This is a genomic window from Streptacidiphilus alkalitolerans, assembly GCF_042511045.1.
GTDB lineage: Bacteria > Actinomycetota > Actinomycetes > Streptomycetales > Streptomycetaceae > Streptacidiphilus > Streptacidiphilus alkalitolerans.
The window spans coordinates 56,528-112,734 of record NZ_JBHEZX010000010.1; the positions used below are offsets into that span (position 1 = coordinate 56,528).

At 71.3% G+C, this 56,207-nt stretch carries 50 protein-coding genes and 1 riboswitch (2 of these 51 running past the window's edge); of the genes, 17 read left to right on the forward strand and 33 right to left on the reverse strand.

Annotated elements, in window-relative coordinates:
* Positions 1-427: the beginning of a 3-phosphoshikimate 1-carboxyvinyltransferase gene (gene aroA, locus ACEZDG_RS22615; protein ID WP_380512457.1), read on the reverse strand. The gene continues 911 nt to the left of window position 1, outside the view; only the first 427 of its 1,338 coding nucleotides appear in the window; it begins with the start codon at positions 425-427; its stop codon lies beyond the left edge, outside the window.
* Between the two features lie 23 nt (positions 428-450).
* On the reverse strand, positions 451-1,164 hold the full coding sequence (locus ACEZDG_RS22620) for a M50 family metallopeptidase (RefSeq protein WP_380512459.1): 714 nt from the start codon (positions 1,162-1,164) through the stop codon (positions 451-453).
* 396 nt (positions 1,165-1,560) lie between these two features.
* Here ACEZDG_RS22620 and ACEZDG_RS22625 point away from each other — a divergent pair, with 396 nt between their 5' ends.
* The 6 genes from ACEZDG_RS22625 (at position 1,561) to def (ending at position 6,764) form a co-directional block, all read left to right on the forward strand.
* Positions 1,561-2,289, forward strand: a complete 729-nt coding sequence (locus ACEZDG_RS22625) for a sigma-70 family RNA polymerase sigma factor (protein ID WP_380512829.1) — start codon at positions 1,561-1,563, stop codon at positions 2,287-2,289.
* Complete coding sequence (gene rsrA, locus ACEZDG_RS22630) at positions 2,286-2,591, forward strand: mycothiol system anti-sigma-R factor (protein WP_380512461.1); 306 nt, start codon at positions 2,286-2,288, stop codon at positions 2,589-2,591. The genes ACEZDG_RS22625 and rsrA overlap by 4 nt, the downstream gene beginning before the upstream one ends.
* A gap of 108 nt (positions 2,592-2,699) precedes the next feature.
* Entirely contained in the window at positions 2,700-4,166 is a 1,467-nt protein-coding gene (locus ACEZDG_RS22635) for an HD-GYP domain-containing protein (RefSeq protein ID WP_380512463.1), read from the forward strand.
* The gene (locus ACEZDG_RS22640; RefSeq protein WP_380512465.1) at positions 4,163-4,849 is read left to right on the forward strand and encodes an HD-GYP domain-containing protein; all 687 of its coding nucleotides are present in this window, start codon (positions 4,163-4,165) and stop codon (positions 4,847-4,849) included. Before ACEZDG_RS22635 ends, ACEZDG_RS22640 begins: the two co-directional genes overlap by 4 nt.
* A gap of 273 nt (positions 4,850-5,122) precedes the next feature.
* Positions 5,123-6,079, forward strand: coding sequence for a tetratricopeptide repeat protein (locus ACEZDG_RS22645; RefSeq protein ID WP_380512831.1), 957 nt, complete (start codon positions 5,123-5,125; stop codon positions 6,077-6,079).
* A gap of 64 nt (positions 6,080-6,143) precedes the next feature.
* On the forward strand, positions 6,144-6,764 hold the full coding sequence (gene def / locus ACEZDG_RS22650; protein WP_380512467.1) for a peptide deformylase: 621 nt from the start codon (positions 6,144-6,146) through the stop codon (positions 6,762-6,764).
* A 36-nt stretch (positions 6,765-6,800) separates the two neighbouring features.
* On the opposite strand, the gene ACEZDG_RS22655 is transcribed toward def, so the two are convergent.
* Positions 6,801-7,814 (reverse strand): ribonucleotide-diphosphate reductase subunit beta, encoded by a 1,014-nt coding sequence (locus tag ACEZDG_RS22655; RefSeq protein WP_380512469.1) that lies wholly within the window; start codon positions 7,812-7,814, stop codon positions 6,801-6,803.
* Positions 7,814-10,225 (reverse strand): ribonucleoside-diphosphate reductase subunit alpha, encoded by a 2,412-nt coding sequence (locus ACEZDG_RS22660; protein WP_380512471.1) that lies wholly within the window; start codon positions 10,223-10,225, stop codon positions 7,814-7,816. The genes ACEZDG_RS22655 and ACEZDG_RS22660 overlap by 1 nt, the downstream gene beginning before the upstream one ends.
* 141 nt (positions 10,226-10,366) lie before the next feature.
* Positions 10,367-10,507, reverse strand: a riboswitch (cobalamin riboswitch).
* Positions 10,508-10,658: 151 nt separating this feature from the next.
* Here ACEZDG_RS22660 and ACEZDG_RS22665 point away from each other — a divergent pair.
* The gene (locus ACEZDG_RS22665) at positions 10,659-11,396 is read left to right on the forward strand and encodes a hypothetical protein (RefSeq protein WP_380512473.1); all 738 of its coding nucleotides are present in this window, start codon (positions 10,659-10,661) and stop codon (positions 11,394-11,396) included.
* Here the strand turns inward: ACEZDG_RS22665 and ACEZDG_RS22670 are convergent, their stop codons facing one another.
* The 8 genes from ACEZDG_RS22670 to ACEZDG_RS22705 form a co-directional block, all read right to left on the reverse strand.
* Positions 11,397-12,173, reverse strand: coding sequence for a histidine phosphatase family protein (locus tag ACEZDG_RS22670; RefSeq protein WP_380512474.1), 777 nt, complete (start codon positions 12,171-12,173; stop codon positions 11,397-11,399). It lies immediately after the preceding gene.
* A 104-nt stretch (positions 12,174-12,277) separates the two neighbouring features.
* The gene (gene mctP / locus ACEZDG_RS22675; RefSeq protein WP_380512476.1) at positions 12,278-13,912 is read right to left on the reverse strand and encodes a monocarboxylate uptake permease MctP; all 1,635 of its coding nucleotides are present in this window, start codon (positions 13,910-13,912) and stop codon (positions 12,278-12,280) included.
* On the reverse strand, positions 13,909-14,214 hold the full coding sequence (locus ACEZDG_RS22680) for a DUF3311 domain-containing protein (RefSeq protein WP_380512478.1): 306 nt from the start codon (positions 14,212-14,214) through the stop codon (positions 13,909-13,911). The genes mctP and ACEZDG_RS22680 overlap by 4 nt, the downstream gene beginning before the upstream one ends.
* A gap of 190 nt (positions 14,215-14,404) precedes the next feature.
* Positions 14,405-15,166, reverse strand: a complete 762-nt coding sequence (locus tag ACEZDG_RS22685; protein WP_380512480.1) for a GntR family transcriptional regulator — start codon at positions 15,164-15,166, stop codon at positions 14,405-14,407.
* Between the two features lie 99 nt (positions 15,167-15,265).
* Positions 15,266-16,843, reverse strand: coding sequence for a glycoside hydrolase family 3 protein (locus ACEZDG_RS22690; protein ID WP_380512482.1), 1,578 nt, complete (start codon positions 16,841-16,843; stop codon positions 15,266-15,268).
* Positions 16,844-16,906: 63 nt separating this feature from the next.
* On the reverse strand, positions 16,907-17,818 hold the full coding sequence (locus ACEZDG_RS22695; RefSeq protein ID WP_380512484.1) for a carbohydrate ABC transporter permease: 912 nt from the start codon (positions 17,816-17,818) through the stop codon (positions 16,907-16,909).
* Positions 17,818-18,801, reverse strand: a complete 984-nt coding sequence (locus ACEZDG_RS22700; protein WP_380512485.1) for a carbohydrate ABC transporter permease — start codon at positions 18,799-18,801, stop codon at positions 17,818-17,820. Before ACEZDG_RS22700 ends, ACEZDG_RS22695 begins: the two co-directional genes overlap by 1 nt.
* A 189-nt stretch (positions 18,802-18,990) precedes the next feature.
* On the reverse strand, positions 18,991-20,307 hold the full coding sequence (locus ACEZDG_RS22705; RefSeq protein ID WP_380512487.1) for an extracellular solute-binding protein: 1,317 nt from the start codon (positions 20,305-20,307) through the stop codon (positions 18,991-18,993).
* 559 nt (positions 20,308-20,866) lie between these two features.
* Between ACEZDG_RS22705 and ACEZDG_RS22710 the strand changes: the two genes are divergently transcribed.
* Both ACEZDG_RS22710 and ACEZDG_RS22715 read left to right on the forward strand, forming a co-directional pair.
* Complete coding sequence (locus ACEZDG_RS22710; protein ID WP_380512488.1) at positions 20,867-22,165, forward strand: extracellular solute-binding protein; 1,299 nt, start codon at positions 20,867-20,869, stop codon at positions 22,163-22,165.
* 351 nt (positions 22,166-22,516) lie between these two features.
* Entirely contained in the window at positions 22,517-24,016 is a 1,500-nt protein-coding gene (locus tag ACEZDG_RS22715) for a sensor histidine kinase (protein ID WP_380512490.1), read from the forward strand.
* A 371-nt stretch (positions 24,017-24,387) separates the two neighbouring features.
* Here the strand turns inward: ACEZDG_RS22715 and ACEZDG_RS22720 are convergent, their stop codons facing one another.
* Entirely contained in the window at positions 24,388-24,639 is a 252-nt protein-coding gene (locus ACEZDG_RS22720; RefSeq protein ID WP_030257455.1) for a WhiB family transcriptional regulator, read from the reverse strand.
* Positions 24,640-24,974: 335 nt separating this feature from the next.
* Positions 24,975-25,922, reverse strand: coding sequence for a diacylglycerol/lipid kinase family protein (locus ACEZDG_RS22725; protein WP_380512492.1), 948 nt, complete (start codon positions 25,920-25,922; stop codon positions 24,975-24,977).
* Between the two features lie 83 nt (positions 25,923-26,005).
* Between ACEZDG_RS22725 and ACEZDG_RS22730 the strand changes: the two genes are divergently transcribed.
* Positions 26,006-26,467: a hypothetical protein gene (locus ACEZDG_RS22730; RefSeq protein ID WP_380512494.1), complete on the forward strand. Its 462-nt coding sequence runs from the start codon at positions 26,006-26,008 to the stop codon at positions 26,465-26,467.
* Positions 26,468-26,469: 2 nt separating this feature from the next.
* Here ACEZDG_RS22730 and ACEZDG_RS22735 read toward each other — a convergent pair whose 3' ends face one another.
* From ACEZDG_RS22735 to ACEZDG_RS22750, 4 genes are all read right to left on the reverse strand, one after another.
* On the reverse strand, positions 26,470-27,462 hold the full coding sequence (locus ACEZDG_RS22735) for an RNA polymerase sigma factor SigF (RefSeq protein ID WP_380512496.1): 993 nt from the start codon (positions 27,460-27,462) through the stop codon (positions 26,470-26,472).
* A 189-nt stretch (positions 27,463-27,651) separates the two neighbouring features.
* Positions 27,652-28,065, reverse strand: coding sequence for an anti-sigma regulatory factor (locus ACEZDG_RS22740; RefSeq protein WP_380512497.1), 414 nt, complete (start codon positions 28,063-28,065; stop codon positions 27,652-27,654).
* A gap of 205 nt (positions 28,066-28,270) precedes the next feature.
* A complete protein-coding gene (locus tag ACEZDG_RS22745) occupies positions 28,271-28,783 on the reverse strand; it encodes a GNAT family N-acetyltransferase (RefSeq protein WP_380512499.1) in 513 nt (170 codons plus the stop codon).
* Between the two features lie 42 nt (positions 28,784-28,825).
* The gene (locus ACEZDG_RS22750) at positions 28,826-29,086 is read right to left on the reverse strand and encodes a UBP-type zinc finger domain-containing protein (RefSeq protein WP_380512833.1); all 261 of its coding nucleotides are present in this window, start codon (positions 29,084-29,086) and stop codon (positions 28,826-28,828) included.
* A gap of 82 nt (positions 29,087-29,168) precedes the next feature.
* Here ACEZDG_RS22750 and ACEZDG_RS22755 point away from each other — a divergent pair, with 82 nt between their 5' ends.
* Positions 29,169-30,776: a Na+/H+ antiporter gene (locus tag ACEZDG_RS22755; protein WP_380512500.1), complete on the forward strand. Its 1,608-nt coding sequence runs from the start codon at positions 29,169-29,171 to the stop codon at positions 30,774-30,776.
* 7 nt (positions 30,777-30,783) lie between these two features.
* Here ACEZDG_RS22755 and ACEZDG_RS22760 read toward each other — a convergent pair whose 3' ends face one another.
* Entirely contained in the window at positions 30,784-31,824 is a 1,041-nt protein-coding gene (locus tag ACEZDG_RS22760) for an ArsR/SmtB family transcription factor (RefSeq protein WP_380512835.1), read from the reverse strand.
* A gap of 80 nt (positions 31,825-31,904) precedes the next feature.
* On the opposite strand from ACEZDG_RS22760, the gene ACEZDG_RS22765 reads away from it, so the two are divergent.
* Entirely contained in the window at positions 31,905-33,089 is a 1,185-nt protein-coding gene (locus ACEZDG_RS22765) for an MFS transporter (protein WP_380512502.1), read from the forward strand.
* Between the two features lie 49 nt (positions 33,090-33,138).
* Here ACEZDG_RS22765 and sodN read toward each other — a convergent pair whose 3' ends face one another.
* On the reverse strand, positions 33,139-33,534 hold the full coding sequence (sodN, locus tag ACEZDG_RS22770) for a superoxide dismutase, Ni (protein WP_380512504.1): 396 nt from the start codon (positions 33,532-33,534) through the stop codon (positions 33,139-33,141).
* A 326-nt stretch (positions 33,535-33,860) separates the two neighbouring features.
* Here sodN and sodX point away from each other — a divergent pair, with 326 nt between their 5' ends.
* Positions 33,861-34,220 carry a nickel-type superoxide dismutase maturation protease gene (gene sodX / locus ACEZDG_RS22775; protein ID WP_380512506.1) on the forward strand — a complete coding sequence of 120 codons (360 nt, stop codon included), beginning with the start codon at positions 33,861-33,863 and terminating at the stop codon, positions 34,218-34,220.
* A 68-nt stretch (positions 34,221-34,288) separates the two neighbouring features.
* Here sodX and ACEZDG_RS22780 read toward each other — a convergent pair whose 3' ends face one another.
* The 4 genes from ACEZDG_RS22780 to ACEZDG_RS22795 form a co-directional block, all read right to left on the reverse strand.
* On the reverse strand, positions 34,289-34,888 hold the full coding sequence (locus ACEZDG_RS22780; RefSeq protein ID WP_380512507.1) for a CGNR zinc finger domain-containing protein: 600 nt from the start codon (positions 34,886-34,888) through the stop codon (positions 34,289-34,291).
* A gap of 132 nt (positions 34,889-35,020) precedes the next feature.
* Positions 35,021-35,788, reverse strand: coding sequence for an amino acid ABC transporter ATP-binding protein (locus ACEZDG_RS22785; protein WP_380512509.1), 768 nt, complete (start codon positions 35,786-35,788; stop codon positions 35,021-35,023).
* Positions 35,785-36,717, reverse strand: coding sequence for an amino acid ABC transporter permease (locus tag ACEZDG_RS22790; RefSeq protein ID WP_380512510.1), 933 nt, complete (start codon positions 36,715-36,717; stop codon positions 35,785-35,787). The genes ACEZDG_RS22785 and ACEZDG_RS22790 overlap by 4 nt, the downstream gene beginning before the upstream one ends.
* 66 nt (positions 36,718-36,783) lie before the next feature.
* Complete coding sequence (locus tag ACEZDG_RS22795; protein ID WP_380512512.1) at positions 36,784-37,725, reverse strand: ABC transporter substrate-binding protein; 942 nt, start codon at positions 37,723-37,725, stop codon at positions 36,784-36,786.
* Between the two features lie 497 nt (positions 37,726-38,222).
* On the opposite strand from ACEZDG_RS22795, the gene ACEZDG_RS22800 reads away from it, so the two are divergent.
* Both ACEZDG_RS22800 and ACEZDG_RS22805 read left to right on the forward strand, forming a co-directional pair.
* On the forward strand, positions 38,223-39,419 hold the full coding sequence (locus ACEZDG_RS22800; RefSeq protein ID WP_380512514.1) for an NAD(P)-dependent malic enzyme: 1,197 nt from the start codon (positions 38,223-38,225) through the stop codon (positions 39,417-39,419).
* Between the two features lie 151 nt (positions 39,420-39,570).
* Positions 39,571-40,530: a zinc-binding dehydrogenase gene (locus ACEZDG_RS22805; RefSeq protein ID WP_380512516.1), complete on the forward strand. Its 960-nt coding sequence runs from the start codon at positions 39,571-39,573 to the stop codon at positions 40,528-40,530.
* Between the two features lie 97 nt (positions 40,531-40,627).
* Here the strand turns inward: ACEZDG_RS22805 and ACEZDG_RS22810 are convergent, their stop codons facing one another.
* The 7 genes from ACEZDG_RS22810 to ACEZDG_RS22840 all read right to left on the reverse strand — a co-directional run bounded on the left by ACEZDG_RS22810 (position 40,628) and on the right by ACEZDG_RS22840 (position 49,902).
* The gene (locus ACEZDG_RS22810; RefSeq protein WP_380512518.1) at positions 40,628-41,647 is read right to left on the reverse strand and encodes a helix-turn-helix transcriptional regulator; all 1,020 of its coding nucleotides are present in this window, start codon (positions 41,645-41,647) and stop codon (positions 40,628-40,630) included.
* Positions 41,644-42,522, reverse strand: coding sequence for a DUF4097 family beta strand repeat-containing protein (locus ACEZDG_RS22815; protein WP_380512520.1), 879 nt, complete (start codon positions 42,520-42,522; stop codon positions 41,644-41,646). Before ACEZDG_RS22815 ends, ACEZDG_RS22810 begins: the two co-directional genes overlap by 4 nt.
* 92 nt (positions 42,523-42,614) lie before the next feature.
* Positions 42,615-42,794 (reverse strand): DUF6104 family protein, encoded by a 180-nt coding sequence (locus tag ACEZDG_RS22820; protein WP_380512522.1) that lies wholly within the window; start codon positions 42,792-42,794, stop codon positions 42,615-42,617.
* A 103-nt stretch (positions 42,795-42,897) separates the two neighbouring features.
* A complete protein-coding gene (locus tag ACEZDG_RS22825; protein WP_380512524.1) occupies positions 42,898-46,809 on the reverse strand; it encodes a multifunctional oxoglutarate decarboxylase/oxoglutarate dehydrogenase thiamine pyrophosphate-binding subunit/dihydrolipoyllysine-residue succinyltransferase subunit in 3,912 nt (1,303 codons plus the stop codon).
* Positions 46,810-47,112: 303 nt separating this feature from the next.
* Positions 47,113-48,252, reverse strand: coding sequence for a sensor histidine kinase (locus ACEZDG_RS22830; protein ID WP_380512525.1), 1,140 nt, complete (start codon positions 48,250-48,252; stop codon positions 47,113-47,115).
* A complete protein-coding gene (locus ACEZDG_RS22835) occupies positions 48,249-48,983 on the reverse strand; it encodes a response regulator transcription factor (RefSeq protein ID WP_380512527.1) in 735 nt (244 codons plus the stop codon). The genes ACEZDG_RS22830 and ACEZDG_RS22835 overlap by 4 nt, the downstream gene beginning before the upstream one ends.
* A gap of 202 nt (positions 48,984-49,185) precedes the next feature.
* Positions 49,186-49,902 carry a spermidine synthase gene (locus tag ACEZDG_RS22840; protein ID WP_380512529.1) on the reverse strand — a complete coding sequence of 239 codons (717 nt, stop codon included), beginning with the start codon at positions 49,900-49,902 and terminating at the stop codon, positions 49,186-49,188.
* A 153-nt stretch (positions 49,903-50,055) separates the two neighbouring features.
* Here ACEZDG_RS22840 and lon point away from each other — a divergent pair, with 153 nt between their 5' ends.
* Both lon and ACEZDG_RS22850 read left to right on the forward strand, forming a co-directional pair.
* Positions 50,056-52,533 (forward strand): endopeptidase La, encoded by a 2,478-nt coding sequence (gene lon, locus ACEZDG_RS22845; RefSeq protein WP_380512531.1) that lies wholly within the window; start codon positions 50,056-50,058, stop codon positions 52,531-52,533.
* 193 nt (positions 52,534-52,726) lie between these two features.
* A complete protein-coding gene (locus tag ACEZDG_RS22850; protein ID WP_380512533.1) occupies positions 52,727-54,199 on the forward strand; it encodes an FtsW/RodA/SpoVE family cell cycle protein in 1,473 nt (490 codons plus the stop codon).
* Between the two features lie 10 nt (positions 54,200-54,209).
* Here the strand turns inward: ACEZDG_RS22850 and ACEZDG_RS22855 are convergent, their stop codons facing one another.
* Both ACEZDG_RS22855 and ACEZDG_RS22860 read right to left on the reverse strand, forming a co-directional pair.
* A complete protein-coding gene (locus ACEZDG_RS22855; protein WP_449341734.1) occupies positions 54,210-55,439 on the reverse strand; it encodes a YVTN family beta-propeller repeat protein in 1,230 nt (409 codons plus the stop codon).
* Positions 55,439-56,207, reverse strand: partial view of a polysaccharide deacetylase family protein gene (locus tag ACEZDG_RS22860; RefSeq protein ID WP_380512535.1) — the 3' portion only. 23 nt of this gene lie beyond the right edge of the window; only the last 769 of its 792 coding nucleotides appear in the window; the start codon falls outside the window, past its right edge; the stop codon is at positions 55,439-55,441. Before ACEZDG_RS22860 ends, ACEZDG_RS22855 begins: the two co-directional genes overlap by 1 nt.

The window sequence follows — 56,207 nt, forward strand, 5'->3', positions numbered from 1 at the left end:
GCGCGGTGATCACGCCGCCGAGCGGGCGCTCGTGCGAGCGCGGGTCGCCGTCGAAGTTCACCGCGCCGTCGGCGAGGGCGGCGACCGGCGGCAGGAAGCGCATCACCGTGCCGGCGTTGCCCACGTCCACCCGGGCCGGGCCCGACAGCGCGTTGGGCAGCACCCTCCAGGCGTCGCCGCCGCCGGGGACGCCGGTGCTGCTGTTCAGGATGTCCTCGATACCGACGCCCAGGGCGCGCAGCCCCTCGGCCATCAGCAGGCTGTCCCGGCTGCGCAGCGGACGCCGCACATAACCGGGCTGGTCCGCGAGCGCGGCCAGCACCAGGGCCCGGTTGGTCGCCGACTTGGATCCGGGAACGGTGACGACCGCGTCGACGGGGTCGGTCGCGGTCGGTGCGGGCCACAGGGGTTCCAGAGTGCCGGTCATGACCCCCGAGCCTATCGGCATCGTCAGCGGGTGAGCAGCCATCGCGCGCCCGTGGCGAGGCAGGCGAGGGAGATCACCAGGAACAGCACCACCCACAGCAGCGCGGGGGTGCGGGTCAGCCGTCCGAGCTGGTCGGCGTCGGAGTCGGGGGCTCCGCCGTGGCGCCGCTTGTGCTGCAGTTCGACCACCGGACGCACGCCCGCGAGCAGCAGGAACCAGACACTGACGTAGGCGAACGCGCCCTGCAGCTGGACGCTGCCGAACCAGGACACCGCGAAGCAGATGCCGCCGGTCAGCACCACGGTCAGCGCGCCGTAGGCGTTGCGGATCATCACCAGCAGCGCGGCCAGCAGCAGCACCACGCCCCAGAGCAGCGCGGTGACATGGCCGCCGGAGATCAGCCAGGCCCCGGCCAGGCCCAGCAGCGGCGGCGCGGAGTAGCCGGCCGCGGCGGTCAGCACCATGCCGGGGCCGTGCGGCTTGCCGGAGGAGACGGTGAGCCCGCTGGTGTCCGAGTGCAGCCGGACGCCGTGCAGCCGGCGCCTGGTCAGCACGGCGGCCAGGCCGTGGCCGCCCTCGTGCGCGATGGTCACCACATTGCGGGTGTAGTGCCAAGTGAACCGGGGGGCCACCGCGAGCAGGGCTATCGCGGCGGTGGTCCACAGGATCGCGGTGGACGGCGCGGTCTGGACGCCGGTGACCTGGTCCCAGACCTGGCCGATGCTCTGCGGGTGCATGGGGGTGTGTTCTCGCCTCACTGGTCAGGACCGGACGGGTCGGATCCGGGCAGGGGAGGAAGCCTCGCACGGGGAGACGCCGCGGCGGTAGCCGCCGGTTCGGCCCCGGCCGCCGTCGACGCCGGAACCGGAGGATTCCGCGCGGTTTTTTGATGCACGCGCACACAGCCGGGAATGGCCGCCGCCCGCCCGTGGTTCACACCACTGTCGGTATCCCAGCGTCATTGGAAGGCAGCGCTCATGGTTGCAGCCGCATGCCCGGCACGTCCCGAGGGCGTCGCGAGCTCCGTACTGTCCTGGCCCGAGTGGCCCGTCGCGGGCGCGTCGGCCCCGAGCCCGATAGTCTCCTCAGCGAGCCGGTCCACCGTTGTGGACCGTCCGTTCTTCGCGGAGGAGGTGGGTCCGGTCGCCGGGACCGAGGACGAGACGGGCGCCGCAAGCGAACCGCTGCGCGACGAGGACTTCGAGGGCGACACCTTCCGTGCCGCCGCCGAGGAGTCCGAGTCCGAGCGTTCGGCGCGCTTCGAACGGGACGCCCTGGGCTACCTCGACCAGATGTACTCCGCCGCGCTGCGGATGACCAGGAATCCGGCCGACGCCGAGGACCTGCTGCAGGAGACCTTCGCCAAGGCGTTCGCCTCCTTCCACCAGTTCCGTGAGGGCACCAACCTCAAGGCGTGGCTGTACCGGATCCTGACCAACACCTTCATCAACTCGTACCGGAAGAAGCAGCGGGAACCGCAGCGCACCGGCGCCGAGGAGATCGAGGACTGGCAGCTCGCGCGGGCCGAGTCGCACATGTCGACCGGGCTGCGGTCCGCGGAGACGGTCGCTCTCGACCACCTCCCGGACAGCGACGTCAAGGACGCCCTGCAGTCGATCCCGGAGGAATTCCGGATCGCGGTGTATCTCGCGGACGTCGAGGGCTTCGCCTACAAGGAGATTGCCGACATCATGGGAACACCCATCGGTACGGTGATGTCGCGCCTCCACCGCGGTCGGCGCCAGTTGCGCGACCTGCTGGAGGACTACGCCCGCGACCGTGGGCTGGTTCCGGCCGGCAGCGGCGCGGGGGCCTCCCAGACTGGTCTCTCAGAGGACTTGGCGAAAGGCTCGGGCTCATGAGCTGCGGAAACCACCACGACACCGCGTGCAGCGAGGTGCTCGACCATCTCTACGAGTACCTCGACAACGAGATGGGCGAGGGTGACTGCGCCAAGCTGAAGGACCACTTCGACGAGTGCTCCCCCTGCCTGGAGATGTACGGCCTGGAGCAGGCGATCAAGGCCCTGGTGAAGCGCTCCTGCGGCTGCGACACCGCGCCCTCCGACCTCCGCGGCAAGGTGCTGGCCCGGATCGACCGGATCCGGGCCGGGCTCCCGGTCGAGGGCGACCTGGTCCCCGACGACGCCGCCAAGCAGCGCTGACAGCCTGGCCGATGATCGGCCGAGTTCAGGAAAGTCGTGGCCCCGGGGCATCAAGCCCCGGGGCCACGGGTATTGACGCCCCGATACACGGATGCGTCACCTGATCGTGTGACTCTGCTTCTTGTCCGTGACAGGTACCGGACGAGCGCGGAGGCCGAGATCGCTACAGCAGCAGCGGAGGCGCGCCGTCGTACGCTTCCCCCCGCCGCGCGCGCCTACGTCGCCCTCGTCCTGGTGGCCGCGCTCGGCTGTGTGCTGCCGCTGCTCGGCGAGGTCCGCACCGGCCAGCAGTGGTCCAGGACGGCGGTGCTGGCGCTGCTGTTCGCCCTCTGCGACCGGCTGGGCAGCAGGGCCGGCGGGGCCGCCGACCAGGCCCCGGGCGCCGGGGTGGCGCACTTCCCGGTGCTGCTGGCCGGGGTGATCCTGCTGCCGCCGGCCGCGGCGGCGCTGGTCGCCCTGCCCGGGGCGCTGCTGGCGCCGGCGCTGCCGCCGCGGACCGTGCGCCGGGCCTGGAACGCCGCCCAGCTGGGCCTCAGCTGCTTCCTGGCCGGCTCGCTGTTCCACGGCCTGCACGGCCACCGGCTGCTCACCGAGCACCGGCTGCCCGGGCTGCTGCTCCCGGTGCTGCTGGCCGCGCTGACTTTCTGCCTGGCCAACGGGCTGCTGATGGTCGGGGTCCTGGTCACCGCCGAGCCGGGGGAGCACCCCGGGCTGTGGCAGGCGATGCTGCTGCGCTGCCCGGCCTCGGTCTTCGGCAACGGACTGCTCGGGCTGATGACGGCGCTGCTCTGGGAGGGCCCCTACGGCGCCCTGGCGGCCGTGCCCGCGCTGCTGCCGCTGGGCCTGTCCAGCTGGGTGTCGGCCCAGGCCCGGCGCGAGCAGACGGCGCACCGGGCGGCGGTGCGGGCCCTGGTGCAGGCGGTGGAGATCAAGGACAGCTACACCCGGGGCCACAGCGAACGGGTCGGCCGGGCCGCCGTGCTGATGGCCCGTGAGCTGCGGATGGCCGAGCGCCGGGTGGCCTCGCTGCGGGTGGCCGGCACCCTGCACGACGTCGGCAAGCTGGGCGTGCCGACCCGGCTGCTGCGCAAGAGCGGGCCGCTCACCGACGAGGAGTACCGGGAGGTGGTGCAGCACCCCGAGTACGGCCATGAGCTGGTCCGCGGCATCGGCTTCCTGGGCGAGGCCAGGGCCGGGATCCTGCACCACCACGAGCGGATGGACGGGCGCGGCTACCCGCACGGCCTGGCCGGGCAGGCGATCCCCGAGTTCGCCCGGGTGATCGCGGTCGCCGACGCCTTCGACTCGATGACCTCCACCCGCTCCTACCGGCGCGGCCGGCCGGTCCAGGAGGCGGTCGCCGAGCTGGAGCGCTGCGCGGGCAGCCAGTTCGACCCGGTCATGGTCACCGCCCTGGCCCGGGCGGTCCGGCGGCACGGCTGGCAGCCCGCCCCGGTGGGCCGGGCGGACGAGCAGGCCCCGGACATCCCGCTCGGCGTGCGCGAGCCGCTGCGGCGGCTGCCGGCCCCGGCCGGGCCCGCCGGCGCCGGTACCGGCGCGGCCGAGCAGCGGTGAGCGGGATCCGCGCGGTACGGCTGCTGCACGCCCTGGCGGCGCTGGTCTGCGTGGCGCTGACCACGGCCCAGGTCGGGCTGTGGGCGCTGCCGCTGTTCGGGCTGCCGCTGCTGCTGGGCCAGCTGTCCTTCCGCCGCTACCACGCGATCCGGGCCACCCGGCGGCAGACCGTCGCCTCGCTGGCCCGGACCACCGAGCTGGCCGGCTACACCCTGCCGGGCCACGCCCGCCGGGTGGCCGACCTGTCCGACCGGATCGGCCGTGAGCTCGGCCTCGGCCGCCGTGAGCTGCAGTTGCTGGAGTACGCCGCGCTGATGCACGACATCGGGCAGCTGTCGCTGGTCGACCCGGTGCCCGGCGGGGCGACCGCGCTGCTGCCGGTCGAGGAGCAGCGCCGGATCGGCCGGCTCGGCAGCGAGGTGATCCGGCAGGCGGGGGTCCCGGCGCAGGTGGCGGACATCGTGGCGCGGATCGCCGAGCCCAGCGGCAGCGGTCCGCGGGCCGGTCCGCCGCCCGCCTCCGCGATCATCAGGGTGGCCAATGCCTTCGACGACCTCGGCTGCGACGGCGGGAGCCTTGCGGGGCAGCTGGAGGTGCTGGGGCAACTGCGCGAGGACCCGGCCGGGGCGTACGAGCCGCGGGCGGTGGAGGCGCTGGCCCGGCTGTGCCTGCGTGCCTCCTAGCAGCGCCCCATAGCAGCTCTGCGGGCCGATCCGCAGCCGCGGCATGGAGAACCCCGGGAACATGGTTGGATGCAGGAAGAACCGGTGGCGCGCGGGTGTGTGGCGGGTTGCCGAGCGGGCATGGAACTGGACAGGGGCACTGCTGCGCGTGGCGCGGGGGGACAGGGCGACGTAGCGTGCATCCGGGGGCGGCTATCGCGTGGCGCCCTCAGGGACACCGCACCGAAGGACAGCCCGGACCGCCGGGTGGAATCGGACGAGTGGCAGGCCGAGGTGAAGATCTTCAATCGGGCACGGCAGCGGCCGTCCGCCAGCTGGCGGCAGACGACCGACCGGGCCTTCACGCTGATCGGGAACGGTCGCTTCGAGGACGCCGGCGCCCTGCTGGTACGCGCCGCCGACCTGGAGCCCTGGCTGTCCGACTCCTGGTTCAACCTGGCGCTGCTGCACAAGTTCCGCCGGGACTGGGAGCAGGCCCGTGCCGCGGGGCTGCGCGCGGTGGCCCTGCTGGACCGCAGCACCGGTGCGCCGGACTGGTGGAACCTGGGCATCGCCGCGACCGCGCTGCAGGACTGGGCGCTGGCCCGGCGCAGCTGGCAGGCGTACGGGCTGCGGCTCGCGCCGGGCGAGGGCCCGGTGAGCCTGGACTTCGGCACCACCCCGGTCCGGCTCTCCCCGGAGGGCGAGTCCGAGGTGGTCTGGGGCCGCAGGCTGGACCCGGCCCGGGTGGAGGTGCTCTCGATCCCGCTGCCGTCCTCGGGACGCCGCTGGGGCGAGGTGGTGCTGCACGACGGCTCCCCGCACGGCGAGCGGGTCGCGGACGGGGTGCCGTACCCGGTGTTCGACGAGATCGAGCTCTGGGCGCCCTCGCCGGTGCCGACCTTCGTGGTGCTGCTGCAGGCCGGGACCGAGCAGGACCGGGACGCCCTGGAGCGGCTGGTCTCCGAGGCCGGCTACGCGGCCGAGGACTGGACCTCCTCGGTCCGGCTGCTCTGCCGGGACTGCTCGGAGAGCCGGATGCCGGCCGACGACGGCCACAGCGAGCACCATGACCCGCACGACGACGGGCAGCTCGGCCACCTCAGCCACCGCAGTGCGGGCGCCCTCTGGCTGCCCGAACGCGAGTGCGGGCTGGCCGCGCCGGCCGACCTGGTCGGGCTGCTGCTGGACCGCTGGGTCGCCGGAAACCGGGCCGGCCGGGCCTACCGCGACCTGGAGGAAGTCTGCTAGCGCTTTCCGGCACCGTAGGCTGGGGGTTCATCCCCGGTACGGACTGAAGGCGAGTGGCAGCGGCATGTCGGAACAGCAGGTCGAGACGGCGGTACTGGAAGAGCCCGCCCCCGTGCGTGTGGTCGGCGAGGTGCCGGACACCTCCAAGGGCGTCTTCCGGCCGATCACCGTCGTCGGCAACCCGGTGCTGCAGCACCCGTGCGAGACGGTCACCGCGTTCGACGAGGAGCTGTCCGCGCTGGTCGCCGACATGTTCGTGACCATGTACGCGGCGGAGGGCGTGGGCCTGGCCGCCAACCAGGTCGGCGTCGGCCGCCGGGTCTTCGTCTACGACTGCCCGGACGACGAGGGCGTGCGCCACATCGGCGTGGTGGTGAACCCGGTGCTGGACGAGCTCGACCCGGCGCAGCGGACCCTGGACGAGTCGGCCGAGGGCTGCCTCTCCGTCCCCGGCGCCTACGCGGACCTGGCCCGGCCCGAGTACGCCGTGGTCCGGGGCCAGGACCAGTTCGGCAAGGAGGTCGTGGTGGAGGGCACCGGCTTCTTCGCCCGCTGCCTCCAGCACGAGACCGACCACCTCAACGGCTACCTGTACATCGACCGCCTGTCCAAGCGCGACCGCAAGGACGCGCTGCGGCAGATGGCGGAGCTGACCCCGAGGTACGAGGTCGTCCCCAACGCCTGATCCGCCGCAGCGCGCCGGACGGCCCGGAGGGCCTGCCTAGAAGTCGTCGTCGAAGGAGACCGAGCCCTCGACGGCGACCTGGTAGGCGGAGACCCTCCGCTCGAAGAAGTTGGTCAGCTCCTGGACGCCCTGGAGCTCCATGAAGCCGAACGGGTTCTCCGAGCCGTAGCGGACCGGCAGGCCGAGCCGGGTGAGCCGCTGGTCGGCGACGCACTGCAGGTACGCCCGCATGGACTCGGTGTTCATGCCCGGCAGGCCGTCGCCGCAGAGGTCCTGGGCGAACTGCAGCTCGGCCTCGACCGCCTCCTCCAGCATCGCGGTGACCTGCTTGCCGAGCTCCTCGTCCCAGAGGTCGGGCTCCTCGGCGCGGACGGTGTCCACCACCTGGAAGGCGAAGTCCATGTGCATGGACTCGTCCCGGAACACCCAGTTGGTGCCGGTGGCCAGGCCGTGCAGCAGGCCGCGCGAGCGGAACCAGTAGACGTAGGCGAAGGCGCCGTAGAAGAACAGGCCCTCGATGCAGGCCGCGAAGCAGATCAGGTTGAGCAGGAACCGGCGCCGGTCGGCCTTGGTCTGCAGGCTGTCCAGCTTCTCGACCTGGTCCATCCAGCGGAAGCAGAACTGGGCCTTCTCGCGGATCGAGGGGATGTTCTCCACCGCCGCGAAGGCGGCGGTGCGGTCCTCCGGGTCCGGCAGGTAGGTGTCCAGCAGGGTCAGGTAGAACTGGACGTGCACGGCCTCCTCGAACAGCTGGCGGCTCAGGTAGAGCCGCGCCTCCGGCGAGTTGATGTGCTTGTAGAGGGTCAGCACCAGGTTGTTGGAGACGATCGAGTCGCCGGTGGCGAAGAACGCCACCAGGCGGCCCAGCAGGTGCTTCTCGTCCGCGCTGAGCTTGGCCAGGTCGGCCACGTCGGAGGCGAGGTCCACCTCCTCCACGGTCCAGGTGTTCTTGATGGCGTTGCGGTAGTGCTCGTAGAAGTCCGGGTAGCGCATCGGACGGAGCGTCAGTTCGAAGCCCGGGTCCAGAAGGTTCTTGTCGGTGGAGCTCATTACTGGCAGGCCTCGCAGGACTCGGGGTTCTCGAGGGAGCAGGCGATCACTGCTTCGTCCTCGACGACGGGGATGACGGGTGCCGCCGCGGCGGCCCGGGCGATCCGGGTGGCCGGGCGGGAGCGCAGGTAGTAGGTGGTCTTCAGGCCGACCTTCCAGGCGTACGCGTACATCGAGCTGAGCTTGCCGATGGTGGGCGAGGCCAGGAACAGGTTCAGCGACTGGCTCTGGTCCAGGTACGGCATCCGGGCCGCGGCCAGGTCGATCAGGGCGCGCTGCGGCAGCTCCCAGGCGGTGCGGTAGAGCGAGGCCAGGTCGGCCGGCAGGCCGGGGATCTCCAGGGCCGAGCCGTTGGCGGCGCGCAGCGACTCGCGGGTGGCCGCGTTCCACAGCCCGCGGGCCTTGAGGTCGGCCACCAGGTACGGGTTGACCTGCAGGAACTCCCCGCTGAGGGTCTCCCGCTTGAAGAGGTTGGAGACCTGCGGCTCGATGCACTCGTAGACACCGGCGATGGAGGCGATGGTCGCCGTCGGCGCGATGGCCAGCAGCAGCGAGTTGCGCAGGCCGGTGCCGGCGATCCGGGCCCGCAGCGCGTCCCAGCGCTCGCCCCAGACCGGGGCTGTCTCGAAGTGGTCGATGTGCAGCTGGCCGCGGGCGGCGCGGGTCTCCTGGTAGGCGGTGTGGCGGCCGAGCCGCTCGGCCAGGTCGGCGCTGGTCTCGTAGGCGGCCAGCATGATCCGCTCGGAGATCCTGGTGGACAGCGCCCTGGCCTCGGCCGAGTCGAAGTCCAACCGGAGCCTGAAGAAGACGTCCTGAAGGCCCATCACCCCCAGGCCGACCGGGCGCCAGCGTGCGTTGGACACCCCGGCCTCCTCGGTCGGGTAGAAGTTGATGTCCACCACCCGGTCCAAGAAGGTCACCGCGGTGCGGACGGTCGAGTCCAGCCGCTCCCAGTCCATCTCGCCGCTGTCCAGCAGGTGCGCCCCCAGGTTGACCGAGCCCAGGTTGCAGACCGCGGTCTCGCCGTCGTCGGTCACCTCCAGGATCTCGGTGCACAGGTTGGAGGAGTGCACGGTCCGGCCGGGCAGCGCGGTCTGGTTGGCGGCGCGGTTGGAGGCGTCCTTGAAGGTCATCCAGCCGTTGCCGGTCTGCGCCAGGGTGCGCATCATCCGGGCGTAGAGGCTACGGGCCGGGATGCTGCGGATGGCCAGGCCGGCCGCCTCCGCCTTGCTGTACGCGGCGTCGAACTCGGCGCCCCAGAGGTCGACCAGCTCGGGCACGTCGCCGGGGGAGAACAGCGACCACTCGGTGTCGGCGTCCACCCGGCGCATGAACTCGTCCGGGACCCAGTGCGCCAGGTTGAGGTTGTGGGTGCGGCGGGCCTCCTCGCCGGTGCTGTCGCGGAGTTCCAGGAACTCCTCGATGTCCGCGTGCCAGGTCTCCAGGTAGACGCAGGCGGCGCCCTTGCGACGGCCGCCCTGGTTCACCGCGGCGACCGAGGAGTCCAGCGTGCGCAGGAACGGCACGATGCCGTTGGACTGGCCGTTGGTGCCGCGGATCAGGCTGCCTCGGGAGCGGATCCGGCTGTAGGAGAGGCCGATGCCGCCGGCGTGCTTGCTGAGCCGGGCGATCTGGGCGTAGCGCTGGTAGATCGAGTCCAGCTCGTCCTGCGGGGAGTCCAGCAGGTAGCAGGAGGACATCTGCGGGTGCCGGGTACCGGAGTTGAACAGGGTGGGCGAGGAGGGCAGGTACTCGAGCCGGCTCATCAGCCGGTACAGCTCGGCCACCTCCGCCACGGATTCGACGCCGCCCGCCCGCCGCCCGCCGCCACCCTTGTCCGAGTCGCTGCGCTCCACACCTCCTACCTGCAGCCCGCAGGCCACCCGGAGCAGGAAGTGCTGCGGGGTCTCCAGCACCTGACGGGTGATCGGGTGCCGCAGCAGGTAGCGGGAGTAGACGGTGCGCAGGCCGAAGTACTCGAAGCGGTCGTCGGCGGCGGAGTCGACCACCGCGTCCAGTGCCTCCGCGTGGGCGGCCACGAACGCGGCGGTCCCGTCGCCGATCAGGCCCTCCCGGTGGCCGACCGCGATGGAGGCGGCGAAGCAGGTCGCGCCCTGCCCCGCGGCCTCCTCGCGGACCTCCTCGGCCAGCAGCCGGGCGGCCAGCCGGGAGTACTGCGGGTCCTCGGCGATCAGCCCGGCGGCTGCCTCGATCGCCAGGCCGCGCAGCTCGGCGTAGTCGGCGACGGAGCTGCGCCCGCGCAGCGCGGCGGCGGCGACCCGGCCGGGGTCCACCTCGGTGAGGTCGGGGGAGCGTTCGGTGAGGACGCGCAGCAGCGTGGTGCCGGGGGAGTCGGGGCTGTCGCCCTGGTGCGGGACTGCTGTCGTCGCTGCGGTCTCGGTGATCGTCACTGTGCGCTCCTCGTTGGCGGCCGGTCGGCGGTGGGCCGCTGACGGGAGGCAGGAGGGAGCGCGACGTCGCTGCGCCGGAGGCAGCACGGAACGCGTCCCCGGCCCACCCGCGAGGCCCGGACGTACGTCGTCCCGGGGTGTCCTCGGAACGAGCTGTCGGCAGGTACTCGGACTCGCGGGCGCATACCTGGGTACGGCCGCTCACCGCTGCGGGGCAGTCCCGGAGTCGCACCGGGTTCCCCTGCGTCGTCAGCGAGATGAGCATACATGTAGGGGTGCTTTCCAGAAGCACCCCTACATGTAGTGTCGCGAGTGCACGCAGTCACCCCCGCAGCGCTGCCGGAAGGCGCGGCATCTGTCGATGTGTCAGATTCGGGAGTGTTCGCGGGGGCGTCAGGCCCTCCGCGCGTGAGCGGGAGCGAGGCAGGACCGGATGACGGTGCTCGGGACGGGTGTGCGGCGCGGGATGGCGGCCGGGGTCGCCGCGGGGCTGCTACTGGCGGGCACGGCCGGGACGGCGGAGGCGGTCGCGACCGCGGCCCCGGCGGTACGGGTCTGCGGGCTGGATCCGGCCACCTTCACCAAGCCGTCGCTGGCGCTGGCCTACCAGAAGCTGCACAAGGTCTACTACGCCGGCGGGTCCTGGTCGGGGTTCACCCTGAAGGCCGGGAACAGCACGCCCGCGCGCTGCGCCGGCGTGCTCCCGGTGGTGGTGTTCGGCTCGCGGGGCAGGTCGCTGCGCCGGGGGGACGTGCGGATGCAGTGGCGGACCGGACGCGGCGGCTGGCACGGGTCCGCCATGGTGGCCGAGAACGGCGTGCTGATGGGCCTGGTCGGCCCGGCGCAGGGGCTGTCCCTGGCGGCGCGCGGGAAGGCGGCGGTGCCGCTGCGGATGCGGTTCTCCACCGGCGCGCCGACCGGGCAGTGGGTGACCATGGCGATCGGCTACGCGCCGGTGACGCTGGAGGGCGAGACCGCGGCGCTGCCGGTGGGGATCTCCGACCCCCGGCTGTTCCGGGTGCTGCGGCAGGTCCGGCGGCCGAGCGGCGCGCCGCAGCTGGCGGAGACCGGCGGGCCGCCGCGGACGGCGGTGGCCGCCGGGGCCTCGCTGCTGTGCCTGGGCGGCGGTGCGGGCCTGCTGGCCCTCTCCCGCCGCCGCCGGGTCCGCTAGTCAGGTGGTCCGCTGGTCCAGGTGCGTGGTGGTGTTGTAGCAGTCCAGCGCGAGCCGGCCGGACGGGGTGCGGGACCAACGGGTGATCGAGGCGTTGCCGACGGTGCCGGCCCGGTCCACGGCGAGGATCGCCGCCTCGTCCAGGTCGTCCAGGATGTGACGGAGCATCAGCACCACCGCGTCATGGGCCACCAGCAGCACCCGGCGCGACTCCTCCGCCTCGTAGAGGTCGCGGAGCAGGCTGCGCAGCCGCAGGGCCACGTCCGCCAGCGACTCGCCGCCCGGGGGGCGCCAGCGCAGTTCGCCGAGCAGGCGGCGGCGGGCCGCCTCGGCCGGGTGGTACAGCTCGATCGCGGCCTTGGTGACCATCTCCAGGATGCCCAGCTCGCGGTCGCGCAGCCGCTCGTCGGTGCGGACCGCGGGCAGCGGCAGCCCGGCCCGGTCGATCTCGGCGACGACCAGCTCGGCGGTCTCCTGGGCCCGCAGGTACGGGGACACCCACAGGCTGTGCGGCAGCGGCCCCTCGGTACGGGCGGCCAGCCTGCGGCCGAGGGCGCTCGCCTGGGCCCGGCCCAGGGCGGTCAGGGTGAGGTCGGCGTCCCGGCAGGTGATGCCGGTGTCCAGCGCCCCGGCGGCCTCGGCGGCGGCGAAGGCGGCGTTGGCGGTGCTCTGGCCGTGGCGGGTGACGGTGAGCGAGAGCGGGCGTGGGAGGGCCGGACCGGCCTGCGGCTGCGACAGCGCGGGCTGGCTGAGGTGGTGATGGTCGGTGAGCTCCACGGGTTCCCCCTGCGGGTCGTCCGGCCCGGCGCGGAGGTGCGTACGGGCCGCCGCTCCCAGTGTGCGGGAGCGGCGGCCCGCGAGGGGGGCGCAAAGGGGGTGCGTCAGGGAGCGAGGGGTGCGCCCGAGGTAGTGAGCGCGGAAGGGGGCGCGGCCTCGGTCAGGTAGTCGGCCGGGCTGGTCTCGTCCGGGAGGTCGGTCTGCTTCAGGGCGCGCAGGACCAGGGTGAGCACGGCGGCCACGGCCAGGTTGAGCACGAAGGCGGTGACGCCGATGTAGCCGAGCTGGCCGATGCCGGGGATGGCGGCGTTGCTGCCGCCGAAGTGCGACCCCGGTTTGCCGGGTGCGGGGATGCCGAAGGCCTTGTACGTGCCGTAGGCCATTCCGGCGGCCCATCCGGCCAGCAGCGCCCAGCGGTGGAACCAGCGCGACCTGTGCTTGCCCCAACCGATCAGCCCGCTGACGACGGTCGGGAAGGTCTGCAGGATCCAGATCCCGCCGAGCAGCTGGAGCTGGATCGAGAACTGCTTGTCGATGCCCAGCACGAAGCCCAGCGCGCCCAGCTTGACCAGCAGCGACACGATCTTGGCGACCCTGGTCTCCTCGGCCGGGGTCGCGGCGGGCTTGATGAACTCCCGGTAGACGTTCCTGGTGAACAGGTTGGACGCGGCGATGGACATGATCGCGGCCGGGACCAGCGCGCCGATGCCGATCGCGGCGAAGGCCACCCCGGCGAACCAGGACGGGAACATCTGCTGGAACAGCTGCGGCACGGCGAGCTGCGTGTTGTAGCCCTTCACGCCCTTGCCGATGCCGGCCGACAGCGCCATGAAGCCCAGCAGCGAGAGCAGTCCGAGCATCAGCGAGTAGGCCGGCATGATCGCCAGGTTGCGCCGCACGGTGTTGCGGTCCTTGGCGGCCAGCACACCGGTCGCCGAGTGCGGGTACATGAACAGCGCCATGGCCGAGCCCACGGCCAGGGTGGCGTAGGACCACTGGGCCTTGGGGCCGGGGATCAACGAGCCCTTGGGCTGGCCGGTGGCCGGGTTGGTCTGCGCCAGCGAGGCGGCGGCGTCGTGGAAGATGTGGCCGTAGCCGCCGAGCCGGATCGGGATGTAGATCACCGCCACGATCACCACGACGTAGACCAGGGTGTCCTTGACGAAGGCGATCAGCGCGGGCGCCCGCAGCCCGGAGGAGTAGGTGTAGGCGGCCAGCACCGCGAAGGCGATCAGCAGCGGCAGGTCCTTGGACCAGCCGCTGGAGCCGCCGACCCCCATGGTGTCCAGCACCGCCTGGATCCCCACCAGTTGCAGCGCGATGTACGGCATGGTGGCGAGGATGCCGGTCAGCGCCACCGCCAGGGCCAGGTAGCGGGAGCCGAAGCGGCCCCGGGCGAAGTCGGCCAGGGTGACGTAGCCGCGGCTCCTGGCCACCGACCAGAGCCGGGGCAGGAACAGGAACACCAGCGGCCAGGCGATGATCGTGTACGGGACGGCGAAGAAGCCGGACGCGCCCATGCCGTAGATCGCGGCGGGGACGGCGATGAAGGTGTACGCCGTGTACAGGTCGCCGCCGAGCAGGAACCAGCTGACCACCGTGCCGAAGCCGCGTCCGCCCAGGCCCCACTCGTCCAGGTGCAGCGCGTTCTCGGGGCGGCGCCAGCGGGCGGCGAAGAAGCCGACCCCGGTGACGGCGAGGAAGAAGAGCAGGAAGACCGTGAAGCTGACGGCGTTCATCCCGCGGCCCCTTCCCCGGCGGACTCCCCGGCGGTTTCCCCGGCGGAGACCGCCCCGCGCCGCTTCTCCTCGCGGCGCACCAGCAGGTAGGCGGCGCCGGTGAAGAGCGCGGAGACCACCACCCAGGCCAGCTGGTACCAGTAGAAGAAGGGGATGCCGAGCAGGGCCGGATCGAGTCTGGAGTAGGAGCTGACCCAGATCAGGGCCACGAACGGGGCGGCCAGCAGGACCGCGCAGGCGATCCGGGTGGGGGTGACCACGGGCAGGCGCGCGGGCGCGGAGGGGGGTGCTGTGTCGGCCATGGATGCGGCTCCGAGGGCGGGTGGACAGCGGACCCCTGGAATCTAAGCCGTTGTCGGGCTCACGTCACGTGTGGATACAGGAATCGGCGGGATCTTGGGGTGGGCATACGGCGCACACGCGGACGGATCGCACCCAAACACACGTGCCCCGACCGCGGAAGGCGATCGGGGCACCCGTACTGACGAACGGTCAGTCCGGACGGCGCAGTCGGGCGGTGAACTTGTACCGGTCGCCGCGGTAGACCGAGCGGACCCACTCCACCGGCTCGCCGGCGGCGTCGAAGGAGTGCCGGGAGAGCAGCAGCATCGGCAGCCCGACGTCGGTGCCCAGCTGTCCGGCCTCCAGCGGGGTGGCCAGCGAGGTCTCGATGGTCTCCTCGGCCTCGGCCACGTGCACCCCGTACACCTCGCTCAGGGCGGAGTAGAGCGAGTTGTACTTGACCAGGTTGCGGCGCAGCGCCGGGAACCGCTTGGCCGAGAGGTGGGCCGCCTCGATCGCCATCGGGTCGCCGTTGGCCAGCCGGAGCCGCTCCACCCGGAGCACCCGGCCGCCGGGGCGGATGTCGAGCAGCGCGGCCAGCCGGTCGTCGGCGGTGATGTAGCCGACCTCCAGCAGCCGCGAGGTGGGCTCCAGGCCCTGCGCCCGCATGTCCTCGGTGTACGAGGTCAGCTGCAGCGCCTGGGACACCTTGGGCTTGGCGACGAAGGTGCCCTTGCCCTGGATCCGCTCCAGCCGGCCCTCGACGACCAGTTCCTGCAGGGCCTGCCGCACCGTGGTCCGGGAGGTCTCGAACTCCAGCGCGAGGGTGCGCTCGGGCGGCACCGGGGTGCCGGGCGCCTGGGTCTGCGTGATCTGCAGCAGGTGCCGCTTGAGCCGGTAGTACTTGGGGACGCGTGCGGTGACGGTACCCTCCCCGGCCGATTCCACGTCGGGACCCCCTTCGGTCGTCATCGCCGTTCCCACTCCCTGTTCCTGTTCCTCGGCTCTCACCGGCATCTCGGTACTCCTGCGGCACTCATGGTGGCATGCCGAACGATCGCAGACAGGTTGTCAGGCGACCCTGATCGCTCCTGAAGTCGCCCCGGCGAGTGCTTCGGCGGCGGCGACACCGCACACCCGGGCCCCGCCGTAGGTCGTCAGAACGGTGACCCCGCGGTCCGCGAAGGTCTCTTCGAGGCCGTACGCGGTGCCGATCTCGACCACCACCGCGTCCGGCCGCGCGGTCGTCAACTCCAGTGCGGCGCGCTTCATCCAGGAGTAGCGGTGCAGGTCGCGCACCACGATGACGAGCGGGCGGCCGACCGCCGCGCCGAGCAGCGGGGAGGTGTCCACCCGGCCCTCGGCGTCGTCCACGGCGGTGCTGAGCAGTCCGGCGCTCTGCAAGGTCGAGGACGGTGCGTCCACCCTGGTGACGGTGGTGCCCGGGATCAGGTCGGCGAGCGGCCCGGAGAGGCCCCAGGCGGTCTCGCCGCCGACCGCGAAGTTGGCGGCCGGGGAGAACTCGACCACGTGCGGGACGCCGTCCATCGGACGCAGCGTGCCGCGGATCCGCAGCGCGCGGCGGGCGGCGGTGAGGCCGATGCCGGGCTCCACGGTGGCGGCGGCCTGGGCGCGCACCCCGGCCGACCAGCGGGCCACGGCCCGGTTGCGCTCGGCGGCCTCGTGCAGCCGCTCCTCGCCGATCCGGCCCTCGCGGACCGCCCAGAGCAGGGCGTCCCGCAGGTAGAGGAAGGTGGCCTCGTCCTGCAGTCCGCCGCCGACGCAGATGGTGTCGGCGCCGCCGGCGATGGCCTTGACCGTGCCCTCGGCGATGCCATGGGTGCCGGAGATGGCGCCCATCTCGATGCCGTCGGTGACGATCAGCCCGTCGTAGCCGAGGTCCTTGCGGAGCAGGTCGGTGAGGATCGCCCGGGACATGGTGGCCGGCAGGTCGGTGTCGTACGCCGGGAACAGGATGTGCGCCGTCATGATCGACTTGGCTCCGGCGGCGACCGCGGCTCGGAACGGGGCTAGGTGGGCGCCGAACAGGTCCAGCGGCATGTCGATCCTGGGCAGGCCCAGATGGGTGTCCGAGGCGGTGTCGCCGTGCCCGGGGAAGTGCTTGGCGCAGGCGGCCACGCCGGCCGACTGCAGCCCGCGGACGTAGGCGGCGGTGTGCCGCGCCGCCAGCTCGCCGTCGCCGCCGAAGGAGCGGACGCCGATCACCGGGTTGTCCGGGTTGGAGTTGACGTCCGCGTCCGGCGCGTAGTTCAGGTTGATCCCGGCCGCGGCCAGGTCGATGCCGATGGAGCGGGCCACGCTCTCGGTGAGCGCGGTGTCGTCCACCGCGCCCAGGGCGAGGTTGCCGGGGTAGGAGGAGCCGGTCATCACCTCGAGCCGGGTGACGTCGCCGCCCTCCTCGTCGGTGGCGATCAGCAGGTCCGGGTTGAGCGCGTACATCGAGGCGGTGAGCGCGGCGACCTGGTCGCGGCCGGCGATGTTGCGTCCGTAGAGGGCGACACCGCCGAGTTCGCCCGTCTCCAGGCGCCTCCGCACCCACTCGGGCGCGGTCAGGCCGGTGAAGCCCGGCTGGAGCACCGCTCCGGCGTCTGCGAGGAGTTGGACGGTGTCCTGGCCGGGATTCGTCATGGTTCCTTCCTAGCGTTTCTCAGAGTGCGGCGCGGATCGGGTGGGAGCGGGACCGACGGTGGTTCAGCCCTTGACCGCGCCGGCGGTCAGACCGGAGGCCACGCGCTTCTGGAAGATGACGAAGAGGATGATCACTGGCAGCGACACCAGCAGCGCCCCGGCCATCTGCGACCCGTAGTCGGCGCTGTGGGTGGGGGAGGCGGCGTAGGAGGTGAGCCACACCATCGAGGTCTGCTTGTTGTTGCTGACCAGCATGGTGTTGGCGATGATGAACTCGTTCCAGGCCTGGATCCAGCAGTAGACGCCGGTAGTGATCAGACCGGGCACGGTCAGCGGCAGCACCACCCGGAAGAAGGCGCCCCAGCGGGTGCAGCCGTCCACCATGGCGGCCTCGTCCAGCTCCTGCGGGATGTTGACGATGAAGGAGCGCAGGGTCCACACCACGTACGGGATGGTGAACACCAGGTAGGCGATGATCACGCCGAAGATCTCGTCGTACAGCCCGGCGGACTTGAGGATCAGGAACATCGGGATGACCAGCGACAGCAGCGGCACCATCTGCACGACCAGCATGGAGACGATGAAGAAGTTGCGGCCGCGGAACCGGAACCGGGCCACGGCCACGGCGGCCAGGAAGCCGACCACCAGTCCGAGGATCACCGCGCCCAGCGTGATCAGCGCGGTGTTGCCGAGGTCCGGCAGGAAGTTCGGGTCGTTGAAGATCGTGCTGTAGCTGGAGAAGTTGAAGTGGCTGGGCCAGAACGTCGGGTTCTGCTTCAGCAGGTCCGTGTTGGACTTGACCGTGGTCAGGACCATCCAGTAGATCGGGAAGCCCATCACCACGGCGAAGGCCAGGGCGACGGTGTTCCAGACCCCGGTCATCCAGCGGTTCTGGTGCAGGCCGCGCTCGGCGCCGCGGGCCTTCTTCGCCTTGGGCAGCATGGCAGGCGGAGCCTTGGGGAGGTCGATGGCCATCAGTCCTGCTCTCCGATCTTGACGACCTGGCGGATGTAGAAGACCAGTACCGCGAGCATCAGTACGATCATGGCGACGGAGATCACAGCACTCTGGCTGTAGTGGTTGCTGCCGATGCCCCTGGCGTAGAGGTAGACGCCGATGGTCTGGTAGCCCGGCTCCGGCGAGTTCTGCCGCAGCGACCAGATCTGCGCGAACACCTGGAAGTCCCAGATGAAGCTCAGCGAGGCGGCCAGGATCAGGAACGGCCGGATCACCGGGAGCACCACGTGCCGGAAGCTCTGCCAGGGGTTGGCGCCGTCGATCTTGGACGCCTCGACCAGTTCCTTGGGCACCTGGGTCATCGCCGCGTTGAAGCCGATCACCAGGAAGGGCATCGCGCCCCAGACGATGGAGCCGGCCACCACCACGTAGAGGCCCTGGGTGGGGTTCTTGAACCAGTCGTGGTTCAGCATCCCCTTGCCGCCGAGCAGGTAGCAGATGTAGTCGACGACCCCGCCGATGTTGGCGAACAGCCAGCGGAAGACCGTTCCGGTGACGATCGCCGGGATGGCCCAGACGAACATCAGCACGGTGATGACGGTGACCTTGACCCAGTTGGAGACCCGGTTGAGCAGCACCGCGAAGGCGAGCCCGAGCACCACCGAGAGGGACACGACCTCCAGCGTCAGCAGGATGGTGCGCTTGACGACCTGCCAGAAGTCGGCGTCCTCCAGCACCTTGGTGAAGCCGTCGAAGCCGATGTAGTGGGCCAGCGCCGGGTTGGCCAGCACCAGGAAGTCATTGACGTTCTGGAACGCCAGCTGGATCAGCTTGAACAGCGGGTATCCCATGACCCCGAGGATCACCGCCGCGGCGGGCAGGATCAGCAGATAGGCCATGTAGGTGCCGGCGGCACCGGCGCGACGGCGTTTGGCCGGCTTCGGGGACGTCCCCTGCCGACCGGTACTCGCCGTGGAGCGGTCGGAATCGATCACACTCATCAGGGTCCTTCCCCGGAGCCTGCAGAACTGATGCTGGGTGTTGCCGGGGATCGGCCCCGGACCTCTGTGAGCAGCATGCCCACATGGCGCGGGCAGCCGGTAGACAATCCCACCGGCTGCCCCAGACGCGCTCAGTGGCCGCGGGCCCGGCCCGCCGCGTGCGACGGACCGGACCCGCGATCAGACAGGTCAGTTGTTGCTGTTCAGGTCCTTGACGATGGTGTCCTGGGCGGTCTTCAGCTCGCTGGCCGCGTCCTTGCCGGTGGCGATGTCGCTGAAGGCGGTCTGCAGCGCGACCTCGTCCGAGGTCTGGGTCCAGTACGGGGAGTTCGGGATGAACCAGGTCTTGCCGTTGGCGGCGTCGCCGGCGGCCTTGTTGGCCGGGGCGGCGGCCTCGTAGGCGGGGAGCAGGGTCTTGTTGTTCGGGATGGCGAACTTCGCCAGCGCGGTCTGCTGCGCGGTGTTGGTGAAGATGCGCAGGAACTCGGCGCCGAGGCCCGGGTTCGCGGCGTGGGTGGGAACGGCCAGGTCGGAGCCGCCGAGGAAGGCGGGGGTCGGCTGGCCGGCGGTGGCGCCGGGGACGGCGATGGTGGCGAGGTCCGCGGCGAGCGCCGGGTTGCCGGCCTTCGGGTCGGTGACCGAGCCGACCTCCCAGCCGTTGCCGATGATGGCGGCGATGTTGCCCTTGGCCATCAGCGCGTCCTGGGTGGTCTCGTCGACGGTCTGGCCGCCCACCGAGAAGTTCTTCTGCAGGTCGGCCCAGGTCTGGACGCCCTTGACGAAGTTCGGGTCGGTCAGCGTGCCGGTGAAGGTCTTGCCGTCGCTCTTGGCGATGATGCCGTCGACGCCGTAGCTGCCGGCGCCGAAGGAGACAGCGGTGTACCAGTTCTTGCCCGGCAGGTACAGGGCGGAGAAGTTGGCGACGTTCTTGTTGGCGTCCTTGACCTTCTGCAGGTCCGCGGTGAGCTCGTCCAGCGTGGTCGGCGCGGCGGTGACGCCGGCCTTCGCGAACAGGTCCTTGCGGTAGATCATGACGCGGGCGCCGGCGTAGTACGGGACGGCGTAGGTCTTGGTGCCGTCGGCGCTCTTGCCGGAGGAGGCCAGCGACTCGAGCCAGCTGGACGAGTTGTCGAACTTGCCCTTGACGCTGGTCAGGTCGACGAACGCGTTGGCCGCGATGTACTTGGCGGTCTGGGTGTTGCCCAGCTCGATGGCGTCGGGGGCGTTGCCGGAGAGCAGCGCGGTGTCGAGCTTGGTGCTGTAGTTGGTCCAGGTCTGCCACTGGACGTTGACCTTGGCGCCGGTCTCGGCCTCGAACTGCTTCTTGGCCGCGTCGACGACGCCCGGCCAGCCGTTCTGGGCGTCCTGCATCAGCCAGATGTTGACCGTCTTGCCCTTGCCGTCGGTGCTGAGGGTGCTCTGCGGAGCGGCGGTGGTGCTGGAAGAACAGGCAGCGGCGGTGAGCACGGTGGCGAGGGCCGCGGCGGCTGCGATCTTGCGCTTCAAAACATCCTCCTGAGGATGAGCGAGATAGGGCACCGGTTCGGTCTCGGAGGAGTTCCTGAGCTTGACCGTGCCTGAAGGGGGTGCTCAACGAGGGCTTGCAGTCTTCATCGGCAATACCCGGAGTGTTCGCTCCGAGGCAGCTACCTGATTGGTGTAGACCAGTGCTCGGAGATTGGCATGGACCAATGTGGAGCGTCAAGGGTTCTAGGCGCACTGTGCCAAGCCGTTACCAACGCTTGACAAGCGAAGACCCTTCAGATGGACGCCAGGTGCAGGACTGGACCAATCTCAAGTATCAAAACCGTACAGGAGCGGACAGTTGGGGCCTATCGTCGCCAGGTGTCGGTCCGGTAACAGCTTGCACCGCAGGGCTTGCGTTTCCTTGACGGGTGTTGCAAACGGGGGCGAGACTCCGGCAATTGGTCTATGCCAGAGGCGCCAAGGGCGCCACAGGCCATGGAGTGGGCCTTTTCCATCGCACTGAACTTCCATGTCCGGGGGGACGCCGGCGATGCCGCCGGTTCGGAGCGGGGTTCGGGGGCATCCTGAGGAGGATGGTGTGAACCGACGACGGGCGTTCGCTTCCAGACACTGGAGAACCGCGCTGACCACGGCAGCGCTGATGGCGGGTGTCGCCGCCTGCGGTTCCGGGGGAGGGGGCGCGCAGAGCGACCCGACCTCCTACAAGGGCAAGACCCTCACCGTCTGGCTGATGGCCGGTGACAATCCGCAGAGCTGGGTCGACGCGGTCACCACGCAGTTCGAGGCCGCCTATCCGGGTGCCAAGCTGGTGGTCCAGCCGCAGCAGTGGACCGGGATCCAGTCCAAGATGACCTCGGCGCTGGCCGGGCTGACCCCGCCGGACGTGGTGGAGATCGGCAACACCCAGACCGCCTACTACGCCTCGACCGGCGGCCTGCTGCCGCTCGACCCCTACCGCAAGGACCTCGGCGGGGCCGACTGGACCCCGTCGATGGACAAGTCGACCATCGTCGGCAACAAGCAGTTCGCCGCGCCCTGGTTCGCCGGGAACCGGGTGGTGATGTACAACAAGAAACTCTGGAAGGCCGCCGGGCTCAACCCGCCGCAGACCATGGCGGAGTGGCTGACCGACCTGGGGAAGCTCCAGCACACCAAGGGCGTCTCCTCGGCGCTCTACCTGCCCGGGCAGAACTGGTACGCCTTCGACGGCTTCCTCCAGGACGCCGGCGCGGACATCCTCACCCTGAAGGGCAACCAGTGGGTGGGCGACCTGGACAGCCCGGCGGCGCTGAAGGCCGCCAACCTGTTCAAGAAGCTGCAGTCCTACGGCAAGGCGCCCAAGGACCAGGACGAGCAGCACCCGGTCCAGGCCACCGTCTTCGCCAAGGGCGACGTCGCCTCGATGATCGCCATGGGCTACGAGGAGGCGCCGGTGATCGCGGCGAACAAGAGCATGGACGGCAACATCGGCTACTTCCCGATCCCCGGGGACACGGCGGGCAAGCCGGCCAAGACCTTCCTCGGCGGGTCCAACCTGGCCGTGGCCGAGACCTCGACCCAGCGGACGATGGCGCTGGGCTTCCTCAAGATCGCGCTCGACGACGAGAACGAGAAGGCCTATGTGAAGCTGAACGGCTTCCTGCCGAACAAGGCCAGCCTCTACTCGGCCCTGGACGGGAACGCCTACGCGGCGGCGGCGCAGAAGGCCGCGCCCAACGCGGGGTTCACCCCGCTGGTCCGGGCCTGGGCGAATGTGGAGAACCCGCCGAACCCGATCTCCACCCTGTTCCTGACCCCGATCCTGGAGGGCAAGGACCCGGTGGCCGCGGCGAAGGCGGCCGACGCCAAGCTGACGGCCCGGATCAAGCTGGGCTGAACCCGGGGGGCGTTCCGGCGGCCGGGGGCTTCCTGGGCGGCCGGGGCGCCCCCGGACAGCACAACGGGCCGTGGCGCCGGGACAGGACCCTCAGCCTGTCCGGCACCGCGGCCCGAGGCAAGGCCGGGGCTGCCCGCTGAGCGCGGCGGGTGTGCGGGCCCGCAGGGCGCAAGACGGTCGGTCCGGCTTTCTTCAAGCGGGGAGGTCCGGTGCGCGGTCAGGGCAGATAGCGCGGTGGAGGCTTCCCTTGGTGCTGTAGCCATTGTGGACTAGACCAATTGCGGTTGTCCAGACCAATCGTCAAGTTCGCCGGAAGAGCCAGGTCAGGGCGGTACCGGCTAGGCTCGGCAGATGCCTTCCCTCAATGAGCTGGTGCGCCACCACACCAACCTGGACACCGCCGACGTGGAGTGGATCCACCTGCTGGTGTCCGAGTGGCAGCTGCTCTCCGACCTCTCCTTCGCCGACCTGGTGCTCTGGGTGCCCACCAGGGACGGCACCCGCTATGTCTCGCTGGCGCAGATGCGGCCGAACACCGGCCCCACCTCCTACCAGGACGACATGGTCGGCCACCTGGTCCCGCGCGGCCGGCGGCCGATGCTGGACGTGGCCCTGGACGAGGGGCGGATCGTCCGCGAGGGCGACCCGGAGTGGCGCGAGGACGTGCCGGTCCGGGTCGAGTCGATCCCGGTCCGGCGCGAGGGGCGGGTGCTGGGCGTGATCGCACGCAACACCAACCTGCTGACCGTGCGCACCCCCAGCCGACTCGAACTGACCTATCTGCAGAGCGCCTCCGACCTGGCCCAGATGATCGCCGCAGGAACCTTTCCCTTCCCCGGCGAGCAGGTCGACATGGACGCCTCCCCCCGGGCCGGCGACGGCCTGATCCGGCTGGACGCCGAGGGCCTGGTCACCTACGCCAGCCCCAACGCGCTGTCCGCCTACCACCGGCTCGGTCTCGCCACCGACATGGTCGGACTGCACCTCGGCCGCACCACCGCCGAGCTCGCCCCGCCCACCCGCGGCCCGGTGGACGAGGCGCTGGCCAAGCTCGCCAGCGGCTGGGCGCCCCGGCAGACCGAGGTGGAGTCGGTCGAGGGGGTGGTCCAGCTGCGGGCCATCCCGCTGAAGCCCAAGGGCGAGCTGATCGGCTCACTGGTGCTGCTGCGCGACGTGACCGAGCTGCGCCGGCGCGAGCGCGAGCTGATGACCAAGGACGCCACCATCCGGGAGATCCACCACCGGGTGAAGAACAACCTGCAGACCGTGGCCGCGCTGCTGCGGCTGCAGTCCCGCCGGATGGAGAACGAGGACGCCCGCGGCGCCCTGGACGAGGCCGTCCGCCGGGTCGGCTCCATCGCCATCGTGCACGAGACGCTGTCGCAGAACCTGGACGAGCACGTCGCCTTCGACGAGATCGCCGACCGGGTGCTGGCCATGGTGATGGAGCTGTCCCAGGACGGCCGGGTCACCGCCCGCCGCAGCGGCAGCTTCGGGATCCTCTCCGCGGACGTGGCCACCCCCCTGGCGATGGTGCTCACCGAGATCCTGCAGAACGCGCTGGAGCACGCCTACGGGCCGAAGGCGGGCGGCGCGGTGGTGGTCCAGGCGGTGCGCGGGCGGCTGGAGGGCAGGCCGGCCGGCCGGGGCGAGGAGCAGTTGCTGATCACGGTGGTCGACGACGGGGTGGGCCTGCCGGAGGGCTTCGACCCGCAGCAGGCGGGCAACCTGGGGCTGCAGATCGTCAGGACCCTGGTGGTGGGCGAGCTGGGCGGCAGCTTCGACATGGTGCCGGTGGCCTCGGGCGGCACCAAGGTGGTGCTGGAAATCCCGGTAGAGAGCAGCCGCTGAGCAGCCGCTGACGATCGGTCAGGGCCCGCTGGAAAGAGTTCGGGGCAGAAAGACGAGGCCCTGTCGACCGGGGGGGAGGGTCGACAGGGCCTCTCAAACCTGCTCCGGCCGTCGGGGGGAGTCGGCCGGAGCAGGGGTTCTGGGTGCGGGCTGTGCCGCGTGCATCGCACGAGCGGTTGCCCTCGGTTCCGACGGTATCAAAATGTCGGGACCGGCGAGCACCGCGAGTGGTGTGCGTTGCCTCGGAAGTGCCTCGCGTTCGCCACCGCCGACGGAGGCGGGGCGAGCCGGGGCACTCGATCAAGGGCTGATCTGAGGTACTGCGGTGGTGCGCCGTGCTGTGGTGCGGGTGATGCGGATGAACGCGGGTGTCAGGCGGTGCGCGCACGGTTGCGGGCGGCGCGGCGCTTCATGGCGCGACGCTCGTCCTCGCTCATTCCGCCCCAGACGCCGGCGTCCTGACCGGTCTCGAGGGCCCACTGCAGACAACTCTCCATGACCGGGCAGCGACGGCAGACGGCCTTCGCTTCCTCGATCTGCAGCAGGGCGGGCCCCGTGTTGCCGATGGGGAAGAACAGCTCGGGGTCTTCTTCCCGGCAGACAGCGCGGTGGCGCCAGTCCATGATGATCCAACTCCTCCAGCCGAACGGGGTGGTCCCGACGGCTCATCGGTGGCTTGTGAATGTGAACGCTTTCACGAACCCGGTGGCGGGCACGGGTCGACGGGTGGGTCGACATAAGGGTGCCTGCGACGTTGCAGTGGATTCGGGCGACTCAGGCGGGTCTCCGGTAACGGTCCGTCCCGATCGCCAAGTAAAGGTTCGCAAACCTCGACTCCGGATACAACCCCCTTCGAGTAGGAATTTTTGAATCGTCGGTGTCGCCTAGGTCACACCCTGTACTTCTATGGAGTGAAGGGGCTCGCGCGTTCGAGAAGAAGGCCGTTGGACCCTTCTGATCACACAATCACACGCAGTGCGCGACGTACGCCTGAGAAGCTGACTTCGTTCCGCTCTCCAAGGTGGTCTCCATCGACCTGAAATGGCAGCGTTTCCTGCGAATGCAAGGTGAATTCCCGCAGATCGTGGTAAGCGACCACGTGTTTGCCCCGCGGACCGGCCGCGGAGGCGTCCAGGAGCTGCGGAATCATCCGCAGGGTCTGCGGAAGGGTCATCCGGGTGAGTCCGAAGAGGTCCAGGTCGGTGTCAAAACCTGCCTCGGGTGAGGCGTAGACCGGGCGGTTGCCCAGGAAAGTCCAGGGCGAGGTGTTGCCGACTATCGACACCACCAGTCCTTCGACCGGCTCCGCGCCGGGAATGCGGAGAGTGATCGGCCCGGCCTTCCGGTGCTGCCGCTCGCCGAAGTAGTGGCGTACCGCCTGGTTGACGTAGAGGGTGTGGGTCGAGCGCCGGCCGCTGCGGCGGTGCTGCTCCACCCGGCCGACCACGCCGGCGTCGAAGCCGAAGCCGGCGGTGAAGGTGAACCAGCGCTCCGGCAGGCCCTCGGTGGACGCGCGGCCCAGCCCGATGGTCCGCTCGCTGCCCGCGGCGAGCGCGTCCAGCAGGGCGCCGGTCGCCTCGACCGGGTCGTTGGGGAGGCCGAGCGCGCGGGCGAAGACATTGGTGCTGCCGCCGGGCACGACCGCCAGTCTGGGCAGGTGTTCGGAGGGTCCCTCGGCAAGCAGTCCGTTGACGACCTCGTTCACCGTGCCGTCCCCGCCGAGGGCGACCACCAGGTCGACCGTGCCGGAGGCGGCGGCGTCCCTGGCCAGATCGCGGGCGTGGCCCCGGTACTCCGTCGCCGCGACCTCCAACTTCAGGTCGCTGGCCAGCGCATGGGCCAGGACGTCCTTGGTCCGGCCGCTGGTGGTGGTCGCCTTCGGATTGACGACCAGGAGCGCACGCATACCGTCAGCTTACCTACCGGCAGGTATGCGCCACCGGAAGGGGGCGCGACAATTCGGCCGGACGGGAAGGCTAGCCTTGGCAGGTGACTGCTGACGCCTCGCCGAACGCCCGCCCCGCCGCCGCGGCCGACCGTCCTGCCGCCGCGGCGACCGAACGCCCCTGGACGCTGGTGGCCGGAGCGGCCATAGCGGTGTTCCAGGGCGCGCTGATCGCCTGCTACGGCGCCTATCTGATGGTCGCGGCGCTGTTCACCCACACCAGGACCGGTGTCGGGCTGACCGAGTTCGGCGCGGTGATCGTGCTGCTGCTGGGCCTGCTGCCGCTGTTCGCGGGCCGCGCGCTGCTGCGGCTGAAGCGCTGGGGGCGCAGCCCGGCGGTGATGGTCGACACCCTCTGCCTGGCCGTCACCTACTTCACCTTCCAGAACGGCGGCGCGCAGATCGCGGCCGGCGTGCTGAGCGCGCTGTTCGGCATCGCCGGAGTCGTGCTGCTGCTGCACCCGAGGACCACGGCGGCGCTGTGGCCCTCGGGCGGCAAGCGGTAGCGCTACTCCTCGAGCAGCAGCTTGTCCCGGAGCTGGGCCAGGGTCCTGGCCAGCAGCCGGGACACGTGCATCTGCGAGATGCCGACCTCGGCCGCGATCTGGGACTGGGTCATGTTCCGGAAGAAGCGCAGCACCAGGATCCGCTGCTCCCGCTGCGGCAGCTGGGCCAGCAGCGGCTTCAGCGACTCGCGGTACTCCACCCCCTCCAGGGCGTCGTCCTCCGAGCCCAGGGTGTCCGCGACGGCGGGGGACTCGTCGTCGGTGTCCGGGACGTCCAGCGAGAGGGTGCTGTAGGCGTTCGCCGACTCCAGGCCCTCCAGCACCTCCTCCTCGGAGATGCCCAGCCGCTCGGCCAGCTCGTGCACGGTGGGGGAGCGGCCGTGCTGCTGGGAGAGCTCGCCGGTCGCGGTGGTCAGCGAGAGCCGCAGCTCCTGCAGCCGGCGCGGGACCCGGACCGCCCAGCCCTTGTCGCGGAAGTGCCGCTTGATCTCGCCCACGATGGTGGGCGTGGCGTAGGTGGAGAACTCCACCCCGCGCTCGACGTCGAACCGGTCCACGGACTTGATCAGCCCGATCGTGGCGACCTGGGTCAGGTCGTCCAGCGGCTCGCCGCGGTTGCGGAACCGCCGGGCCAGGTGCTCGACCAGCGGGATGTGCATCCGCACCAGCTGGTTCCGCAGCTCCACCCGCTCGGGGGAGTCCTTGGCCAGATCGGCCAGCTGCACGAACAGCGCGCGGGCGGCCTCCCGGTCGGGGGCGCCGTGGCGCTGCGCGGCCGGCCGGCCGCCGCCCCAGACGTGCGGCGGGGCAGGGGCGTGCTCCGGGTCCTCCCCCTCGGCCACGGCCGCCTCGGCGGCGACCTCGCCCAGCACGTCGGCGGCCACGTCGGCGAGGATGTCGTCGCTGTCCCCGTCGTCGTCGGCCTCGACCGTCTCGTCGAGGACCTTGTCGTCGAGCCCGTCCTGCTGGTCCGGACGGTCGGGATCGTCTGCCAACACCCTGTCCTCCGCCTGCTCCGCCCCGGTACGTACCGGCTCGGGGGCGCCCGCCTGAGCGGGCACAGCCGACTGCACCCCGGTACCGCTTGTGCGGTCCAGATCACCCACGGCGATCCCCCGTTCCATTCCGTTCCGGGATCAACTTGTTTGCACCGCTACCGATTCCGCTGCCGCCGAAACCGGCGGTTACGGCTGGCCCGGCCCCGCCCCGCGCTTCTTGTGCAGACTGATCGAGACCGTGCGGTCCTCCTCGACCGTGGCCTCGACCTCGCCGGCCAGTGCGGAGAGCACCGTCCAGGCGAAGGTGTCGCGCTCGGGAGCGCGGCCGTCCGTGGTCGGGGCCGAGACGGTGACCCGCAGGGAGTCGCCGACCAGGCGGAACACGCAGGTCAGAACACTTCCGGGGACCGCCTGCTGGAGCAGGATGGCGCAGGCTTCGTCGACCGCGATCCGCAGATCCTCGATCTCGTCGAGGGTGAAGTCGAGCCGGGCCGCGAGGCCCGCTGTCGCGGTCCGCAGGACCGAGAGGTAGGCACCCGCCGCGGGCAGCCGGACTTCGACGAAGTCCTTCCCCTCGGGCTCGCCGTCGATCTGGGACACCCTCACCTCCGATGGTGTTGCGCCGCTGCCGTGGATGGTGCCTCGGCCGCGGGTGACTCACAGTTGCTCCGGTGCGCAGTGCGGTGACGCCCTGCCGGGAGGTGACGCTATCGCGATCCCCGGCGCGGTGTCGCCCGCATCTCCTGCGAGTGACTCATGGTAAGTCGTCAGAAGCGAAGCGTGGCAATGTGGGTGAGGATATCTCTCACCTGGGCCCGCCCGCCCCGCTGTCGGCCCCGCCGTCCGTCGCGCCCAGCGCCGCGAGCGGTCCTCCGGCGAGCCGGAACACCGTCCACTCGTCCTGCGGCACCGCGCCCAGCGAGCGGTAGAAGCCGATCGAGGGCTCGTTCCAGTCCAGCACCGACCACTGCAGCCTGCTGTAGCCGCGCCGCACGCAGATCCGGGCCAGCTCGGTCAGCAGCGCCTTGCCGTGGCCGCCGCCGCGGGCCTCCGGGCGGACGTAGAGGTCCTCCAGGTAGATGCCGTGCACGCCGTCCCAGGTGGAGAAGTTCAGGAACCACAGGGCGAATCCGACCGGCCTGCCGGTGGTGTCGTCCTCGGCGATGTGGGCGAAGACCGCCGCCTCCGGGCCGAACAGCGCGGTGTGCAGCTGCTCCTCGGTGGCCTTGGCCTCCTCCGGCAGCTTCTCGTACAGGGCGAGCTCCTGGACGAACCGGACGATCTGCGGGACGTCCTCGGGACGCGCGGTTCTGATCATTGCCCCAGCCTACGTTCCGTGCCCGCTTGCGTTCCGCGCCGGTCAGACCAGCGAGCGGTGCTCGTAGCACCAGCGCCAGGACTCGCCCGGCTCGAAGGAGCGCATCACCGGATGGCCGGTGGCCCGGGAGTGCGCGGTGGCGTGGCGGCTCGGGCTGGAGTCGCAGCAGGCCACATGGCCGCAACTGAGGCAGAGCCGCAGCTGCACCGGGTGCTGGCCGATGGCCACACATTCCTCGCAGTCCTTGGAGAGCGGCTCCGGCTCCGGTACGGGGAGGTCCGTGGTGTGTGAGCAACCGTGCATTCCAGCCATAGCGGCCAGCCTACGCGCCCCGGCTGCGCGCCGTACGCCCCATCCGCGCGCCCTCTGTGCTTCGGTGTGTGCCATGTCCTCCAGTGCACTGCTGCCCCTTGTCGCGGGCAGCGCCGCCGTCGCCGGCCTGGCCCGGCGGATACGGCTCTCGGCCCCGCTGCTGCTCGTCGCGGTGGGGCTGGTCGCCTCCTACGTCCCCGGGGTGCCCGAGTACACCCTCGACCCGGAGCTGGTACTGCCGCTGGTACTGCCGCCGCTGCTCTACACCGCGGCCCTGGACAGCTCCTACCGGGGGCTGCGCGCCAACGTCCGGCCGGTCGCCCTGCTGTCCGTCGGCTACGTCCTGTTCAGCACCCTCGCGGTCGGCCTGATCGCCTACGCGGTCATCCCCGGGCTGCCGATCGCCGCGGCGTTCGTGCTCGGCGCGGTGGTCGCGCCGCCCGACGCCGTCGCGGCCACCGCGATCGCCCGCAAGGTCGGGCTGCCGCGCCGGATCGTCACCATCCTGCAGGGCGAGAGCCTGGTCAACGACGCCACCGCGATCACCGCCTACCGGGTCGCGGTGGCCGCCGCGGTCGGCGAGGGCTTCTCCTGGGGCACGGCCTTCGGGGAGTTCCTGCTCGCGGCGCTCGGCGGCACCGCCGTCGGGCTGGTGCTGATGGTGCCGCTGCAGTGGGCCAGGACCCGGCTGCGGGACCGGCTGCTGCTGAACACCTTCTCGCTGCTGGTCCCGTTCGCCGCCTACGCCGCCGCCGAGGCGTTCCACGCCTCCGGGGTGATCGCGGTGGTCGTGGTCGGCCTCTACCTCGGCCACCACGCCCACACCGTCGACTTCGCGCTGCGGCTGCAGGAGGACTCGGTCTGGCGGATGGTCGCCTTCATCCTGGAGTCGGCGGTGTTCGCGCTGATCGGGCTGCAGCTGCCGGTGGTGCTGCGGGCCCTCGGCCACTACTCGACCGGCGAACTGCTGCTCTGGGCGGTGCTGGTGCTCGGCGCGGTGATCGTGATGCGGTTCGTCTGGTGCTGGCCCGCCACCTACCTTCCGGTGCTGCTCAGCGCCAGGGTCAGGGAACGGGAGGGGATGCCCGACTGGACCAGGCCGTTCGTCATCGCCTGGGCCGGGATGCGCGGAGTGGTGTCGCTGGCCGTCGCCTTCTCGATCCCGGAGACGGTGAAGGACAGCGCCGGCGGGACCCCCTTCCCCGACCGGGACCTGATCCTCTATCTGACCTTCGTGGTGGTGATCGGCACCCTGCTGCTGCAGGGCCTCACCCTGCCCCGGCTGGTCCGCGCCCTGCCGCTGCCCGCGCCCGACCCGCAGCGCGAGGTGCTGCTGGAGGCCCAGGCGCAGAACGACGCCTCGATCGCCGCCGCCGAACGCCTCGACGTGCTGCTCGCCGAGCCCCGCAACCGGCTGCCCGCGCCGCTGGAGACCCGGCTCCGACGGGTCCTGGACCGCCGTCAGAACGCGGTCTGGGAGCGGCTGGGCTCCGCGGTGGACGAGGAGAGCGGGGAGTCGGCGGACGCCGTCTACCGGCGGCTCGGCAAGGAGACCATCGCCGCCGAGCGCGAGGTCTTCGTCCGGCTCCGCGACGACGACCGGATCGACGACGAGCTGCTGCGCCGGCTGATCCGCAACCTGGACTTCGAGGAGGCGCTGGTCGACCGCGGCGAGGAGTAGCCGGGCCTCAGTGCTGTTTCGCAGGGGTCTGGGCCTGGACCAGGGCTTCGCCGATCCCGGTGCGGTAGTAGAGGACGGACCGGCCGGACCGGCGGCGGTCGATCAGCCGGGCGTCCAGCAGGATCCGCAGATGCCGGCCCACCGACCCCAGGCCCTGGCCGGTCAGCGCCACCAGCTGGGTGGTGCTCTTCGGGGCGTCCAGCAGCACCAGCACAGCCGCCCGCGCAGGCCCGAGCAGCGTGCCCAGCGGCCCGGGCGCCTCGGCCAGCGCCGCCGCCCGGTCCGCCTCGGCCAGCGCGCCGGAGCACGGGTACACCACGGCGTAGCGGTGCGGCGCGTCCCAGGAGACCCAGCCGCGGCGCGGGGTGACCGGGACGAACAGCAGCTGGGCCCCGGAGATCTCCCGCGGCGGGTAGTTGCGGGTGTTGATCTGCAGCCGTCCCTCGCCCAGCCAGCGCATCCCCGGGCGCATGTCGTCCAGCGCCGCGGCCCAGCCGCCGGTGCTCAACTGCGCGGTACGCGCCACCACATCGGCCTCGATGATCCGCCGGCGCCGCGGCCAGGACGGCAGCACCGCCTCCCGCCAGACCCACTCCAGCAGCCCGGCCGCGCGCTCCGGCAGGTCCGCGCGCTGCAGCAGGGCGGGCAGCGGGCCGCCCAGGGAGACGACCAGGTCCGCCTGGGCGGCCTCGGGCGCCGTCTCCCGGACCCGCGCCAGCTCCTCCTCGAACGACGGCTCGCGGTTGGCGGTCGTGCTCGGGCTCGTGCTCGTGCTTGCGCTTGCACTTGCGCCCGTGTTCGGCGTGGGGGTGATGAAGGCCGCGTTCCAGCCGGTCCCCAGTGCGGCCCTGACCAGCTGCGCGGTGACCGGGTCGGCGGCCAGCCGGTCCCGGTAGCCGGGCCGGTGGGCGTCGATCCAGGCGCGCTCGCCCGGGTGCGCGGCGGTCCCGAAGGCCAGCGTCTGCAGGCTCGCGGTCACCTCGGCCAGCGGGGAGACCACGAACCTGCTGCCCGCCAGCGTGTCCGCGTTGACCTGCCACCAGCCCATCCGTCCCCCTCGTCCTGCCATGGTTTCGCCGTACCGCGAAACAGTAACCCCCGGCCGGCGGGGCAGCTGAGACTCCGGCCATGCGCACGTACCAAGAGGTCTTCCGGGCACCGGAGTTCACACCGCTTTTTCTCACCTCCGGCACGCAGGTGGCCGCCCAGACCGTGAGCGGCCTGGCGCTGGGGACGCTGGTCTTCACCCGTACCGGCTCGCCGCTGCTGTCCGCCCTCGCCATGTTCGGCCCCTCGCTGGCGCAGCTGATCGGCGCGACCACGCTGCTGGCCGCGGCGGACCGGCTGCCGCCGCGGGCCGCGCTGGCCGGTATCGCCCTGCTCTTCGGCCTGGGCACCGCTGCCCAGGTCGTCCCCGGACTGCCGGTGTGGGCGGCCTTCGTGATGCTGCTGGTCCTCGGCATGGTCGCCTCGCTGGGCGGCGGGGTGCGCTACGGACTGCTCAGCCAGATCCTGCCGAGGGAGGGCTACCTGCTCGGCCGCTCGGTGCTGAACATGTCCGTCGGCACCGTGCAGATCTGCGGATTCGCCCTCGGCGGCGTTTTGGTGACCACCCTGTCCCCGCGCGGCACCCTGCTGATCGGGGCCGCCCTCTACCTCGCCGCCGCGGCCTTCGCCCGGTTCGGCCTCGCCCGCCGGGCACCGCGCGCCGCCGGGCGGCCGTCGGTCACCGAGACCTGGCGCAACAACGCGCGGCTGTGGTCCTCCAGGCCGCGCCGCTACGTCTACCTCGCGCTGTGGGTGCCGAACGGGCTGATCGTGGGATGCGAGTCCCTCTACGTCCCCTACGCGCCCGCGCACGCGGGGCTGCTGCTCGCCTGCGCCGCCCTCGGCATGCTCGCCGGGGACACCCTGACCGGCCGGTTCGTCCCGCAGCGCTGGCGGGAACGGCTGGGCGCCCCGCTGCGGCTGCTGCTCGCCGCCCCCTACCTGGTCTTCGCCCTGCACCCGTCACTGCCGCTGGCGGTGGCCGCGGTCGTCCTCGCCTCGATCGGCTACTCCGCCAGCCTGCTGCTCCAGGAGCGGCTGATGGCGCTCACCCCGGAGGAACTGAGCGGACAGGCGTTCGGCCTGCAGTCCTCCGGCCTGCTCGCCATGCAGGGCGTCGGCGCCGCCCTGGCCGGCGCCGTGGCCCAACGCACCTCCCCCGCAACGGCGATGGCCGTCATCGCGCTGCTCTCCGTCACCGTCACCCTCACCCTCGCCCCGGGCCTCCGCCCCACGCCCGGGCCGGCCCCGGCAGTGACGCACTGAGGGCCGGACGGGTACTCCCGTCCGGCCCTCAGGCTGTGCGCTGCGGCGATCAGGCCTTCTTCGTCTCCCAGAAGATCTTGTCGACCTCGGCGATGAGGTCCAGGGCCTTCTGGCCGGTGGCCGGGTCGGTGGACGCCTTGGCGGCGCTGAGCGCCTTCAGGGTGTCGTTGACCAGCTGGTGCAGCTGGGGGTAGGCCTCGAAGTGCGGGGCCTTGAAGTAGTCGGACCACAGCACCGAGACGTGGTGCTTGGCCAGCTCGGCGCGCTCCTCCTTGATGACGATGGCGCGGGCGCGGAAGTGCGGGTCGTCGTTGGCCTGGTACTTCTCCTGCGTGGCCTTCACCGACTCGGCCTCGATACGGGCCTGCGCCGGGTCGTAGACGCCGCAGGGCAGGTCGCAGTGGGCGTGGACAGTGATCCGCGGTGCAAACAGCCGAGAGAACATGGAAGTCCCTTTCCTGTGATCGTCTTCCCGGGCATGAGATTACTCCGGATCGCCGGACGAATCTCGCCGAGGCAGGGGTCCTAGGGCAAAAGCTGTAGGGAGCGTGGACTTACGGGCACAGTGGGAGAAGATGGAACCGGGTACGCAGCAAGTCGGCAGTAAGCCAGTGGTGTGCCAGGTGGCAGGCACGGCCGAACGGGACGAACGGGATGAACGGCATGGCGGAGCAGACGCACGAACCGGCCCCTGGCCCGCTCCCGCAGGAGCCGCCGGAGGGGGGAGTCCGGCCTGGGCGGTTCGGGGTGCTCGACGTTGACGGACCGTCAATGGCGCCCACCCTGGCGCACGGCGACCGGCTGTTCTGCCGCTACGGCGGCCGGGTGCGGGCCGGCGCGATCGTGGTGGCCCGGCATCCGCTGCGGCAGGAGCTGTTCGTGGTGAAGCGCGCGGTGGAGCGGCGCGGCGGCGGCTGGTGGCTGCTGTCCGACAACAGCCGGGTGGAGAGCGACAGCCGCGACTTCGGCCCGGTGCCGGACGAGCTGGTGCTCGGCCGGGTGCTGCTGCGGATCAGCCCGCGCCCGTCCTGGCTGGCCCCGGCCGGCTGGCTGGAGCCGCTGCTGACCCGTGCCCCGTACGCCCTGGCCCGCCGCTTCGGCGTGTTCCGCCGGGTGCGCGCGGGGCTGTAGCGCCGCCGGGCCCCGGGCGCGCGCTGCCAGGCCCGCGCCCGCGCGCCCGACGCCCCGGGCGCCACCCGCTACGGCTGTGCGCCGGCGCCCGCGCCGGGCGTCTCGCGGGCCTCGTCGCGCTTGCGGGCGCGGTACGCGGCCACGTTGGCGCGGGTGGCGCAGCGGTCCGAGCAGTAGCGGCGGGAGCGGTTGGTGGAGGTGTCCAGGTAGGCGTTGCGGCAGGGCGCGGCCTGGCAGATGCCGAGCCGGTCCACCCCGTGCTGGGTGAGGTGGACGGCCAGGCCCATGCTGGCCCCGGCCGCGAACAGCGCGGTGGCGGTACTGGCCTGCTCGCCCAGGTGCATGTGCCACTGCGGGCGGCCCTTGTCGTCCAGCAGGCCGTGGCCGGACACGGTCGGGCTGACCGGGTACTCGGTGAGCAGCTCGTTGAGCAGGTTCACCGCGCGGTTCTCGTCGCCCTCGGCCGCGGACTCGAACACGGCACGCAGCCTGATCCGGACCGACCGCAACCGCGGCAGGTCGCCCTCGTCGGCGAGCTTGATCCCTCGGCTGCCGCTGCTGAACAGCTTGCGCACGGCCTCCACGGTGGTGAGCCCGTCCTTGCGCCGATCGGGCTCCTCCGTGTTCACCAGCCTGACGGCCAGGTCCGCGTAGGAGGCGAGCTCCACGGTGTGCTCCTCGGTAGTAACGGCTGCGCCGTCCCCAAGGTTTTTACGTCGCGGCCCCGGCCTCCGCTGTGGAGAGGCCGGGGCCGCGAGGGGTGCGCCGCAGAGGGGTCGGCGCACCGCCGGAGCCACCGCTCAGAGCACCTTGGAGAGGAAGGCGCGGGTGCGTTCGTGCTGGGGGTTGGTCAGCACCTCGCGCGGGTGGCCGGACTCGACCACGATGCCGTCGTCCATGAACACCAGGGCGTCGCCGACCTCGCGGGCGAAGCCCATCTCATGGGTGACCACGATCATGGTCATCCCGTCCTCGGCCAGGCCGCGCATGACGTCCAGGACGTCGCCGACCAGCTCCGGGTCGAGCGCCGAGGTGGGCTCGTCGAAGAGCATCAGCTTGGGCTCCATGGCGAGCGCACGGGCGATCGCCACCCGCTGCTGCTGCCCGCCGGAGAGCTGCGAGGGGTAGTTGCCGGCCTTGTCGGCGAGGCCGACCCGGGCCAGCAGGGCCGCGCCCCGTTCCCGGGCGGCGGCCTTGGGCTCGCCCTTGACCCGGACCGGGGCCTCGATGATGTTCTCCATCGCGGTGAGGTGCGGGAAGAGGTTGAAGCGCTGGAACACCATGCCGATGTCCCGCCGCTTCAGCGCGACCTCACGGTCCCTCAGCTCGTAGAGCCGGCCGTTCTTCTCGGTGTAGCCGACCAGGTCGCCGTCGACCGAGAGCCGACCCGCGTTGATCTTCTCCAGGTGGTTGATGCAGCGCAGGAAGGTGGACTTGCCCGACCCGGACGGGCCGACCAGGCAGAACACCTCCCCGGCCTTGACCTCCAGGTCGATGCCCTTCAGCACCTCGACCGCGCCGTACGACTTGTGCACCTGTTCGGCGCGGACCATGGGCTCGGTGGTCATGCCGCCTCCTCCGTCTCCGTCGGCTTGCGGCGCAGGCTGATCGAGAAGACGTTCTCGCGGACCTTCTGCCAGGGAGTCCTCGGCAGGACCCGGTTGGTGCCGCGCGCGTAGTAGCGCTCGACGTAGAACTGGCCGATCGAGAGCACTGAGGTGAACAGCAAGTACCAGAGGCTGATGGCGATCAGGGCCGGGATCACATAGAGGGTGCGGTTGCCGATGTCCTGGCCCGCGCGGGTCAGTTCCTCGAAGGAGATGGCGCTGACCAGCGAGGTCGTCTTCAGCATCGAGATGGTCTCGTTGCCGGCCGGCGGGATGATGACCCGCATCGCCTGCGGCAGCACGATCCGGCGCAGCGTCTGGGCATGGGTCAGGCCCAGCGAGGACGCGGCCTCGGCTTGACCCTCGTCCACGGAGAGGATTCCCGCTCGGACGATCTCCGAGAAGTAGGCGGCCTCGTTGAGTCCCAGCCCCAGCACACAGGCGACGAACAGCGGCACCAGGTCGTTGTAGCTCCAGGAGTGGAACACAGGACCGAACGGGATGCCGATGCCGACCTGGGGGAACACCACGCCCATGAAGTTCCAGAAGAACAGCTGGACCAGCACGGGAGTGCCCCGGAACACCCAGATGTAGAGCCAGGAGACGCTGCTCAGCACGGGGTTGCTGGAGAGCCGCATCACGGCGAGCAGGATGCCGCCGACGATGCCGAGGACCATGGCGCAGAGGGTCAGCAGCAGGGTCTGCTGGACTCCGGCGATCACCGTGTGGTCGGCGAAGATCTGCGTCACCACGTCCCAGTGCAGGATCGGGATGGTGATCATGGCATGCAGGAACATCGCCGCGAGCACAGCGATCACGGCGATGGCGACCCAGCGTCCGGGGTGCCTGACGGGGACGGCCCGAATGTCCTCGGGCCGTCGCTTCGTCATGGACACCCCAGGTGGTGAGTCCTGAGGAGTGGTCATGATTCCGACTTCCGTCTCGCTATCGGCGGATCAGCTGGTGGCGCCGTTGAGGACGATCTGGTCCGCGGTCAGCGCACCCGAGGAGACGCCCCACTTGCTGAGGATCTGCGCGTAGGTGCCGTCCTTGATCAGGTCCTTGATCGCACCCTGGATGGCCGTGGCGAGGCCGCTGCCCTTGGGGACGACGATGCCGTAGGGGGCATTGTTGTAGTTGTCGCCCAGCTTCTGCAGTGCGCCATTGCTCTGCTTGACGGCGTAGTCGATGACGGGGGAGTCGGCCATCATGGCCTGGTCGCGCTTGGAGGCCAGCGCGGTGGTGGCGTCGGTCTGCGCCTCGAACTTGTCGCCGCCGTTGGGGATGATCTTCTTTCCGGCCTTGAGGCAGGCGGGGTTGATCGTGTTCTTGATCTCGTCGGCCTCGGTGGTGCCGGTCTGCACGGCGACCTTGATGCCGCAGAGGTCGGCGGCGGTGGCGCCGATCTTGTCCGGGTTGCCCGTGAGCACGGCGACGGCCTCACCAGCGGTGAAGTACTGCACCATGTCGATCTGCTGCTCCCGCGCCTTGGTATCGGTGAAGGAGGAGAGGCTCATGTCGTACTTCTTGGCGGCGACGCCGACGATGATGCTGTCGAAACCGGCGCTCTGCCAGTCAGCCTTCAGGCCGAGCTTGGCCAGGATCGCGTTGCCCATGTCCACGTCCATGCCGACGACCTTGCCGCTGGCGTCCTTGAACTCGTCCGGGGCGTAGGTCGAGTCGGTGGCCACGGTCAGCGTGCCCTTGGCCTTGAGATCGGCGGGGACCAGAGCCACGAGGGCGGAGTCGGGACCGGCGGCGTTCACCGTCTGCGAGGCGTTGGGGGCCGCGCCGGTGTTGCCGTCGATCTTGGAACTGCCACAGGCGGTCAGCATCAGCGAGCTCGCCGCGAGGACCGCACCGGTGGTGATGACGCGCCTGGCTGTGAATCGGGCCATGAGGGGGTGCCTCCTGCTGGGAGAGGGTGTGCAGTCGTCACAGCGGTGTGCACATCTTTATGCGACGCCACTTGTAGTGAATGAGATCGAATCTTGCCACCCCCGCACTGACATTCGGGTCACCACCTGTGTCAAAATCCCATAACGGGTGACCCCCGTTGCATGAGCAGGCCACCGGATCGGGACCGATCCGGGAGGCGCGAGGACCGGAAGCCGACGACGCAGGCTCCGGAGCCGAACCGCCTCACTGGCACGGCCCGCTCGCCCAGAGACGGCTTTCCGGCCTTTGTCACCCCTTCTCCGCATCCCCCGTTCGAGTGCAGATCCATCGCCTGTGCGGGCGGATCGAACGAGCACGGGCCCCGTGCAGGCCCTGTGACGTGGACGAATAAACGAAGGTACGGCCGACTCGCCCCGGCTAGTGTCGACATGGCACCCACCGGACACAACGCAGCACTACCAACCCTCACCCGTACGACGACGACGAAGAGGTCATCGTGGCAGCCGAGATCATCAGCCCCCGTTCGATGGACGAGCAGGATCCCATCGACGCCGTCTTCGCGCTGCACCGCGGCGGGAAGATGGAGATCACCGCGACCGTGCCGGTGCGCGACGCGGACGACCTGTCCCTGGCCTACACCCCAGGGGTGGCCCGGGTCTGCAGTGCCATCGCCGAGACCCCCGACCTGGTGAACGACTACACCTGGAAGTCCAATGTGGTGGCCGTGGTCACCGACGGGACGGCCGTGCTCGGCCTCGGCGACATCGGCCCCGAGGCGTCGCTGCCGGTCATGGAGGGCAAGGCCATCCTGTTCAAGCAGTTCGGCGGCGTCGACGCGGTGCCGATCGCGCTGGCCACCAAGGACACCGACGAGATCATCGAGACGGTGGTCCGGCTGGCGCCGTCCTTCGGCGGGATCAACCTGGAGGACATCTCCGCGCCGCGCTGCTTCGAGATCGAGCGCCGACTGCAGGAGGCCCTGGACATCCCGGTCTTCCACGACGACCAGCACGGCACCGCGGTGGTCACCCTGGCGGCGCTGCGGAACGCGGCCACGCTCACCGGCCGCACCCTGGCCGACCTGCGCGCGGTCATCTCCGGGGCCGGCGCGGCGGGCATCGCCATCGCCAAGATCCTGGTCGGGGCCGGCATCGGCGACGTGGTGCTGTGCGACCGCCAGGGCGCGGTCCACGTCGGCCGCGACGACCTGACGGACGTGAAGCGGGAGATCGCCGAGCTGACCAACCGCGGCGGGCTGTCCGGCTCGCTGGTGGAGGTGTTGGCCGGGGCCGACGTCTTCATCGGCGTCTCGGGCGGGACGGTGCCGGAGCCGGCGGTCGCCAGCATGGCGAAGGACTGCCTGATCTTCGCGATGGCCAACCCGAACCCCGAGGTGCACCCGGAGGTGGCGCACAGGTACGCGGCGGTCGTGGCCACCGGGCGCAGCGACTTCCCCAACCAGATCAACAATGTGCTGGCCTTCCCCGGGATCTTCGCGGGGGCGCTGCAGGTCCGGGCCAGCCGGATCACCGAGGGCATGAAGATCGCCGCGGCGGACGCGCTGGCCGACCTGGTCGGCCCGGACCTGGCTGCGGACCAGGTCATTCCCAGCCCGTTCGACCCGCGGGTGGCGCCCGCGGTGACCAAGGCGGTCGCGGCCGCGGCCCGGGCCGAGGGCGTCGCCCGGCGGTAGCGGGGGGCGCGGGGCGCGCGCAGAGGGCGCGCTGGTGCGCGGCGGGTGTGCGGGGCTGGGGCGCAAGCCCCGGTGCCCGCACCGTCGGCAGATGTATGTCACATCGCGCCGTGGTTCCGGGTGACGGCGGGTCAGTCCTAGGGTCGGAGGCATGTTTGCTGCCTATGCTGCCCGTATCGACGCCGACGACCCGCTGAGCGGGCTTGAACTGGGCGAGCGCCCGGAACCGGAGGCGCGCCCCGGCTGGAGCACCGTCACGGTGAAGGCCGCCACCCTGAACCACCACGACCTCTGGTCGCTGCGCGGGGTCGGCCTGCCGGCCGAGAAACTGCCGATGATCCTGGGCTGCGACGCGGCCGGGGTGGACCAGGACGGCAACGAGGTGGTGCTGCATTCCGTCATCGGCCAGACCGGCCACGGGGTCGGGCCGAAGGAGCAGCGCTCCATCCTCACCGAGCACTACCAGGGCACCTTCGCCCAGCAGGTCTCCGTGCCGACCTGGAATCTGCTGCCCAAGCCCGCCGAGCTGTCCTTCGAGCAGGCGGCGTGCCTGCCCACGGCCTGGCTGACGGCCTATCGGATGCTGTTCACCAACGCCGGGGTCAAGCCCGGCGCCACGGTGCTGGTGCAGGGGGCCGGGGGTGGCGTCGCCACCGCGCTGATCGTGCTGGGGAAGGCCGCCGGGCTGCGGATGTGGGCCACCAGCCGGGACGACGCCAAGGCGGAGCGGGCCCGGGAGCTGGGCGCCGACCAGGTCTTCCCGAGCGGCGCGCGGCTGCCGGAGCGGGTGGACGCGGTGATGGAGACGGTCGGCGCGGCCACCTGGTCGCACTCGGTGAAGTCGCTGAAGCCGGGCGGGACGATCGTCATCTCCGGCGCGACCAGCGGGCCGAATCCTCCGGCGGAGCTGACCCGGGTGTTCTTCCTCGAACTGAAGGTCGTCGGTTCGACGATGGGCAGCAAGGAGGAACTGGCCGGGCTGCTGCAGCTGTGCGCGACGACCGGGGTCCGGCCGGTGATCGACAGTGTGCTGCCGCTGGCCGAGGCGCGGGAGGGGTTCGCGCGGCTGGAGAAGGGCGAGGTGTTCGGCAAGGTGGTGTTGACGCCGTAGCGGGGGCGTACCGGGGCGCGGGGACCGGGCGGACGTGACCCTCGGCCGAGGGCTGGTCGCGCAGTTCCCCGCGCCCCTGAAGGCGCCTCCGGCGCCGTCAGCCGCGGAGGCGGCGGGCGGCTTCGGCGAGGACGGCTCGGGCGCGGGCCAGGGCGGAGGCGTCGAAGCCGGAGTCCCTGGCGGTGTCGCGGACCTCGTCGCGGAAGCGGTCCAGCAGGCCGCCCAGCTCGCGCAGCGGGTCCCCGGCCGGGTCGGTGGTCGTCCACGGCGGCAGGTCGGCGGTGGACGGACCGGTGTCGTCGCCGGTGTCGTCCTTGTCCAGGTCGATCCTGGTGCTGTCCTCCGGCTCCGGCGCCGGGCCGGTCCAGCGGGACGGGTCGGCCAGGCCGGAGAGGGTGCGGGTCAGCTCGGAGAGCCCGTCGGCGAGGCCGCTCGGCCAGTCGCCGTTCTTGGCCCCGGCCCGGATCTGCTCGCCGATCCGGTGCGCCTCGGCGCGGACCTGGTCGCGGACGGCCCTGGTCTGCTCGCGGGTGGCACGGGCCTCCTCGCGGGCGCTGTGGGCCTGCTCCTTGGCCTGCCGCGCCTGCTCCTTGGCCTGTTCCTTGGCCTGGCGCCACTCCTCCTTGGTCCGCTGCCAGGACTCCTTGTCCATGCCGGTGGGCATGGTCCAGGGGAAGTCGCCCCAGACCGGGTCGGTGCCCCAGCCCTTCTCGGTGTTCCTGGTCTGGCGGCGGGACTCCTTGGCGGCCCGGCGCATCTCCTCGCGGAGGTCCTTCGCGGAGTCGCGGACGTCCTCGCGGATCTGGTCGGCGAGCTGGGCGACGGAGTCGCGGATCTCGGACTCCAGGGCCTCGATCTCCGCCGCGCGGCCGGCCAGTTCGGCCCGTCCGGCTTCGGTGATCCGGTAGACCTTGCGGCCGCCCTCGACGGTGTGGGACACCAGTCCCTCCTGCTCCAGCTTGGCCAGCCGGGGGTAGACGGTTCCGGCGGAGGGGGCGTACAGGCCGTGGAAGCGCTCCTCCAGCAGCCGGATCACCTCGTAGCCGTGGCGGGGGGCCTCGTCCAGCAGCTTGAGCAGGTAGAGACGGAGGCGGCCGTGAGCGAAGACAGGACTCATGCCTGGTCCTCCTTGTTGAAGTCGAGGGCGAGCGGGGCGGCGTCGTCCTCGGGGGCGGGGCGGCGGAGCAGGGCGACCGATCCGGAGACCGTGGTGATCTTCAGCTTCCCGGTGCCCTTGCCGAGGGTTCCGGTGAGCTGCTTGGCACCCCAACTGCCGCCCACGTGGAGCTCGTCGAAGGCGCTGGAGACGCTGCCGCTGGTGGTGTTGGCGTGGACCTTGGCGTCGCTGGGGGCCGGGATGCGGACCGCGACCTCACCGGAGACATTGGTGAGGTTGACGTCGATGGTGTTGTCCTGGGCCAGGTCGACGGTGACCGCGCCGCTGACCGAGTTGGCCTTGATGCTGCCGCCGGTGCCCTCGAACACGGTCAGCTCGCCGGAGACGGTGTTGACCCTGAGGTCGCCGGACACCCCCTGCGCCTGGACGCTGCCGGAGGCGGTGTTGGCCTCGACCTTCCCGGAGAGGCCGACCAGGGTGGTCGAGCCGCTGGCGCTGTGCACGGTCACCGGGGCGGTGATGCCGGAGATGACGGTGTCGGAGGAGGCGGAGCCCAGTTCGACCTTGGCCCCGGCCGGGACGGTCAGCGAGACCACGGCGCGGCGCCTGGCGTGCTCGGACCACTTGCGGAGGAACGGCAGCAGGGACTTCCAGGAGAAGTCCTTCCAGGTCAGGTCGTCGTAGGTGACGGTGAGCTCGCCGTCGACGAGGGTCACCGTGAGCGGTGGCCCCTCCAACTCGGTCACCTCGATCCGGGCCGGGCCGTCGGCGGCGACGACGTTCACGGCGCCTGCGATGGTGCGCACCCGCAGCCGGGTGACCTCGCCGTCGATGGTGAGCTTCTGCGGTGCGCTGACGGTCCACTGCTCGGACATGCTGACTCCCCGATAGGTCTGGCTTCCGATATTCACGATATATCGTGTCGCCGGGAAGTCAAGCAGTATCGCGATTTCAGTCCTCGACTGTCTCAGTCCTCGTCCTCGTCGTCCAGCCGGGCGAGCCAGGTGGCCAGGCGTTCGACCGGGACCTCGAACTCGGGGTTGAGGTCCACGAACTCCTGCAGCCGGTCGGCCAGCCAGTCGAAGCTGACCTCCTCCTCGCCGCGGCGGGTCTGCAGCTCCTCGATGCCTCGATCGGTGAAGTACACGTGCGGGCTCTCCTGTTGGGGGGTGCGGGCAGGGCCCGGCCCCCACCAGGGGAGCCGGGCCCGTTCTTGTCGCTTGTCGCCTGTCGCTGTTGCCGAACCGCGGTCAGACCGAGAAGACGTCCTCGACCAGCTGGGCCTGCTCCGCGGCGTGGCGCTTGGCCGAGCCGACGGCCGGGGCCGAGGAGGCGACCCGGGCGACCCGGCGGAGCCGGGAGCCGTTGGCGTTGCGGCCGACCACCACGTCCAGGTGGTCCACCAGGTTGAGCGCGATGAACGGCCACGCGCCCTGGTTGGCCGGCTCCTCCTGGGCCCAGACGTACTGGACGTCGTCGCCGTAGCGCTGCAGCTCCTCCTGGAGCTCGGCGATCGGCAGCGGGTAGAGCCGCTCCACCCGGACCAGCGCGGTGTCGGTGATGCCGCGCTCGGTGCGGCCCGCCTCGAGGTCGTAGTAGAACTTGCCGGCCGTGATGACGACCTTGCGGACCTCGGCCGGGTTGACCGTGTCGTCGCCGATCACCGGGCGGAAGCCGCCGGTGGTGAACTCCTCGGTCTTCGAGGACGCGGCCTTCAGTCGCAGCATCGACTTCGGGGTGAAGACGATCAGCGGCTTGTGGTGCGGGTTGTGCACCTGCCAGCGCAGCAGGTGGAAGTAGTTCGACGGCAGGGTCGGCTGGGCGACGGTCATGTTCTTGTCCGCGCACAGCTGCAGGAAGCGCTCGATCCGGGCGGACGAGTGGTCCGGCCCCTGGCCCTCGTAGCCGTGCGGCAGCAGCAGGGTGACCCCGGAGGTCTGGCCCCACTTGGCCTCGGCGGAGGTGATGAACTCGTCCACGATGGTCATCGCGCCGTTGACGAAGTCACCGAACTGGGCCTCCCACGCCACCAGGGCGTTGGGGCGGGCCAGCGAGTAGCCGTACTCGAAGCCCATCGCCGCGTACTCGCTGAGCAGCGAGTCGTAGACGGTGTAGCGGGCCTGGTCGTCGGTCAGGTAGAGCAGCGGGGTGTAGTCCTCGCCGGTGACCCGGTCGACCAGCACCGCGTGCCGGGTGCCGAAGGTGCCGCGGCGGCTGTCCTGGCCGGCCAGCCGGACCGGGTGGCCCTCCATCAGCAGCGAGCCGATGGCGAGGGTCTCGCCCATGGCCCAGTCGATGGTGCCGTCCTCGATCATCGCGGCCCGGCGCTGCATCTGCGGCAGCAGCCGCGGGTGCACGGTGAGCCAGTCCGGGAGGGCGACCTGGGACTCGGCGATGCGCTTGACCGTCTCCTGGGAGATGGCGGTCTGCAGCGACACCGGGAAGTCCGCGGTCGGACGGGCGCTGGCGGCCGGGGTGGGCGTCGAGTTGGCCTCGCGGACCTCGGCGAACACCTTCTCCAGCTGGTCCTGGTAGTCCTTGAGGGCCTGCTCGGCCTCCTCCACCGTGATGTCGCCGCGACCGATCAGGCCCTCGGTGTAGAGCTTGCGCACCGAGCGCTTCTTGTCGATCAGGTCGTACATCAGCGGCTGGGTGAACGAGGGGTTGTCGGCCTCGTTGTGGCCCCGGCGGCGGTAGCAGATGAGGTCGATCACCACGTCCTTGTTGAACGCGGTGCGGAACTCGAAGGCCAGCCGCGCGACGCGGACCACGGCCTCCGGGTCGTCGCCGTTCACGTGGAAGATCGGGGCCTCGATCATGCGGGCCACGTCGGTGCAGTACATCGAGGAGCGCGAGGCGGCCGGGGCGGCGGTGAAGCCGACCTGGTTGTTGATCACCACGTGCACGGTGCCGCCGGTGCGGTAGCCGCGCAGCTGCGACATGTTCAGGGTCTCGGCGACCACGCCCTGGCCGGCGAAGGCCGCGTCGCCGTGGATCTGCACGGCGAGGATGTCGAAGGAGTTGCCGGCCTTGTCCTGGATGTCCTGCTTGGCCCGGACGATGCCCTCGACCACCGGGTCGACCGCCTCCAGGTGCGAGGGGTTCGCGGCCAGCGAGACCTTGATGGTCTCCCCGTCGATGCCGGTGAAGGTGCCCTCGGAGCCCAGGTGGTACTTGACGTCGCCGGAGCCGTGCATCGACTTCGGGTCCAGGTTGCCCTGGAACTCCCGGAAGATCTGCGCGTAGGACTTGCCGACGATGTTCGCCAGCACGTTCAGCCGGCCGCGGTGGGCCATGCCGATCACCGTCTCCTGCAGCTTCGCCTCGGCGGCGGAGTCCAGGACCGCGTCCAGCAGCGGGATGACGGACTCGCCGCCCTCCAGCGAGAAGCGCTTCTGGCCGACGTACTTGGTCTGCAGGAAGGTCTCGAACGCCTCGGCCGCGTTGAGCCGGCGCAGGATGCGCAGCTGCTCCTCGCGCTCCGGCTTGTCGTTGCCGCGCTCGACCCGGGCCTGGATCCAGCGGCGCTGCTTGGGGTCCTGGATGTGCATGTACTCGATGCCGATGGTGCGGCAGTACGAGTCGCGCAGCACGCCGAGGATGTCGCGCAGCTTCATCATCGCCTTGCCGGCGAAGCCGCCGACCGCGAACTCCCGCTCCAGGTCCCACAGCGTCAGGTCGTGCGCCTGGACGTCGAGGTCCGGGTGCTTGCGCTGCTTGTACTCCAGCGGGTCGGTGTCGGCCATCAGGTGGCCGCGGACCCGGTAGGAGTGGATCAGCTCCATCACCCGGGCGGTCTTGTTGACCTCGTTGTCGTGGCTGTTGTCCACGTCGGTGGCCCAGCGGACCGGCTCGTACGGGATCCGCAGCGACTGGAAGATCTCGTCGTAGAAGTCGGCCTGGCCCAGCAGCATCTGGTGCATGGTCCGGAGGAACTCGCCGGACTGCGCGCCCTGGATCACCCGGTGGTCGTAGGTCGAGGTCAGCGTCATGACCTTGGAGATGCCCAGGCGGGACAGGGTCTCCTGGGACGAGCCCTGGAACTCGGCCGGGTACTCCATCGCGCCGACGCCGAGGATGGTGCCCTGACCGGGCATCAGGCGGGGGACGGAGTGCACCGTGCCGATGCCGCCGGGGTTGGTCAGCGAGGCGGTGACGCCGGAGAAGTCGTCCACCGTCAGCTTGTTGGTGCGGGCCCGGCGGACGATGTCCTCGTAGGCCTGCCAGAAGCCGAAGAAGTCGAGGGTCTCGGCCTTCTTGATGGCGGCGACGACGAGCTGGCGGTCGCCGTTCGGCTTGGTCAGGTCGATCGCCAGGCCGAGGTTGATGTGCTCGGGCTTGACCAGGAAGGGCTTGCCGTCCTTCTCCTGGAAGCCCTGGTTCATGGCCGGCATGGCCTTGATCGCCTGCACCATGGCGTACCCGATGATGTGGGTGAAGGAGACCTTCCCGCCACGGGCGCGCTTCAGGTGGTTGTTGATGACGATGCGGTTGTCGATCAGCAGCTTCGCCGGGACGGCGCGGACGCTGGTCGCCGTGGGCATCGAGAGCGAGGCGTCCATGTTCGCGACGATCCGGGCGGACGGGCCCTTGAGGGCGATCAGCTCGGGACCGGTGGGGGCGACGGGGGACGTCACGTTCTTGCTGTCCTTAGAGGTGTCGGCCGGATCGGCCGGGATGGGATGGCGCGCGGCGTCACCGTTGAGCGAGGCGGACGGGCGCGGGGCCGGGGCGGCGGGTGCGGCGGGCGGCTTCGGCGGGGCGGCGACCGGCGCTGCGGCGACCGGGGCCGGTGCGGCCGGAGCCGCGACCGGTGCGGGCGCGGGTGTCGGCGGCGGTGGTGGTGGAGCCGCCACGACCGGGGCGGGGGACGCTGCCGGGGGCGAGGGGGCTGCGGCGGTCTGTGCTGCCGCCGTCACCTCGGCTCCGGCGGGGGCACCCGCGGTCTGCTCTGCCTCGGCACCGGCTCGGTAGTCGGCGAAGAAGTCCCACCAGGCCCGGTCCACTGAACCCGGGTCCTGGAGGTACTGCTGGTAGATCTCGTCGACGAGCCACTCGTTGGGACCGAACCCTGCGGTCGGGTCCGCGCCCGGGCCGGTGTGCACCGAACCCGGTTCTGTGGCGGTCGAACTGTTTGAGGTATGGGGGGACTCTGGCGACACGGCGGCAACCGCCCTCTTCCGCTTCCTTAAGAATGGTGGACAGCGGATGCCAAGGCTACGCCCCCCGGGCCTGTCCGCGCAGGTCCCGCCCCCTCGGCGTCGCCCAGATCACAGTCCGGGGTCCGAGTTTGGCGAAAAATGGATGTTAGAGGTCGGTCGTTGTGGGGGAGAACGATTGGCTGTTCGCTCGGAACGTACGGACAAATGCGGACAATTGTCCGCCTATCGCCAGAAACTCCGCCGCGCTGCGGAACACTTCGGGCAATTGTCCCAACTCCGTCCCAAGGTGATCCGGGCGGCGGCTCAGCCGCGGCCGGACCGCCGTTCCGGGCGCGGGGCGGGCCGCGGTCCCGGCAGGGTGATCCGGATCAGGCAGCCGTCCTCGGAGTCGGCGACCGCGATGGTTCCGCCGTGCAGGTCCACCGCCCAGCGGGCGATGGCGAGGCCGAGGCCGGTGCCGCCGTCGCTGCCCGGGCCCTGGGCGGAGGGGCCGCTGCCGCGGCTGAAGCGCTCGAACACCCGGTGCCGGTCCTCCGGGCTGATGCCGGGGCCCTGGTCGGCGACCTCCAGCAGCAGGCCGTGCGGGCCCTCGGCCCTGGCCCGCACCGTCACCGTGCCGTCCTTGGGGCTGTGCCGGCAGGAGTTGTCGACCAGGTTGGCCACCACCTGGTGCAGCCGCTCCGGGTCGGCGACGGCGGTGAGGTCGGGGGAGACGTCCAGCGAGAGGGACACGTCACGGCGCCGGCTGCTGGCGCCGCCGGAGGTGGAGCCGTCCACGGTGAGCCCGCGCAGCACCCCGGTCAGGAAGGGCTCCACGCCGAACTCCCTGGCGTCCAGCGAGGCCACCCCGTCGGCGATCTTGGAGAGGTCCAGCAGGTGGGAGACCAGCCGGCCGAGCCGTTCGGTCTGCTCCAGCGCGGCGGCCATGGTGTCCGGCTCCGGGCGGACGATCCCGTCGACCACGTTCTCCAGCACGGCGCGCAGCGCGGCGATCGGGGTGCGCAGCTCGTGCGAGACATTGGCGATCAGCTCCCGGCGCTGCCGGTCGGCCGCCTCCAGGTCCGCGGCCATGGTGTTGAAGGCGGTGGCCAGTTCGCCCACCTCGTCCCGCGAGGTGGCCCGCACCTCGCGGCTGTAATCGCCGGCCGCCATCGCCCTGGCCGCCGCGGTCATCTCCCGCAGCGGCGCGGTCATCCCGTGCGCCAGCAGCTGGGTGATCAGCAGCGAGGCGACCACCGAGAAGATCATGACGATCCGGATCTGGGTGTCCGAGTTCAGTGCCAGCACCACCATCAGCGTGGAGATGCCCACCGAGGTGATCACCAGGACCGCCAGCTTGGCCTTGATCGAACGCAGCGGGTCCAGCGGGCGCAGGTCCGCCCAGACCCGCCCGGCCGCGCGCCGGAGCAGGTTCGGTGCGGCGCCCCCAGCGTCAGCGGTCACGGCGCCGGAGCCTCCAGGGCGTAGCCGACGCCGTGCACCGTGCGGATCCAGTTGGCGCCGATCTTGCGGCGCAGCGCCTTCACATGGCTGTCCACGGTCCGGGTGCCGGAGGCGTCGGTCCAGTCCCAGACCTCGGCCAGCAGCTGCTCGCGGGTCAGCACCGCGCGCGGCTGCGCGGCCAGGCAGGCCAGCAGGTCGAACTCGGTCGGGGTGAGGTGCACGTCGGAGGTGGCCACCCGGACCCGGCGCTGGACGTGGTCGATCTCCAGCTCGCCCAGCCGCAGCGTCCCGCCGACCGGGGTGCGGGCGGCCAGCTGGGCCCGCTCGACCCGGCGCAGCAGCACATTGACCCGGGCCGCCAGCTCGCGCATGGAGAAGGGCTTGGTCATGTAGTCGTCCGCGCCGACGCCCAGGCCGACCAGCAGGTCGGTCTCGTCGTCGCGCGCGGTCAGCATCAGCACCGGGACCGGGCGGTGCGCCTGGATCCGGCGGCACACCTCCAGGCCGTCGAATCCCGGCAGCATCACATCGAGCACGACCAGGTCGGGCTGCCAGGTCTGGAAGCAGTCCACGGCCGTGGGCCCGTCGTGGGAGACGGCGACCCGGAAGCCCTCCGCGCCGAGTCTGGCCGCGATCGACTCGGCGATCGTCGGCTCGTCCTCGACCACCAGGACCCGTCGCTGACCTCCGGTCCCACTGGTCTCCTGCTGCTGTGCATCCGTCACGACCACGCCACCGCCCCCAGGGCTCGCGGATTCCCGCACGGCTGGCGCCGCGCGGACCCGCACTGTTTCGTCCGTACTTGCCGGTCTTCAGCCACTGTTCTCCACCCGGTACTCCGCCCCCGCCAGGAGCAGCGTACGTACCGGTGGCGCCCCCGAGGAGACCGTCTGCTGCAAACCGGCCTTTCGGGGGGCGGCATGGGCGTAGACCCTACCGGGTGGCGAGGTGGACCACATCAGGCAGGCCCCGTTCCGCTTCCACCGCCAGTTCGATCGACCACACCCGGCGGAACCGTGCGGCCAGGCGCCGCTCGAAGTCCGCGGAGGGGGCCGCGCTCCAGACCGCCAGGACGCCCCGGTCGGTGAGGGTGCGCCGGAGCAGGGCCAGCCCGGCGTCGCCGTAGAGGCTGTCGTTGGACTCGGTGACGGTCCAGTCGGGCCCGTTGTCGATGTCCAGGCAGAGGACGTCGTAGCGCCCGGCCGAGCCGTCCTCGGCGAGGTGGCGCAGCAGGTCGTCGTGGACGATCCGGACCCGGGGGTCCCGGTGGCCGGTCCCGGCGAAGCGGGCCAGCGGGGCGTCCCCCGCGGTGTGCCAGTCGATCACGGCCTGCTCGCGTTCCAGCACGGTGACGCTCCGCGGGCGGGGGTCGGCGGCGGCCTGGGCCAGTGAGAAGCCCACGCCCAGGCCGCCGACCAGCAGCCGCGGCGCGGTCCCCGGCGATCCCTCGGCGAAGGCGTCCAGCGCGGCGGTGACCAGGGCGCGTTCGGAGCAGCCGTCCGAGGTGTCCATCAGGAAGCAGCCGTTGGCGATGATCTCGTACCGGTCTCCGCGCCGGCGGAGCACCGCTTCGCCGTACGGGCCCTCGCGGCGGTCGAGTACTTCGGCGAGGTCGGACGTGGCGGTGCGGAAGTCGTCAGGGAGGGGCATGGCGGTCGGTCTCTCGGCGTTGGGAACGGTAGGCGCCCTGGAGGCTCGGCTCCTATCCTGCCTGATCGCTCACGGCGAACAGCGCCGGGGAACACAATGGGGGTCAATCTCCTTTAGTCCAGGTAACTCAACTTTGCTTACTTGGGAGAGATCATGGCGACTGAGTCCTCGTTGACCCTGCCGGTGCTGCCGCTCGACGACGACGCGGTGCTGCCTGGCATGGTCGTTCCACTGGAGCTGTCCGACCCCGACGTCCGCGCCGCCATCGAGGCGGCGCAGGCGGCGGTGCGGGACGGCGGGGCACGCGCCCCCGGTATCCGGACCGTGGCCAGTGCGCGCAAGGCCCGGGTGCTGCTGGTGCCCAGGATCGACGGAAACTACGGCGCGATCGGCACCCTGGCCAGCGTCGAGCAGGTCGGGCGGCTCGCCGACGGCGACCCGGCCGCGCTGGTGCGCGGGGTGCGGCGGGTGCGGATAGGGGCGGGCACCACCGGCCCCGGCGCCGCCCTGTGGGTGGAGGCCAGCCCGGTGGAGACGGTCCCGGTCCCCGACCCGCTGCCCGGGTCGGTGGCCGAGCTGGTGCGCGACTACAAGGCGCTGACCACGACCTGGCTGCAGAAGCGCGGGGCCTGGCAGGTGGTGGACCGGGTCGCGGCCATCGAGGACCTGTCCGACCTGGCCGACAACATCGGGTACGCGCCCTTCCTCACCGGCGCCGAGAAGGTGCGGGCGCTGGAGGAGCTGGACCCGGTGGCCCGGCTGAAGCTCTCGCTGCAGCTGCTGCGCGACCACCTCGCCGAGGAGGACGTCGCGGAGACCATCCGCAAGGACGTCTCCGAGGGCATGGAGAAGCAGCAGAAGGAGTTCCTGCTGCGCCGTCAGCTGGAGGCGGTGCGCAAGGAACTGGCCGACCTCAACGGCGACCCGGACTCCGAGGAGGAGGACTACCGGGCCCGGGTCGAGGCCGCCGACCTGCCGGAGAAGGTGCGCGAGGCCGCGCTCAAGGAGGTCGACAAGCTGGAGCGCTCCTCCGACGCCTCGCCCGAGGGCAGCTGGATCCGCACCTGGCTGGACACCGTGCTCGAACTGCCCTGGAACGAGCGCAGCGAGGACGCCTACGACATCGCCGGCGCCCGCGCCGTGCTGGACGCGGACCACTTCGGCCTGGACGACGTCAAGGACCGGATCGTCGAGTACCTGGCCGTCAGGAAGCGGCGGGCCGACCGCGGCCTCGGCCTGGTCGGCGGCCGTCGCGGCGGCGCGGTGCTGGCGCTGGTGGGCCCGCCCGGGGTCGGCAAGACCTCGCTCGGCGAGTCCGTGGCGCGGGCCATGGGCCGCTCCTTCGTCCGGGTCGCGCTCGGCGGCGTCCGGGACGAGGCGGAGATCCGCGGCCACCGGCGCACCTACGTCGGCGCGCTGCCCGGCCGGATCGTCCGGGCCATCAAGGAGGCCGGGTCGATGAACCCGGTGGTGCTGCTGGACGAGATCGACAAGGTCGGCTCCGACTACCGGGGCGACCCGGCCGCCGCCCTGCTCGAGGTGCTCGACCCGGCGCAGAACCACACCTTCAGGGACCACTACCTGGAGGTCGAGCTCGACCTCTCCGACGTGGTCTTCCTGGCCACCGCCAACGTCCTGGAGGCGATCCCGGAGGCGCTGCTCGACCGGATGGAGCTGGTCCGCCTGGACGGCTACACCGAGGACGAGAAGATTGTCATCGCCCGGGACCACCTGCTGCCCCGTCAGCTGGAGCGGGCCGGCCTCGGCGCCGACGAGGTCGTGGTGACCGAGGAGGCGCTGCGCAGCCTGGCCGGCGAGTACACCCGCGAGGCGGGCGTGCGCAGCCTGGAGCGGGCGGTGGCGCGGATCCTGCGCAAGGTCGCGGCGGAGCAGGAGCTGGGCGCGGACGGCGCCGAGCTGCCCCGCACGGTCGCGGCCGAGGACCTGCGCGGCCTGATCGGCCGTCCGCACCACACCCCCGAGGCGGCGCAGAAGCCCGGCGAGCGGCGGACGGCGGTGCCCGGTGTGGCCACCGGCCTGGCCGTCACCGGCGCCGGCGGCGACGTCCTCTACATCGAGGCCTCGCTGGCCGACGCCGAGACCGGCACCACCGGGCTGACCCTGACCGGCCAGCTGGGCGACGTGATGAAGGAGTCCGCGCAGATCGCGCTGTCCTTCCTGCGCTCGCACGGGGCCGAGCTGGAGCTGCCGGTCACCTCGCTGCGGGACCGCGGCATCCATGTGCACGTCCCGGCCGGGGCCGTGCCCAAGGACGGCCCGAGCGCGGGTGTCACCATGACCACCGCGCTGGCCTCGCTGCTCTCCGGCCGCAAGGTGCGGACCGAGGTGGCGATGACCGGTGAGGTCTCGCTGACCGGCCGGGTGCTGCCGATCGGCGGGGTGAAGCAGAAGCTGCTCGCCGCCGACCGGGCCGGGATCACCACCGTGCTGATCCCCTCCCGCAACGAGGCCGACCTGGACGACGTCCCGGCCGAGGTGCTGGAGCGGCTGACGGTCCACCCGGTCTCCGACGTCCGCCAGGTGCTGGAACTGGCCCTGGAGCCGGCGGTGTCGCTGACCAAGCCGGTGGACCTGTCCGGCCCGGCCGGCCGGAAGTCGGTCGCGGCCTAGCAGCGGAATCGGACCGAGTACGGGGCGGCAGCGGTGCACACCGCTGCCGCCCCCGCGCGCTTCCGGCATGGTGTATCCCACAGCGGGGCCGGGCCAGGAACCGTCGGCCTCCGGGGGTTCGTCCCCCGGTTGGACGGGACCTGCGAGAATGCGACGGTTCTGACGGCGACTTGGTTGGGTGGGGTGCGGGCGGATGGGCTCACGGCGAGCGGCGGGGACGATCAGCAGCCCCAGCGGCGACACGGGGTTCCGGGGTGCGCCGGCCCGGCGGCGGAACCTGGAACTGGCGCTGATCCTGTTCGCGGTGGCGATCTGCGCCTTCGGCGACGCCAGCGTGGAGCTGGCCCTGCACAACGCGCTGCCCAGCGGCTTCGCCACCCAGGTGGCCGGGCTGACCGCGCTGGCGCTGGTCGCCCATCTGGCGATCCGGCAGTGGGCCGCCTACGCGGACCCGCTGATCCTGCCGCTGACGGTGCTGCTCACCGGGCTGGGCCTGACCGTGATCCACCGCCTGGACGACTCGTACCACAAGGGGTACAACTCGCCGCCGATGGCTCCCGGGCAGACCATGTGGACGGTGATCGCCGTGCTGGTGTTCGTCGGCCTGGTCTTCGGCATCAAGCACCACCGGGTGCTGCAGCGCTACACCTACCTGGTGATGGCCGTCTCGCTGGTGGCGCTGGTCGCACCGGCCTTCTTCTCCGGGGACGTCTACGGGGCGCGGCGCTGGATCCGGCTGGGCCCGCTGTCCTTCCAGCCCGGTGAGTTCACCAAGCTCGCCATCGTGGTCTTCTTCGCCGGCTACCTGATGACCAACCGGGACGCGCTGGCGCTGGTCGGCCGCAAGGTGATGGGGATCAGCCTGCCGCGCGGGCGCAACATGGGCCCGGTGCTGGTGATCTGGGCGGTCAGCCTGGTGGTGCTGGTGGCCGAGGCCGACCTGGGCACCTCGCTGATCTTCTTCGGCGCCTTCATCATCATGCTGTACATCGCCACCGAGCGGACCGGGTGGCTGGTGCTGGGCTGCGGAATGGCGCTCGCGGGCGCGGTCGCGGCGGGCACCCTGGTCACCCGGGTGACCTACCGGGTGAACAACTGGCTCGACCCGATGGCCACCTACACCCACCTGGTCAACGGGCAGCCGCCGCAGGGCAGCTCGCCGCAGCTGGCCCAGTCGCTGTTCTCGCTGGCCGGCGGCGGCTTCCTGGGCACCGGCCTGGGCAAGGGCAACTCCTATCTGATCGGCTTCGCCGGACGCAGCGACTGGGTGCTCGCCACCATCGGCGAGGAGCTCGGCACGGCCGGGGTGATGGCGGTGCTGATGATGTACCTGCTGCTGGCCCAGCGCGGGATGCGCACCGCGATCAGGCTCTCCGACCCCTTCGGCAAGCTGCTGGCCTCCGGGCTGGCCGCGACGCTGATCCTGCAGGTGTTCGTGGTCTCCGGCGGGGTGATCGGCCTGATTCCGCAGACCGGCAAGGCGCTGCCGTTCCTGGCGCAGGGCGGCTCGTCCACCGTCGCCAACTGGGTGATGATGGCGCTGCTGGTGAAGCTCAGCGACGCGGCCGGCCGGTCCGAGCTGGAGCCCGCGCCGGACCCGGCCGAGACGCTGACCATCTCCGCGGAGGAGATCGCCGCGGTCCGCGCCGAGGCCGAACGCGGCTAGGGCCTGAGCCCTAGCGGAAGATCCCGGTGTGGCCGAGCGAGTAGCGGCCCGGCTGGGGGTAGACCGCCAGGCCGTGCGGGCCGTCGCCGACCGGGATCCGGGCGATCAGGTGCCCGTCGGCGGTGGACATGGCGTAGACCTCGGAGTCGTAGCGGCCGGAGAGCCAGAGCACCTTGCCGTCGGCGGAGACCCCGCCCATGTCGGGGCTGCCGCCGCCGGGGATCTGCCACTTGTGGACCAGCTTGCCGGTGGCGAAGTCCAGCACCGAGACCGAGCCCTCGCCCCGGTTGGAGATGTAGAGGCTGGCCGAGTCGCGGCTGACGTAGAGGCCGTGCGCCCCGGCACCGGTCTTGAGCAGCACCGGTGTGGAGAAGGTGTCGCCGTTCAGCTCCCAGACGCCGTTGGCCATCATGTCGGCGACGTACCAGACCTTGCCGTCCGGGGAGATCTTGACGTCCTGCGGCATGGAGCCGTCGAACGGGATCTTCTGCCGGGCCACCACCTCCATCTTCGCGGTGTCGACCTTGAGCAGGTCGCCGGAGAACTCGCAGGAGACGATGAAGTACTCGCCGTTCGGCGAGAAGTCGGCGTGGTTCACCCCGGCGCAGCCGGCCGGGACCGACTTCACCACCTTCATGGTGTGGGCGTCGCGGAACACCAGGGCGTGGTCGTTGGAGGCCATCACGATCGCGTACTTGCCGTTGGGCGTGAAGTAGAGGTTGTACGGGTCGTGCACGTCCACCGGGGCGCCCTGGGCGCCGGTGGCCGGGTTGATCGGGGTGAGGCTGTTGCCGAGGTCGTTGTTGACCCACAGCGTCCTCAGGTCCCAGGAGGGGACCACGTGCTGGGGCTGGTGCCCGACCTGCAGGGTCCGGATCACCCGGTAGGTCGCCGGGTCGATCACGCTGACCGTGTCGGAGAGCGTATTGGGGACGTACACCCGGGAGGGGAAGCCGCGGACCACCGGGGAGAGCGCGTTGGGGCGGTCGGCCGCGTAGACGTCGGTGGGGGAGAGCGGGGGCGGCATCCCCTGCAGGTAGGAGTCGCCGCTGCCGGGGAGGGCCGGGCCGAGCGCCAGCGCCTTGGCGGTGGCCATGGCGGTCGGCTGGGCCAGCACGGACACCCGTCCGGCGGCCGGGTCCCGGTCGGCGGAGCAGGCCGAGGCGAGCAGCAGGCCGCAGGCGGAGAGCGCGGTCAGCGCGGACACGGGGAGGAGGCGGCGCAGGGTCGTCGGGGGCATCAGGTCAGCAGCTCCGTGGTGGTGACCGCGCGGAGACCGCGCCGGTGCAGGCCGTCGAGGATCACGGGCAGCGCGGCGATCGTGCCGGTGTGCCCGAAGTGCAGGCTGACCACGGAGCCCGGGCGTACCGCGTCCAGGACGGTACTGGCCACCGCGGTCGCGCCGGGGTCGGTGTAGTCGAGCGAGTCCAGGTCGTAGCTGAGGCAGTGCGCGTACCCGGCCCGGCGGGCCTGGGCGGCGACGGTGGCGGTGCAGTCCTGGGCCTGGGACGGCCGGAACCAGCTGCCGATGCTGCCGGTGAGCTGCTTCAGCCGGGCGGCGCAGGCGGCGATCTCGGTGTACGCCCGGTCGGCGGACATGGTCGAGATCGGCAGGTGGTTCTGGGTGTGGTTGCCCAGCTCATGGCCGCCGTCGAGGACCAGCCTGGCCATCGCGGGCTGCTCGTCCAGCCAGCTGCCCACGGCCATCACGGTGACCTTGGCCCCGGCCCGTCCGGCTTCGGCCAGCAGCGCCCTGGCGATCGCCGGGTCGCCCTGGCCGTGGAAGGTGAGGGCGACCCCGTCCCCGGTCCGCGGACCGGTCCTGACCTCGAACGGGAGGGCCGGCAGCGGCGGGTGCGTGGGGGCGGACGTGGCTGCGGGCGCGGAGGCGACGGCGCTGGCCCGGACGGCGCCGGTGGCCGGGGCCTCGGCTGCGGGCACGGCCGTGCGGTCCGAGCAGGCGGCGGTGAGCGAGCCGGCGGCGCCGACGGCAGCCATCCGCAGCAGG

Bases quoted from the DNA above. Each gene is read 5' to 3' on its own strand.
- ACEZDG_RS22755 (WP_380512500.1), top strand. From the start codon at position 29,169: ATGTCCTCCAGTGCACTGCTGCCCCTTGTCGCGGGCAGCGCCGCCGTC.
- sodX (WP_380512506.1), top strand. From the start codon at position 33,861: ATGGCGCCCACCCTGGCGCACGGCGACCGGCTGTTCTGCCGCTACGGC.
- ACEZDG_RS22685 (WP_380512480.1), bottom strand. From the start codon at position 15,166: ATGACGACCGAAGGGGGTCCCGACGTGGAATCGGCCGGGGAGGGTACC.
- ACEZDG_RS22855 (WP_449341734.1), bottom strand. From the start codon at position 55,439: ATGCCCCCGACGACCCTGCGCCGCCTCCTCCCCGTGTCCGCGCTGACC.
- ACEZDG_RS22850 (WP_380512533.1), top strand. From the start codon at position 52,727: ATGGGCTCACGGCGAGCGGCGGGGACGATCAGCAGCCCCAGCGGCGAC.
- ACEZDG_RS22720 (WP_030257455.1), bottom strand. From the start codon at position 24,639: ATGGACTGGCGCCACCGCGCTGTCTGCCGGGAAGAAGACCCCGAGCTG.
- ACEZDG_RS22840 (WP_380512529.1), bottom strand. From the start codon at position 49,902: ATGCCCCTCCCTGACGACTTCCGCACCGCCACGTCCGACCTCGCCGAA.
- ACEZDG_RS22815 (WP_380512520.1), bottom strand. From the start codon at position 42,522: ATGTCCGAGCAGTGGACCGTCAGCGCACCGCAGAAGCTCACCATCGAC.
- ACEZDG_RS22765 (WP_380512502.1), top strand. From the start codon at position 31,905: ATGCGCACGTACCAAGAGGTCTTCCGGGCACCGGAGTTCACACCGCTT.
- ACEZDG_RS22745 (WP_380512499.1), bottom strand. From the start codon at position 28,783: ATGATCAGAACCGCGCGTCCCGAGGACGTCCCGCAGATCGTCCGGTTC.
- def (WP_380512467.1), top strand. From the start codon at position 6,144: ATGTCGGAACAGCAGGTCGAGACGGCGGTACTGGAAGAGCCCGCCCCC.
- ACEZDG_RS22785 (WP_380512509.1), bottom strand. From the start codon at position 35,788: ATGACCACCGAGCCCATGGTCCGCGCCGAACAGGTGCACAAGTCGTAC.
- ACEZDG_RS22715 (WP_380512490.1), top strand. From the start codon at position 22,517: ATGCCTTCCCTCAATGAGCTGGTGCGCCACCACACCAACCTGGACACC.
- lon (WP_380512531.1), top strand. From the start codon at position 50,056: ATGGCGACTGAGTCCTCGTTGACCCTGCCGGTGCTGCCGCTCGACGAC.
- ACEZDG_RS22690 (WP_380512482.1), bottom strand. From the start codon at position 16,843: ATGACGAATCCCGGCCAGGACACCGTCCAACTCCTCGCAGACGCCGGA.
- ACEZDG_RS22760 (WP_380512835.1), bottom strand. From the start codon at position 31,824: ATGGGCTGGTGGCAGGTCAACGCGGACACGCTGGCGGGCAGCAGGTTC.
- ACEZDG_RS22725 (WP_380512492.1), bottom strand. From the start codon at position 25,922: ATGCGTGCGCTCCTGGTCGTCAATCCGAAGGCGACCACCACCAGCGGC.
- ACEZDG_RS22810 (WP_380512518.1), bottom strand. From the start codon at position 41,647: ATGAGTCCTGTCTTCGCTCACGGCCGCCTCCGTCTCTACCTGCTCAAG.
- ACEZDG_RS22805 (WP_380512516.1), top strand. From the start codon at position 39,571: ATGTTTGCTGCCTATGCTGCCCGTATCGACGCCGACGACCCGCTGAGC.
- ACEZDG_RS22750 (WP_380512833.1), bottom strand. From the start codon at position 29,086: ATGCACGGTTGCTCACACACCACGGACCTCCCCGTACCGGAGCCGGAG.
- sodN (WP_380512504.1), bottom strand. From the start codon at position 33,534: ATGTTCTCTCGGCTGTTTGCACCGCGGATCACTGTCCACGCCCACTGC.
- ACEZDG_RS22700 (WP_380512485.1), bottom strand. From the start codon at position 18,801: ATGAGTGTGATCGATTCCGACCGCTCCACGGCGAGTACCGGTCGGCAG.
- ACEZDG_RS22795 (WP_380512512.1), bottom strand. From the start codon at position 37,725: ATGGCCCGATTCACAGCCAGGCGCGTCATCACCACCGGTGCGGTCCTC.
- rsrA (WP_380512461.1), top strand. From the start codon at position 2,286: ATGAGCTGCGGAAACCACCACGACACCGCGTGCAGCGAGGTGCTCGAC.
- ACEZDG_RS22695 (WP_380512484.1), bottom strand. From the start codon at position 17,818: ATGGCCATCGACCTCCCCAAGGCTCCGCCTGCCATGCTGCCCAAGGCG.
- ACEZDG_RS22620 (WP_380512459.1), bottom strand. From the start codon at position 1,164: ATGCACCCGCAGAGCATCGGCCAGGTCTGGGACCAGGTCACCGGCGTC.
- ACEZDG_RS22680 (WP_380512478.1), bottom strand. From the start codon at position 14,214: ATGGCCGACACAGCACCCCCCTCCGCGCCCGCGCGCCTGCCCGTGGTC.
- ACEZDG_RS22655 (WP_380512469.1), bottom strand. From the start codon at position 7,814: ATGAGCTCCACCGACAAGAACCTTCTGGACCCGGGCTTCGAACTGACG.
- mctP (WP_380512476.1), bottom strand. From the start codon at position 13,912: ATGAACGCCGTCAGCTTCACGGTCTTCCTGCTCTTCTTCCTCGCCGTC.
- ACEZDG_RS22790 (WP_380512510.1), bottom strand. From the start codon at position 36,717: ATGACGAAGCGACGGCCCGAGGACATTCGGGCCGTCCCCGTCAGGCAC.
- ACEZDG_RS22665 (WP_380512473.1), top strand. From the start codon at position 10,659: ATGACGGTGCTCGGGACGGGTGTGCGGCGCGGGATGGCGGCCGGGGTC.